The organism is Actinomadura formosensis NBRC 14204 (assembly GCF_001552155.1).
GTDB classification, from domain to species: Bacteria; Actinomycetota; Actinomycetes; order Streptosporangiales; family Streptosporangiaceae; genus Spirillospora; species Spirillospora formosensis.
In genome coordinates this window covers 1-42,898 of sequence record NZ_BCQQ01000050.1, presented here as the reverse complement: position 1 = coordinate 42,898, position 42,898 = coordinate 1, and the positions used below count along the sequence as shown (strand labels likewise).

The window sequence follows — 42,898 nt, the reverse complement described above, 5'->3', positions numbered from 1 at the left end:
GGACGCCGGCTCGTGCGCGGGGCCGCGCGCACGAGCCGGTCAGATCGTTCCGCCCGCGCCCGCGGGGGCGCGCGGGCGGCACACGATCGCCCCCGGCCGGTTCGTCCGGACGAGCCCGGCCGGGGGCCGGGCTAGTTGGGGGTCGCCAGGGTCAGCGGGAGGACCGTTCCGGCGCCCGCCTGCTTCAGGAGGCGGGTGGCCGCCGTCATGGTCCAGCCGGTCTCCACCCGGTCGTCCACCAGGAGGACGGGGCCCGGGGCGCCCGGGAGGGCGGCGACCAGGTCTTCGGGGACGGCGAGGGCGTGCCAGACGGAGCGGAGGCGTTGGGCGCTGTTGTGACGGCGGGGGACGGGATCGCCCACGGGGGTCAGCTCACCCAGGTACGGGAGGCGGCCTATTTCGGCTATGCGGCGGCCGAAGGTCGTGACCAGGCGGGGACGGGAGCGGGAACCGACGGTGATGACGCCGGTGGGGCGGGCGGGCCAGTCCCAGGCGGCGAGGACCTTCACGACGGCGTCCACCAGGTCGGCGGGGACGTCGGTGTCGGCGGACGCGAACAGGTCGCGGAGGCGGTTGCCCCAGCCGATGTCGGTGAGGCGGCCGAGGGCCCGGCCGGTCTCGGCCTGGAGATCGATGCGACCGGAGACGCCCAGGTCGTCCTTGACGCCGGTGGGCCACATGCGGCGGGGCGCGATGTCGACGCCGGGGCGGTGCAGGCGGTCGCGGGCCTGCGCCGCGCTCTCCCCGGTGACGTCGGTGGGCCAGTGGCGGCCCGTGCAGTTGTCGCAGCGGCCGCAGGGGGCGGCGGCCGGGTCGTCGAGCTGGCGGCGGAGATACTCCTCCCGGCAGGTGGCCGCCGATATGTAGTCGAGCATGGCCCGCTGTTCACGGCGGCGTTCGGCGGTGACGCGCTCATAGCGTTCGCGGTCGTAGACCCAGGGTTCGCCGGTGGACGTCCAGCCGCCCTTGACGCGGCGGACCGCGCCGTCCACGTCCAGGACCTTGAGCATCATCTCCAGACGGGCCCGGTTGAGGTCCACCATCGGTTCGAGCGCGCTCGTGGAGAGCGGGCGGCCGGCCGTTTCCAGCACGTCGAGGGTGCTGCGGACGAGGGGTTCCGGCGGGAACGCCAGACCGGCGAAGTAGGCCCAGATGTCACGGTCCTCCCGGCCGGGGAGCAGGATGACCTCGGCGCGGTCGACACCGCGGCCGGCCCGTCCGATCTGCTGGTAGTAGGCCACCGGCGACTGCGGGGCGCCGACATGGACGATGAAACCGAGATCGGGTTTGTCGAAGCCCATGCCGAGGGCGCTGGTGGCGACGAGCGCCTTGAGCTTGTTGTCCTGGAGGTCCTGTTCGGCCTGGAGTCGCTCGGCCTGCTCGGTCTGACCGGAGTAGGCGGCGACCTCGTGGCCCCGGTCGCGCAGGTAGCCGGTGATCTCGTGGGCGGCGGCGACGGTGAGCGTGTAGATGATGCCGGAGCCCGGCAGGTCGGCGAGGCGCTCCCCCAGCCAGGCGATGCGCTGCTCGGCGGTGGGCAGCGTGGCGACGGCGAGGCGCAGCGACTCGCGTTCGAGCGGGCCGCGCAGGACGAGGGCGTCGTCGCCGGCGAGCTGCTCGGCGACGTCCTGGGTGACGCGGGCGTTGGCGGTCGCGGTGGTGGCGAGCACCGGGACGCCCGGCGGCAGCTCGGCCAGCAGGGTGCGCAGCCGCCGGTAGTCGGGGCGGAAGTCGTGGCCCCAGTCGGAGATGCAGTGCGCCTCGTCGACGACGACCAGCCCGGCGCCGGCGGCGAGCCTGGGCAGGACGAGGTCGCGGAAGTCGGGGTTGTTGAGCCGTTCGGGGCTCACCAGCAGGACGTCCACCTCGCCTGCCTCGACCTCGGCGAAGATCTGCTCCCAGTCGCCGGTGTTGGAGGAGTTGATCGTGCGGGCGTGGATGCCGGCGCGCACGGCGGCCTCGATCTGGTTGCGCATCAGCGCCAGCAGCGGCGAGACGATCACGGTGGGGCCGGCGCCGCGCTCGCGGAGCAGCCGGGTCGCCACGAAGTAGACGGCGGACTTGCCCCAGCCCGTGCGCTGCACGACCAGGGCGCGGCGGCGTTCGACGACGAGCGCGCTGATCGCCGTCCACTGGTCGTCGCGGAGCCGCGCGTGGTCGCCGGCGAGGGCGCGCAGGCAGCGCTCGGCATCGTCCCGGAGAGTGCTCATGCGTCCTTGGTACCAGCGGCATGGAAGACGCCGCACCTGAATGGTGTTCTGTGGAAAGGCGGGTGGGAAGCCGCGGATTCGCGGGGCCGGACCCCTGGGTAGCCTGCCATTCAAGATCGGTGACGAGGCGGGAAGGGGCACGGGCGGGGGAATGCGCACGGCCGAACGCTTGCGGCGGACATGGCAGGTCCTGATGGACGGGGCACCTCCGGAACCGCCCGAGGAGGAGCCCGGCGAGATCGTCGATCCCCGGGCGCTCGACCTGGTGCTGCGCGTCGGTGAACTGCTGCTGGCCAGCGGCGAGACCACCGAGCGCGTGAACGAGGCCATGCTCAGCCTGGCCGTGGCCTATGAAATCCCTCGATGTGAGGTTCAGGTCACGCTGACGAGCCTTCTCGTCTCGGCCCACCCGGGGAAGGGTGCGGCGCCCGTGACGGGGAGCCGGGCCATCCGGCGGCGGACTCCGGCCTACTGGCGGCTCACCGCGCTGCATCAGCTCGTCCAGGACGCGTCCATCGGCATGCTGGAGCTGGACGAGGCCCACAAGAAGCTCGCAGAGATCAAACAGGGGCGCGCCCCCTATCCGGCTTGGCTGATGGTGGTGTCGCTGGGGCTCATCGCCGCGTCGGGCAGTGTGCTGGCCGGCGGCGGACCGCTCGTGGCGACCACGGCGTTCATCGCCACCCTGCTCGGCGACCGCACCGCCGCCGCACTGGCGCGGCGCGGGATCGCGGAGTTCTTCCAGCTGACGCTGGCCGCCGCGATCGGCGCCGCCGCGGCGGCCCTGGTGGTGGCGATGGGCAATCCGGGACATGCCGCGACGGTCGTCACGGGGGCGATCCTGGCGCTGCTGCCGGGGCGTCCGCTGGTCGCCAGCATCCAGGACGGCATCACCGGCGACCTGATCAGCGCGGGGGCGCGGCTACTGGAGGTCTTCTTCCTGATCGCCGCGATCGTCGCCGGGCTGGGCGTGGTCGTCTACGCCGCGGTCAACCTGGACGTGCCGATCGACGTCAAGCATCTGCCCACGCCGGCGGCGGAGCTGAGACCCGTCGCGATCATGGCGGCCGCCGTCATCTCGCTGACCTTCGCGATCTCGCTGGCCGCGCCCAGGGCGGTCCTGACCGCCGCGGCCCTGGGCGGGGCGCTGATCTGGGTGCTCTACGTCCTCGCGCGGGTCTGGCACGTTCCACCCGTGCTGGCGGCGGCGGTGGCCGCCACCGTGGTCGGTACGCTGGCGAACTGGCTGGCCCGCCGGCACCGGCAACCTGTCATGCCGTACGTGGTCCCGGCGATCGGCCCCCTTCTGCCTGGGACGGCGCTGTACCGGGGGATGGTCGAACTCAACACGGGTTCACCGAACGCGGGGGTGCTGAGTCTCATCGGGGCGATTTCCGTGGCGCTCGCCCTGGGCGCCGGGGTGAACCTCGGCGGTGAGTTCATCCGGGCGTTCCAGCGGGTCGGGCTCGGCGCCTCCGGACGGTGGGCCCGTCCGGCGGCCCACCGCACCCGCGGCTTCTGACCCCGGTCCACCGCGCTCGTTCTGTCGGTGGCGGACGTTACGTTCGCCGCATGTACCGACAGGGAGACATCCTGATCCTGCCCGTGCCCGAGGAGGCGGTCCCGCGGTCCGTCCGCGAGCTGCCGCCGGCTCCGCGCGACGGCCGGGGGCGCATGGTGCTGGCCCTCGGAGAGGCCACCGGGCACGCGCACGCGCTGTCCGCGCCCGGCTCGCTGCTGCGCGTCCCGGATCCGCTCGCCCCGGACCATCTGCATCTGCCGTCCGGCGGGCGGCTGGTGCACGAGGAGCACGCGGCGATCACCCTGCCCAAGGGGTGGTACCGGGTGATCCGCCAGCGCGAGTACGTGCCCGGCGCCGTCCGCGTCGTGGCCGACTGAGGGGGCGGGATGCTCACCGGAACGGTACGCGAACCCCACTACGTGGTCGGCGACTGGCAGTCGGCGGCGTTCGGCACCGGCCCCGCCGACCGTGCGCGGGCCGAGGCGGGCGTGGCCGCGGCCTACACCTCGGCCGGGCTGGAGGTCCCCGAGCGGTACGTGTGGGTGCCCTCCCCCGCGCGCGGCGCCGTCATGGCGGCCGTCCTCGCGGGGCACGGCGACGCCCTGGAGGCGGCCGGCCTGGACGGCCTGCTTGAGCAGGCCCGCGCCGACCTGGGCGAGGGCCGGGCGGGCGAGAGCGTTCTCGCGCGGGTGCGGACCCGTCCCTGGGAGGCGGAACGTGCGGCGGCCTGCTCCGAACAGGGGCCGGAGCAGTGGCCGCGCACATGGGCCGGGACGGGGGGCCTGCTCTGGGACCAGGTCCAGTCACTGGTCACCCGGGTTCGCGCCGCCATCGGGGAGCAGGCGCACGGCCGTTCCTCCGCGGCCGGCAACCGGCGGCCGTCCGCACGGGAGGAGCGGGCCGGGTCCCTGCTGCGGGCCGCCACCCTCGACGCCGTCCTGGGCCAGCATGACGCGCCCTGGCTGGCGCTGTTCGAGTCGCTCGGACGGCTGGACGGCCCGCTCACCGGTCTCGCGGAGGCCGCCCGTTCGGCGGGCTGGTGGTGGCCCTACGAACGGCTGGTGGTCCTGTCGGAGCGTCCCAGTGAGCTGTATCGGGACGAGCCAGGCCGGCTGCACCGCGGCGACGGTCCCGCCCTCGCCTACCCGGACGGGTTCGCCCTGCACGCCTGGCGCGGTATGCCGATCCCACGCGACTTCGTCGCGTCCCTGACCGGCCTGACACCCGACCGCATCTCGGCCGAGGAGAACGCCGAGCTGCGCCGGGTGATGCTGGAGATCTTCGGCTACGACCGCTACCTGGCCGAGACGGGCGCGCGTCCCCTGCACCGGGACGAGACGGGCGTCCTGTGGTCCATCGACCTCCCCGGTGACGAGCCCGTGGTCATGGTGGAGGTGGTCAATTCCACGCCCGAACCCGATGGGACGTACCGGACCTACTATCTGCGCGTCCCGCCCGACACCCGCACGGCGCGCGCGGGCGTCGCCTGGACGTTCGGTGTGGACGAGGCCGACTACCGCCCCGAAAGGCAGACCTGAGCCGGCGGGCGCGTCAGGGCCGGTCCAGGAGGGCCGGAATTCGTTCCAGGACCCCGCCCGCGAACGTGTCGTAGAGGCCCAGCGGTTCCAGGTGGACGTAGCCGATGTGGCAGTCGCAGGTGTCCAGGGGGCATGGGCGGGGCCTGAGTGCGGCGCGGAAGGAGCCGTCGTGGAGGTTTCCCAGCACGGACGGGACGAAGTGGCAGCGGCGGACGGTGCCGTCACCGTCGACCGAGACGACCGTTTCGCCCGTCCGGCAGGGGAGGCCGCGGCTGGCGTGCGGGCGGCGGCTGAGCGGGAACAGCGGGTCGATGCCGGTCCAGGCGGCGGCCTCGGCGTCGGTGTAGGTGCGGCCTTCGGCGGCGTTGACCCACAGGTACGTGCCGGTGGGCAGGTCGGCGCGCAGGCGGCGGGCGGCGTCGAGGTGGTCGGGCTGCCCGACGATGCCGACGCTGTGGCGGACGCCGCGCTCCGCCAGGTCGCGGCATTTGCCCAGGAAGCGTCCGTAGGGGACTTGGCCGGGATGGTAGGTCGCCCACAGCGCGAGCCGGGTCAGGTCCGCGCCCGCCGTCCAGGAGACGCGGTGGCTGAGGTTCGTCTGGATCGCCACCCGTTCGACGTGCGGGAGGTGGCTCAAGGCCGTGAGCGCGTGCCTGTACCAGGAGCGCACCAGGCCCTCGCCCCAGGGGGTGAACAGGACAGAGAGGGGGTGGCCGTAGGCGGCGGCCCATTCCGTGAAGCGTTCCAGTGCGGCGCGGTCGTCGCGGAGCTGGGCCGGTGTGTCGCGGCGCTTGGCGAAGGGGCAGTACGGGCAGTCGTAGTCGCAACTGGCGAGCGGGCCCCGGTAGAGGATCGTCAGGTGGTCCATCAGCGCGCCTCATAGGCGTCCATGAGCTTCTGGACGCGGGACGAGAAGAGGGCGGGGCCGATGGCGTCGGAGTAGGCAAGCCCTTCCGGTGTCAGCCGCAGGGTGCCGCCGGAGGCTTCCAGCCATCCGCGGTCGGCGATCGATGTGAGGTCGGCGGAGAAGTCGTCCAGCGGGTCGGTGCCGAAGCGCGCGCGGTACGAGCCCCGGTCGAGACCGCGTGCTTGCAGGAGTGACTGGAGGAGATGGCGGCGGCGTTGTTCGTCGTCGTCCAGGGTGAAGCCCACGCGGGCGGTCGTGAAGTCGTCCTCCCGCACGTAGGAGTCGATGAGGGAGCGCACCTGCCCGGTGCCGACCGCGTACTCGAACGAGTAGTGCAGGCGGGAGGTGTAGGAACGTGCTCCGCATCCGAGGCCGACCATGCCGTCGGTCTGGCAGCAGTACTCCGTTCCGCCGGAGGTGCCTGTGGGCAGCCGGAACATCCGCATCGACACCTGCTCGTAGCCTTCGGCCAGGAGATGGTCGCGGCCGATCCCGTAGAGGGTGAGGCGCTGGTCGTCCCAGTCTTGGGCACGGCGTGCCAGCCCGGTCAGCGGACGGACGTAGAGGGGGTACAGGTAGATCTCCTCTGGGCGCCACGTGAGAGCGGCATTCAGGGAGTGCATCCACGTCGCGGGTGTCTGGCCGTCGATGCCGTAGATGAGGTCGATGTTGAGGGTCGGGAAGCCCACGGCCCTGATGCGGTCTAGCGCGGCCTCCACTTCGCTGCGTTTCTGGGGCCGGACGGCAGCGCGGGCCTCGTCGTCCAGGAAGCTCTGCACGCCGATGGAGATCCGGGTGGCGCCGCGTTCGGCGAGGACGGTCAGCCGGTCGGTGGTGGCGGTGGCCGGGGACGTCTCCACGCCGAGCGGGCCCGAACCGAAGCCGCGGAACCGCCCGGCGATGTCGCAGAGGCGTTCCAGTTCGGACGCGGTGAGGTAGGTCGGGGTGCCGCCGCCGAACGCCGCCGTGGCGAACGACGCGTCCCCCAGGACGTCCAGCACGGCGGTGGCCTGCCGGTCGAGCGCGCCGAGGTAGGCCGCGGTCAGCTCTTCGGGCGCGCCAGTGCGGGTGAAGAGGTTGCAGAAGCCGCATCGCATCTCGCAGAAGGGCACGTGGAGGTAGAGGAAGAGCGCGTGCAGCGGTTCCCCGGCCCATACATCGCGTAGTGCCGGCGATGGGTGCAGCGGACGGTAGGCGGTCTTGTGCGGGTACGCGTACACGTATCCCTGGTAGGGCTTCACGGCAGAACGAACTCCCCGTACGGAACTGTCCAGACGACCTCGTGGCCGATGCGGTGCCCGGTGTGGCCGTCCTCTCCGTAGGCCGTCCCGTGGTCGGAGCAGACGATGACGAAGCAGGGGCGGCGCATCAGCGCGAAAAGCCGGCCGATGTGGGCGTCGACATGGCGGAGGGCGGCGGCGTGGCTGGCGCGCGTGTCCCCGTCCGAGCGGGTGGCGCCGGGCAGGTAGAACCAGTTGGGCTGGTGCAAGGACGCGACGTTCAGCAGCAGGAACAGGCGGCGGTCGGCAGGCAGCCGGCCCATGCTCTCGGCGATGCGGTCGATCTGGTTGGGCAGCGACTCCGGGTCGGTCACGCCGAAGCGGCGTTCCCAGTGGCTCTCGGCGAACAGCGACGGAAGCGCGGACCCGAGCGGCGTCAGCTTGTTGAAGAACCCGACACCGCCCACGCAGACGGTGTGGTAGCCGGCGGCGGCGAGTCCGGACGGCAGGTCGGCGGCGTCGAACGTCCACGTATGGGACGCGGTGGATTCGCTGCCCGGGAACGTTCCGGCAAAGAGACGTGGGTGCGGCCCAGGGGACGCGGGGGTCGGCATGAACCCGGCCAGCATCGCCGCATGCGCGGCGTAGGTGAAACTGCCCGGCGTGTGGCGGCGCTCCCAGCGGCCCCCCGGGAGCAGGCCGGCGAGAGTGGGGGTCTCGCCAGAAGCGGCCAGTTCGGCGGCAACGTCATAACGCAGCGTGTCGAGAGTCACCAGCAGCAGATCATGACTGCCGATGATGTCGTTCATGTCGTACATCGAATTCCCGGCAACGACGCTCTGACCTGGGCGGCATAGGTGTCGATCCCTTCGGCGGGCCCGCCCGGCAGGCCGGTCAGCCCCGGCAGCAGGTCACCGAACGCGTTCACCTCGCACACCGCGAACCGTTTCAGCCCCGCGCCCACCAGCAGGTCGACGCCGACCATCAGGCTGCCGGGGAAACAGGAGGCGGCCCGCGCGCACACGTCGAGCGCCCGGCGCCACCCGTCCTCCCCGAGCGCGCGCTGCACCGCCCCGAGGTCTCCCCTGGCGCCGCCCAGATGAAGGTTGGTCATCGGGGTCCGGCTCGTCCGGGCGACCGCGTGCGTGGGTTCACCGCCGATGACGACGACGCGCAGGTCGAACACGCGCCCGTCCAGGGTCGCCTTGGGCAGCCACCGCTCCACGTGCAGGCCGTCCGGGGCGAGCAGGCCGATCAGCGCGGCGACCTCCTCCTCGGACGCGTAGGAGCGGACGCGCAGCGCGTTCACCAGCCGGTCCCCCGCCATGAACGCCGAGGTCACGGCCCTCACCCGGCCCGGCGCCGTCTGCAACGCGACGACGCCGGACGCGGACGAGCCGTGCGCGGGCTTGACGAACACCCGCCGCTCCCCCGTCTCGTCCATCCGCGAGCGAAGCGCCGTATAGCCGTCGACCCCGGGCAGCGCGACCGGGACGGGAACCCCCGCGGCCAGGAGACGCGCGTGTGCCAGCCGCTTGTCGAACATGACCGCGATCTCCTCGACGTCGCCGAGGAGCCGGGCGCCGGCCTGCGACGCCGCTGCGGAGAGCCGCCGCAGCGCCGCCGTGAACGTCCGGTACCAGCGCGCCCCGCCGCCGACCCGCGCCGGTTCACCGGGGCCGCGCAGCAGCACATCGGTCTCGGGGTCCCCGCCCGGCGAGTCGACGCGCACCAGATCGCCCGCCTCCAGCGCGAGCGGGGCGCCGCGCAGCACGTCCGTCCAGGCGATCAGCCGGGGCTCGGGCAGCCCGGCCGCCCGGCACGCCGCCGCGAACAGCGCGGGGCGGCGGTCGCCGGGCGCGCCGACCACGACGAGGCTCATTCGGCCACCGCGATGTAGGTGGTGATGTCGAACCGTCCTCGCGACCGGCGCGGCGGCCCCTGCCCCTCATCGAGGTTCACCTGGACGCCGGGCGTCCCGGCCCGCACCCGGGCGGTCATCTCCTCGCTCAGGAAGTGATGGTGCAGGTCGAGTTCCTTCAAGTGCGTCAGGGGCTGCCCGGAAAGGAGCGCCTCCGCGCCCCGGTCGGTGAGCGTGCCCATCGCCAGGCTCAGCGACTCCAGCCGCGCCGTGACGGGCGCGCCGGCCAGGGCCTCGGCGATCTCGTCCGCGCAGTCGGCGTTCTCCAGCCCGAGGCGCCGCAGCGCGGGCAGCCGCTCACCCGTCCAGATCCCCGCGAGCTCGTCGAGAGGCGGGGCGTCCATCAGGTACTGGCCGAGCCACATGTCCAGGCGCTCCAACCCCGGCAGATCGCTGGCGGCCACCGCTCCCACGACCTCCTCCGGCAGCCGGGCCGCCTCGAACCGCAGCGTCCGCAGCCGCGGGGCGCGCATCGGTTCGAGCCGCAGGCCGTCCCCGCCGCGGATTCCGACGTGCTCCAGACCCGGGAACGCCGCGAACAGCGGCGAGACGTCGGAGTGCCTGATCCAGGAGATGTGCAGATCCCAGTCGCGGATGTCGCCGAGGAACACCGCGCGCAGGTCCGGGAACCGGCCGGCGGCCTCGACCAGCCGCCCGACCGGGTCGAACTCCTCGGTGTCGAACCCCCAGAAGCCGATGACGAGGTGGGTGACCCGCGCGGTGTCGACCGTCCGGAGGAACAGCTCGAAGTTCTCGGGGACCTCGGCTCCCCACGCGCCGTTGTCCTGGATGCGGTGGTAGATGCCCCAGGCCACCTCGCCCTCGGCGGGCCGCGGACCGCCTCCGGGGTCCCCGTCGAAGGTGTGGACGGGGAGCCCGGCGAACGTCGAAAGCCGTTCCCGGATCATTCAGATACCGCGATGTAGTGCCAGTCGCCGTCCGGTTTCTCCTGCTCGTCCAGGTCGACCTCGACTCCGGGCAGCGCCGCCCGCACCCGCTCGACCATGGCGTCGGACAGGAAGTGGTGGTGCAGGTCCAGTTCGCGCAGGTGGGTGAGGGGCTGCCCGGCGAGCAGCGCCTCGGCGCCCTGGTCGGTGAGGATGCCCATCGCCAGGCTGAGCGACTCCAGCCGCGCCACGACGGGCGCGCCCGCGACCGCCGCCGCGATCTCGTCCTGGATCTCGCTGTCCTCCAGGCCGAGGTGGCGCAGCGCGGGCAGCCGCTCGCCGCTGAGGAGCGGGGCGAGGTCGGCGACCGTCGCGTCACCGCCGTAGTTGTCCTCGCCGAGCCACAGGTCGAGATGTTCCAGGTTCGGCAGGTCGCTGGCCCCCACGGCCCGCACGACCGGCGCCGGCAGCCCGCCCGACTCGAACCGCAGCACCTTGAGCCTGTCGCTCCTGATCGGGTCGAGGACGAGGCCCTGCGCGCCCCGCACGTCGAACCGCTCCAGGTCGGGGAACGCGGTGAACAGGGGCGTGATGTCGGAGTGCTCGATCCAGGAGATCTCCGACTCCTCGCCGGTGATGTCGCCGAGGAACAGCGCCCTGAGCCTGGGGAAGGACGCGGCCGACTCGGTGAGCAGCGCCACCGGGTCGGCGGCGCCGCTGTCGTAGGAGGCGCCCCAGTAGCCGATGATCAGCGCCGTGATCTCGGTGGTGTCGATCGTCTGCAGGAAGCGGGCGAAGACGCCGGCGAAGTCCTCCTCGTCGAAGGACGTCCCGACGAACCAGGCGGCCTCCCCGGCGGACGGGAAGTCCTCCCCGGTGACGGGATCGCCGGTGCCGCCGTCCACCTCGTCCGGCCGGGTGTCCTCGTTGAACGTGGCCACCGGAAGGCCGGCATATTCCTCAAGGTGCTGATAAACGCCCATGGATCCCCTTATGCGAGTTCGTCGGCACATGTCCTATCAGGACCGGCGGACAAACCGCGGCGGTTTCCGCCCGGACGGCGCCTGCCGGGCCGGAAAACCCGGACGGTGCCCGGCGTGTCACGACGAGCGGGACGGTGACGGCGTGCGGCCCGCCGCGCTAGTCGTCGCGGTAGTCGACGTAGCTGTCGCCGGAACCGCTGTGGACGGTGATCTGACCGGGGGCGCGGTCGTCGACGACGGCCGGGTTGATGTGGGCGGTGCCGGCGCCCGTCCAGTTCCGCACGCGGTAGTGCGAGCCCGGTGGGACGATGATCCTCGTGGTGCCCGATCCGGCCGCCGCCTCCACCGAGTCCGGGGGCTCGGCGTAGCGAAGGTCGAGGGACCCGGACCTGATCCGCGCCCGCGTCTGCGGCGAGGTCAGCCCGGTCGCGGTGATCGCGCCGGACCCGGCCAGCAGCCGCAGCCGGCCGCGCGCGCCGGCGACGCCGATCACGCCCGACCCGGTCCGCAGATCGAGGTCGCCGGCCAGCCCCCGGACGTTGATCTCGCCCGACCCGGCCACCGCCGACACCCGGGTGCCCACCGGCACCCGGACGGCGAGGTCGGCACCGCAGCCGCCGATCACGCCCGTCCCCGAGCAGCGGACCGTGACGAACAGGGTGTCGCCCACCAGCGATTCGGTCACGCGGGGCTTGCTCAGCGCCCACCGGAGATCCTTGTAGACGCGCGCCTGCCCGTCAGGTCCGGGGCTGACGGAGACGGCCGCGGCGCCCATGTCGAGCCGCAGTTCCCTGATCGCATGGTGGTAGGGCGTGACGGACGCCGACGTCTGCCGGACGGCCCGCCCGAACGCCATCAGCAGGACGGGCACCACCACGACCAGCGCGGTCCCGATCGCCAGCGCGATCCAGACGCCACGCCGCCGGGGCCGCCGCGCGGCACCGGCGGTCACGTCTCACCGCCCAGGAAGCGCAGGACGGCGAGGACGCGGCGGTGGTCGCCCTCGGCGTGCGGGAGGTCGAGCTTGGCGAAGATGCCGTTGATGTGCTTGGCGACCGCGCTCTCGCTCACCACCAGCGCGGCGGCGATGCCCGCGTTGGAGCGTCCCTCGGCCATCAGGGAGAGGACCTCCTTCTCGCGCGGGGTGAGCCGGTCGAGCGGGCCGCGGTGGCGGCGCAGCAGCAACTGCGAGACGACCTCCGGGTCGAGCGCCGTGCCGCCGGAGGCGACCCGGCGCAGCGCGTCGAGGAACGCCGAGACGTCCGCGACCCGGTCCTTGAGCAGGTAGCCGATGCCGCGGGTGCGGGTCGACAGCAGGTCCGCGGCGTACCGCTCCTCGACGTACTGCGACAGCAGCAGGACGGCCACGTCCGGCGCCTCGTGCCGCATGACGAGGGCCGCGCGGACGCCCTCGTCGGTGAAGCCGGGCGGCATCCGGACGTCCACGATCGCGGCGTCCGGGCGGTGCGCGCGGACCGCGGCGAGCAGCCCGTCGGCCTCCCCGACGGCCGCCGCGACCTCGAAGCCGGAGGTCTCCAGCACCTTGATCAGCCCGGCCCGCAGCAGGACCGAGTCCTCGGCGATCACAACGCGCACGGCAACTCCACGGTGACGGTGGTCGGTCCCCCGGCGGGGCTGGTGATGCGGAACGTGCCGTCCACGGACCGGACGCGGCGGGCGAGCCCGGTCAGGCCCGTCCCGCCGGACGGGTCGGCGCCGCCCCGCCCGTCGTCGCGGACGGTGACGCCCAGCACCTCGCCCCGGCGCACCACGGCGATGTCCACCTCGTTGGCCTTCGCGTGCTTCACGACGTTGGTCAGGGCTTCGGAGACGACGAAGTACGCGACGGCCTCGATGGTGGACGAGGCGCGCGGCTCGGCCTCGACCCGCAGCCGGACCGGCAGCGGCACCCGGGCCGCGACGCCGGACAGCGCCGCGTCCAGCCCCCGGTCCTCCAGCACGGCCGGGTGCAGGCCGCGGATCAGGTCGCGCAGCTCGGTCAGCGCCTCCTTGGCCTCCTCATGCGCCTCGATGATCACCCGCATGGCCTCCGCCGGGACGCCGGTCAGCGTCTCGCGGGCCAGTCCGAGGTTCATCGCGAGCGACACGAGCCGCTGCTGGGCGCCGTCGTGCAGGTCCCGCTCGATGCGGCGGCGCTCGATGTCGGCGGCGTCCACGACGCTGGCGCGCTGCTCGGCGAGGTCCTCCACGCGCCGTTCCAGCTCCAGCGCGCGGTCGGGGCCGAGGAGCGCGACGGCGGCGCGCGCGTCCAGCCGGCGGACGCCCGCCGCCAGCCACGGCGCGCCCGCCAGCAGCAGGACGCCGGTCCCGGTGAGCGCGCCGGACTTCACCGGATTGCCGAACAGGCCGACGTGGGGCAGCGCCCACGCGTACAGGGGCACGGCGGCAAGGACGAACCCCGCGGCCCACGCGAAGATCACGGCCAGCCCGCCGGCCGCCAGGCACGGCCCGGCGAGCAGGTGGTACCGGATGATCCGCCAGAGCACGGGCGAGCGGAGGTTGCGGAGCGCGTCCCACGGGCCCCCGTCATCGAGGTCCGGCACGCGGGGGATGTGCAGGCCGAGCACGGCCCAGCACCGCTCCCGCTGCCAGGCCGTCAGCGGGCGCAGCGCGAGCAGCAGCAGCAGGACGGTCGACGCGCCGGCCAGGACGAGGATCGGTGTGACGTCCGCGGGTGTCCAGGCCGTCCAGACCGAGCCCAGGAGCAGCCATCCGGTGACCTGCAGCGGCACCCCGGAGGCGACGAAGACGGTGTCGCGCCGCGCCGCCGCCGACCACGGAGCGTGCACGCGGGCACGGTCGGCCGCGGAGATGGATGCCATGGGGGCAACCGTATTGGTGCGGTTCGCCCGCCACCATGAACCAGGCTGCAGAACGAGGGGTGAACCTAGTGCCACCCCAACTCGGATATGCGGGTTACCGACCGCGGCCGAGCCGGCGGCGAGGCTTGAAGGGCACCGATCACCTTCAGCAGGGAGCCCCCCATGGTCGCCGCCACCGCGCCGCTCGCCTCTCGTCCCCGCACCGTGAACCGGCTCGCGGGCGGTCCCCGGCTCGTCCGGGCCGGCGGGAACAGGTGGCTGGGGTGGGGGATGATCGGGGGCGCGGCGGCGCTGGTGCCCTGGATGTGGATGCTCGCGGCCACGATGCCGTCCAGCGCGGTGGTGGCGAACTGGTCGACCGCCTGGGTCGGGCTGGACGCGATGGAGGCCGCCGCGCTGCTCGGCACGGGCGTGCTGTACGTCCGCGGCGACCGCCGGTACGGCCTGGGCGCCGCCGTCACCGGGACGCTGCTGATCGTGGACGCGTGGTTCGACGTGACGACCGCCACGCCGGGGCCGGGCCGGACCGCGGCGATCGCACTCGCGGCCGGTGTGGAACTGCCGCTCGCGGCCCTCTGCGCGGTCCTCGCCGGCCGGGCGTTCACACAAGGTGCAGTGGTGATCCACGATGCGGTGAACAGCGGATGGCAAAGCATTGACAGGAGTACTCCAGACGGGTGAAACCAGACGAGCCGGACCTCTAGAGTGAGTGCCACGTGGGGGCCCTCTGCTGGGAGGGCCCTTCGCCCTGCCTGCACCATCCAGGCCTGCACGATCCAGAGGTCCCGAACATGAACGACTACGAGGTGCACGAGGAGTGCATGCGGCTCCTCCGGGACGGCCTTCCCGTCCCCCCTCCCGCCGCTTTCGAGGAAGGACGGGACTTCCTTCCGCTCGGTCTCGATATGGACGGCGATGTCGCCGTCGTCACATTCCTGCACCAGTGGGGCGAAGCCTCCGGGTACATCGAGGGTTGGACGTTCCACCGCCGCGACGGTGAGTGGCGGGAACTGGGCGGCGGCGGCGGGTCGGCGCCCGACGAGCCGCTCGCGCGCCGCTCACTCGGTGAGATGGGACGCCACCTGCTGAAGTACGGGTCGGGCCGGACGGTCCGCAACTCCAACCGGCTGCTGCCGTGGGGCGCCAAGTTCGTGAACGAGGCGCGCCTGCGGGCCTCGGCGGAGGTGGCGCGGGTGCGGGTCGGCAAGCGGATCCTGGACGTCCCGGCGCACGGGCACGTCGTCGTGGTGTGGGGCGCCCGCCAGGGCCCGGTCGTCGAGGCGCTCGCCGCCGACGGATCGGTGCTGGACGTCCTGGATCTGAGCCGCCCGGCCGTGCCCGCACGCGCGGAAGGCTGATATTTGACCGTTCGTTCTTGAACAGGTTACCGTCCTGCCCATGGCACGGACGAAGGAGTTCGACCCCGACGCCGTCTTGCAGCGCGCCCTGGAGCTGTTCTGGGAACGCGGATACGAGGCGACGTCCATGGCCGATCTCGTGGAGCGTCTCGGCATCGCCCGCGCGAGCATCTACGCCACGTTCGGCGGTAAGCACGACCTGTATCTGAAGGCACTGGAACGCTACCTGCGGACCGCCGACCCGAGCCTCGCCGAGACGCTGTCGCGGCCGGGGCCCGTCCTGCCGGCGGTGCGCGCGCTGATCGAGCGCTATGCCGAGGAGTCGGCGGGCGACCGGCGGCGACGCGGGTGCCTGGTGGTCAACACGGCGGTCGAGCTGGCCGCGCGCGACGCCGAGGCGGCCCGGCTGGTGGAGTCGAGCTGGAGCTTCCTCGAGGCGTCGCTGACCTCGGCGCTGATGCGCGCCCGGGCCCAGGGCGAGCTGCCGCCGGAGAAGGATCCCCGGGCGCTGGCCCGGTTCCTCCTCGTCCTGCTCCAGGGGATGCGGGTCCTCGGCCGCGCCCCCGCAGGCGAGGAGCGCCTCCGGGACGCGGCGCGCGAGGCGCTGTCCCTCCTCGCCTGACCGCCTTCCCCGGCCACCGAGCGGGCCGGGGTTTTTCCCGCCCCCATTCAAGAACGATCGATCTAGTATCCTGGAGTCAGCTCATGATGTTCGATGGCAAGATCGTCCTCATCACCGGCGGCGCGGGCGGCATCGGCCGCGCCACCGCGCACGCCTTCGCCCGCGAGGGCGCCACGGTGGTCCTCGCCGGACGCGATGTGACCGCGCTGACCGAGGCCGTCAAGGAGATCGGCCCCGGCAGGGCCGATCACGTGGTCGCCGACGTGACCGATCCCTCGTCCGCCGCCCAGATGGTCGAGACGGTGGCCGGACGCCATGGCGGCCTCCACGTCGCGGTCAACAACGCCGGAGTCCTCGACGCCGTCGGGCCGGTCGCCGACATCGACACCGGAGCCTGGGACGCCGTCCTGGCGGTGAACCTGACCGGCGTGTTCCTGTCCATGAAGTACGAGATCGCCCATATGCGGACCCACGGCGGCGGGACGATCGTCAACGTCGCGTCCAACATCGGGGCGCACAACCGGCGACCCGGGATGGCGGCGTACGCGGCGTCCAAGGCGGGGGTCAGCATCCTCACCAGGACGGCCGCGCTCGACCACATCGCCGACGGCATCCGTATCAATGCGGTCAGCCCCGGGGCCAGCGACACACCCATGTCGCTCCTACCGGGCGAGAGCGAAACCGACCGCGCCGTCAGGATGCGTACGGCCATCCCAGCCGGCCGCGTGGCGGACACCTCCGAAGTCGCGTCGACCGTCCTGTGGCTGGCGTCGGACGCTTCGACCCACGTGGTGGGTCACGACCTCGTCATCGACGGCGGCGCCGCCGCCTGACGGCGCTTTTCCGGGCGGCTCACCGGGCATGCCTAGGGCATGGCCCTCACACCCGACCGTGACTCCGGACCGGAGCGTTTCCGCCTCGCCGGAAGGGTCACCAGGAAATACCTGATCGGGGCGCGGAGCCTGCACGACCACGTCGCCTCGAAGCTGCTGAACGCGGGCGCGTCCCTGGTCCTGGACATCGGCTGCGGGGAGGGCGCCCTCGGCGCCGCCCTCCCCCACCCGCCGCCGCCCCGCCTGGTGGGGCTGGACACGTCCGCCGAGCCGCTGCGCGCCCATCCGGGTCCGCGCGTCCGTGCCGACGCGCTCCGCCTGCCGTTCCGGGATGCATCGTTCGACGCCGTCGTGGCCGTGAACATGCTCTGCCACCTGGACGATCCCGGGCGGGCGCTCCACGAGGCCCGCCGCGTCCTCGCGCCCGGCGGACTGCTGCTGGTCTCCGCGGTGTGCCGGACCGACAGCCCCGAGCTGTCGCCCGTGTGGCGGCCCGAACCGACCGCGTTCGACGCCGAGGACGCCCCCGCCCGCGTCTGCGAGGTGTTCGGGGAGGTCGAGGTGGAACGCTGGGACGCCCCGCTGATCACGCTCCCCGACCACGCCGCCGTCCGCGACTACCTGATCGCCCGCCGCGTGCCCCGCCCGCAGGCCGCCGAGGCCGCCACCCGGCTCCGCACACCGCTCCCGGTGACCAGACGAGGCGCCCTCGTGCTGGCCCGCCGCTAGAGCCAGCCCAGGTCGCGGGCGGTCCGGGCGGCGGCGTGGCGGTTGTCGGCGCCGAGTTTGGTGACGGCGGCGGACAGGTAGTTGCGGACGGTGCCCTCCGACAGGCCGAGGTCGCGGGCGATGCGGGAGACCGGGGCGCCGCCGGCGGCGGCACGCAGGGCGTCCAGCTCGCGCGGGGTGAGGGGGCATTCCTCGGCGGCGAGGGCGTCGGCGGCGAGTTGCGGGTCGATGTAGCGGGCGCCGGCGGCGACCTGCCGGATGACCTCGGCGAGCCGGCTGCCGGGCGCGTCCTTGCCGAGGAAGCCGCGGACGCCGGCGGCCATGGCGCGGCGCAGGTTGCCGGGCCGCCCGTGCGCGGTCACGATCACCAGGCGGCAGCCGGGCAGGTCGCGGGAGAGGCGTTCGGCGGCGGCGAGCCCGTCGAGGCCGGGCATGTCGATGTCGAGGACGGCGACGTCGGGTTTGAGGGCGAGGGCGCGGTCGACGGCCTCGTCCCCGCGCCCGACGTCGGCGGCGACCTCGATGCCGTCCTCGGTCTCCAGCAGCAGGACGAGCGCCTCCCTGATCAGAAGGTGGTCGTCGGCCAGCAGCACGCGGATCATGCCTCTCCCTTCCCGGGGGGCCTCGCGGGGACGGCGGCCGTCACCCGGAACGTCCCGTCGCCGGCCGGTCCCGCGGTGAACGCGCCGCCCGCCGTGGTGATCCGCTCGGCGAGACCGGCCAGGCCGCTGCCGGCGTCCCCGGCGGCGCGGCGCGCGGCACCGTCGTTGACGATCTCCATCTCGACACGGTCCCGGCCGGCCCGGACCGTGATCTCACACCAGGTGGCACTGGAGTGCCGCAGGACGTTGGTCGCCGCCTCGCGGGCGACCCAGCCGAGCGGCTCGTGGACGTGCGCGGGCAGCGACGGCGACACCTCGGGACGTTCGCAGCGGATTCCGGCGGCGCGCAGCACGGCGGTCATTCCGTCCAGTTCGGTGCGCAGGGACGTGGCGCGGTAGCCGCGGACGACCTCGCGCACGTCCCGGACGGCGTCCCGCGCCATCGCCTGGATCTCGGTCAGCTCCTTGCGGACGCGCCCGTCGTCGCGTTCCACGAAGCGTTCGGCGACCTCGGCGCGCAGCGCGACCGCCTGGAGGCTGTGGCCGAGGACGTCGTGCAGGTCGCGGGCGAAGCGGAGCCGCTCCTCCCGCACCGCGGACCGGGCCAGCTCGGCGCGCGCCTCCCGCAGTTCCTGGACGACATGGAACAGCCAGACCGTGACATATCCGGAGAAGGCGCCGAGCGGCACGCCCGTCGCCTCGTACAGGACGGGCAGGGCGGGAAGCCCGAGCAGCACCCCGTAGACGGGGGTCAGTACGGTCGCCGCCGCCGCCACGGTGACCGACTGGCGGACCGGGAGGACGACGGCGATCAGCCCGGCCGGGACGAGCAGCGCGTTCCCCCAGCCCGGACCGGTGCCGAGCAGCGCCGGCATCGCCCAGCAGATCAGCGCGATCGCGGCCAGCCCGAGCCGGTGGACGGGCGCGGTGCGGCGCATCAGGTTCTGCCACAGCAGCCGGGTGTAGAGGGCGAACACGGTGCCGACGCCGGTGAGGGCGAGGAGCAGGTGCCCCGTCTCCCTGCGGTTGACGATCTCGTACCAGAGCGCCGGCAGCAGGAGCCCCGCCAGCGTCAGCACCGTCATCCCCACGATGATCGCGGCGATGGCGGTGGGGCGCGGGATCCTGGGCTGCACGCGCCCAGCGTATGCGGCCGGCACGGGACGCGCCGCCGGTCAGGCGGCGCGGAGCCGGGTGGCGTCCCGGCCGGTGACCAGGCGTCCCTCGTCCAGTACGCCGACGCGGTCGGCGCGGCACGCCTCGCCGGGGTCACGGGTCGTGACCACCGCGCTGACCCCGTGCGCGGCCAGCGTCAGCAGGACGGACCACACCTCGCGGGCGGCGGCGGCATCGAGCCCGGCGGTGGGCTCGTCGAGGAAGAGCACGTCGGAGCGTCCGACCAGGGCCAGCGCCACGTCGAGCATGCGCCGCTGCCCGGGGGTCAGCCGCTCGAAGGGGACGTCTGCGGCGTCTGTGAGGCGGGCCAGGCGCAGTGCCTCGTCACGCGTGAGCGGGTCGAGTGTCCAACGTCGCCATGTGTCGATGACCTCGGTGACGGTCAGCCCTGGGAACAGGCCACCGTCACGCCACACGGCCCCAGCGCGCGCGGAGTCGCGGTCGGTGTAGGGGTCTGCGCCCTTTAGCCGGACGGTTCCGCTTGCGGGTCGGCGTAGGCCGGCCAGCATTTCCAGGAGAGTGGTCTTTCCGGACCCATAGCAGCCCAGGAGTGCGTAGACCTCGCCCTCCGCCACGGTGAACGAGACGTTCCGCACGGCCTCGTTCAGGTCCAGGTCGCGTACCTCGATCACGGGTGCCTTCATGACATCCATGCTGCCGGGGGACGGTGCGGGCGTGCAGTCACAGGCGTCAGGAAGCGATCATGAGGAATGCCCGGACGACCCATGACGAATGTCATGCTTCGGCGATCGCCCATCCCCCCGGGGGAACGGTGGCTCTGTCAGGGGTGAAGCGCGCTTCACCGGCTGCACACGTCCAGTCCGCGGCGGGCAGTTCTGCGGTGGCGGGCTCGTCGTCCAGGTTGAGGACGACCGCGAGCCGCTCTGTGCCGTGCCCCACTGTGTAGGAGAGAGCCGTGTTGGTCAAGGTCGCCACCACGGTCTGGGCGCGGACGAGCCAGGGGTGGCGTCGTCTCAAACCGATCAGGTCTTGGTGCAGGCGGTGGTAGGGGGCGGCGTAGCCGGGTGTCTCACCGGGGCGTTGCGGGAAGACCGGCCGGATGGCGTCGTCCCCGCCTGCGCGCTCTTCCTTGATCCCCTCGAAACCGAACTCGTCGCCGGCGTAGATGGACGGGACACCACCGACGGTCAGCAGGATCACGAGCGCATGCTCTTCATGCCGGTGCTCGTTCAGGCGGCTGGCGATCCGGGTCACGTCGTGGTTGCCGAGGAAGGTCTGCGGAGCGAACGTGTCGAGCATCCCGTTGTGGCGGTCGAGGGCGTGGGCCAGTTCGAAGAAGTTGCGGTCGTTGAGGGAGCTCCAGATGGCCTTCCAGAGCTCGTACTGGGTGACGGAGTCGAATCCGGTCCGTTCCACAAGGCCCGTGTAGTCGCCGTGGATGACCTCGCCGACGAACCAGGCGTCGGGGAAGCGCACGCGGACACGGTCTATGACCGTCCGCCAGAACTCCGGGGGGACGGCGTAAGCGGCATCAAGACGCCAGCCGTCTACACCGCGCTCCAGCCAGTGGGTCATGACCTCGGTGACGTAGTCGGCGACCTCCGGTTCGGCGTGGTTCAGCGTGACGAGGTGGGCATGGCCTTCGAAGGTGCGCAGATCCGGATGGAACCACTTCCGGTACGGGGAGGCGTCACCCTTGGCGGAAACGTCTTTGAACGGTGCGAAGTCGCGTCCGACGTGGTTGAAGACGCCGTCGAACAGGATCCTGACGCCCTTCTGGGACGCCTCGTCGATGAGCCGTTGCAGGTCGTTCTCGCTGCCGAGCCTTGGGTCGATGCGGTAGTGGTCGATGGTGTCGTAGCCATGAGTCTCGGACGCGAACACCGGGCCGAGCGCGAGCCCGTTGCAGCCCAGTCCGATGAGGTGGTCGAGCCAGGCGGTGAGCCTTGTCAGTCTGGGGGTCGGGGGTGTGCCTTCGGGGAGGGCCTCACGTTCGGCGCCGACGAAACCGAGCGGGTAGGCGTGCCACCAGATGGCGTGATCGGGCCAGCGCATGCCGATCTCCCTACCCGGGAAGCACCGGCAATCACGACGTGGCCGCGGGGCCGCCGCCCCGGAAATGATCGCGCGGCCTAAGCGCGCGCAAGGATCTCCTGAGTCAGCTCGTCCGGAGTCCTGATCCCGGAAAGCGCCATGGTCAACTCCAGTTCGGCCTGGAGACAGCGCAGAACATGCTGAACACCCGCCTGGCCGGCGAGCGCCAGCCCATACGCATACGGTCGCGCGACCAGGACGGCCTTGGCTCCGAGCGCGAGCGCCTTCGCGATGTCCGCCCCCGTCCGGATACCACTGTCGAACAGGACGGTCGCCTGGTCGCGGACGGCCTCGACGACACCCGGCAAGGCGTCCAGTGAGGCGATGGCCCCGTCCACCTGGCGTCCGCCATGGTTGGAGACGATGACCGCGTCCATGCCGGCGTCCACGGCCTGGCGCGCGTCGTCGGGATGCTGGATGCCCTTGAGCGCGATGGGCCCGTCCCAGTGGTCGCGCAGGAAGATGAGGTCGTCCCAGGTCAGGCTCGGGTTCCCGAAGTTGGCGACCCAGTGCAGGATCGCGGTGTCCCGGTTGGCGTCGGTGATCTCCCCGCCCACGGCCTTCCGGAAGACCGGATCGCTGAAGTAGTTCGCGACACCGATCCCGCGCAAGAACGGCAGGTATGCCTGATCCAGGTCGCGTGGGCGCCAGGCCAGTGTGAACGTGTCGAGCGTGACGACAAGGGCCGTGTACCCCGTCGTCTTAGCACGTTCCAGGAAGCTGATGGCGAGTTTCCTGTCCTTGGGCCAGTACAGCTGATACCAGCGGGGCCCGTCCCCACTCGCCTCGGCCACGTCCTCCATGGAGTACGACGACGCCGTGCTCAGCACCATCGGCACTCCCTCGGCCGCCGCCGCCCGCGCGACGGCCAGCTCACCGTCCGGGTGGAAGATCGACTGGACGCCGATGGGCGCGAGCAGGACGGGGGACGGCATCGCGGTTCCGAGCACGTCCGACGACAGGTCACGTTCGGCGACGTCCCGCAGCATGCGCGGCACGATCCGCCACCGGCCGAACGCCTCCCGGTTGGCCCGCGCGGTCGCCTCGCTGCCCGCCGACCCCGCCACGTACCCGAACGCCCGCGCCGACAGGGCGCGCTCCGCGAGACCCTCCAGTTTCGTCAGGTCCGTGGGCAGCGCCGGGAGGACGTCCCCGAGCCCCTGCAGATAGATCGAGTTCTGGAAGTCGGCGAGCCCGCTCAAGGGAACCTCCACCCGGGGAATCGAAACCGTCCGTGCCCAATCTGCCAGGTTCGTCACGGTGACGGAACGGCACCGATCCGCCGGGTCGGGCGGCACACCCGGCGGGACGGGCGAAAGATGTCCCCGGAACCGGCCACAATGTGTGGCATGGCACGACGCGGATCCCAAGCCACCCCACCGCCGGACTTCGAAGAGAACATCATCGACGTTGATGTCTCCGACGAGATGCGCGGCAGTTTCCTCGAGTACGCCTACTCGGTCATCTACCAGCGGGCGCTTCCAGACGCGCGGGACGGCATGAAGCCCGTCCAGCGCCGGATCCTGTACTCGATGAACGAGATGGGGCTCCGCCCCGACCGCGGGCACGTCAAGTGCGCCCGCGTCGTCGGCGAGGTCATGGGCAAGCTGCACCCGCATGGTGACAGCGCCATCTACGACGCGATGGTGCGGATGGCGCAGCCCTGGGCGATGCGGATGCCGCTGGTGGACGGGCACGGCAACTTCGGCTCGCTCGGCGGCGACGACCTGCCCGCGGCCATGCGGTACACCGAGGCCCGGATGTCCCGCGAAGCGATGCTGCTGGTCGAGTCGATCGACGAGGACACCGTCGACTTCCGGCCCAACTACGACGGGCAGGAGCAGGAACCGGAGGTCCTGCCGGCGGCGTTCCCGAACCTCCTGGTGAACGGCGCGGCCGGCATCGCGGTCGGGATGGCCACGAACATGGCGCCGCACAACCTCGGCGAGGTCATCGCCGCGGCCCGGCACCTGCTCGACAATCCCGATGCCTCGTTGGACGAGCTGATGCGCTTCGTCCCCGGCCCCGACCTGCCCACCGGCGGCAAGATCGTCGGCCTGGACGGCATCCGCGACGCCTACCAGCGCGGCCGGGGGACGTTCCGCACCCGCGCCACCACGACCATCGAGAACGTCACGCCCCGCCGCAAGGGGATCGTCGTCAGCGAACTCCCCTACGCCGTCGGGCCGGAGCGCGTCAAGGCCAAGATCAAGGAACTGGTCAACGCCAAGAAGATCCAGGGCATCTCCGACCTGAAGGACCTCACCGACCGCAATGTCGGCCTCCGCCTGGTCATCGAGATCAAGAACGGCTTCAACCCCGAGGCCGTCCTGCAGGACCTCTACCGGCTCACCCCGATGGAGGAGACGTTCGGCATCAACAACGTCGCCCTCGTCGACGGTCAGCCCCGCACCCTCGGCCTGCGCGACATGCTGCAGGTCTACGTCGACCACCGCATCGAGGTCGTCCGGCGCCGCTCGATGTTCCGCCGCAAGAAGCGCGAGGACCGCCTCCACCTGGTGGACGGCCTCCTCGTCGCGCTGCTGAACATCGACGAGGTCATCCAGGTCATCCGGCAGAGCGACGACGCCGCCCAGGCCAAGCAGCGCCTCATGCAGATCTTCGAGCTGTCGGAGATCCAGGCGCAGTACATCCTGGACACCCCGCTGCGCCGCCTCACCCGCTACGACCGGCTGGAGCTGGAGAAGGAGAAGGAGCAGCTCGCCAAGGAGATCGCCCGGCTGACCGCGATCCTCGATTCGGAGAAGAAGCTCCGCGGCGTGGTCTCCAAGGAACTGGGGGACGTGGTCAAGGAGTTCTCCACGCCCCGGCGGACGATCCTTCTCGAATCCTCGGGCCACACCGCGGCGGAGGCCGTGCCCCTTGAGGTGGCGGACGACCCCTGCACGGTGCTGCTGTCGTCCACCGGCCTCCTGGCCCGCACGCACGACGCGTCGCCCCTGCCCGACAGCGGCCCCCGCGCTCAGCACGACGTCCTGACCTCGGTCGTCCCCGCGACGGCCCGAGGCCAGGTGGGCGCGGTGACGTCCCACGGCCGGATGATCCGCATAGACGTCCTGGACCTGCCGACCCTGCCGCCCTCGGCCACTCCCCCCTCCCTGGCGGGCGGAGCCCCCGTGGCGGAGTACGTTGACCTGGCACCGGACGAAACGGTCGTGGGCATAGCCGCCGTGGGCGAGGAAGGCGGCGGCCTCGCCCTGGGAACCGCGCAAGGCGTGGTCAAACGAGTCGTCCCCGAATTCCCGGCCAACCGCGACGAATTCGAGGTCATCTCCCTGAAGGAGGGCGACCGGGTCGTAGGCGCCGTCCAGTTGCTCTCCGAAGACCAGCACCTGGTCTTCATCACGACCGACGCCCAGCTCCTGCACTACGCCGCGTCCCTCGTCCGTCCCCAGGGCCGGGCGGCCGGCGGCATGGCGGGCGTCAAACTGGGCGCGGACGCGCGGGTCCTGTGGTTCGGCGCCCTCGACCCGGCCCGCGAGGCCCGCGTGATCACCGTGGCGGGCTCGTCCTCGGCCCTCCCCGGTACCCAGACGGGCGCGATCAAGCTGGCCGACTTCGCCGACTTCCCGGCCAAGGGCCGCGCCACCGGCGGCGTCCGGGCCCACCGCTTCCTCAAGGACGAGGACGTCCTGCTCCAGGCGTGGGCGGCGCCGACGCCCCTGCGCGCCGCGGCCGCGAACGGCAAGCCGGCCACGCTCAACGTGACCATGGGCCGCCGGGACGGCTCCGGCGAAAAACTGGACAAGCCCATCGTCTCCATCAGCGGCCCCATCGGCCCCGCCCCGGAGGACACGACCGAAGAGTGACGCACGCGGCCCCGGGCCCCAGGCCCGGGGCCTCCGCCGGCAGGGGGCTATCCGGCCCTTGTCATGGCTGGAGCAGATTGCTGCGAAGTCGGGTGTTCAGGTCCTTGTCGGCCACGCCCAGCGGCCCCGGGCCTCGATCTCCCGGGGATGGCGCAGGTCGATGACTGTACCGATGCCGCGACCATCGGCGCCTTGGCGCCCGCCGAGATACCCTCCCGCGGTGCGGGAGGCGGCCACCGGTCAGGTTTCGATGTCGCCGGGGCCCCAGTGGGCCTCCATTCGGGTGATCTTGCCTTCGTCGTTGAAGGTCATCACGTCGATGGCGCGGACGCGCATACCGGGGACGTCGATCGTGAAGGCCATGGCGGCCCGGGCGCCGTGGGAGCCGCGGATGGGGGCGTCGAGGGCGAGTTTGGCACCGCTGGCGATGGCGTTGGCGTAGAACTCCTCGATGGCGGCGCGCCCGGCGATCGGGGGGTGGCCGACCGGATCCTCGATGACGGCGTCATCGGCGTAGAGGCCGCAGACGGCCACCAGGTCGGCGGCGTTGAAGGCGTCGACGTAGGTCTGCAGTGCCTGCTTCATGTGCTCCTGGGACGGCATGGACGAAGCCTAACAAGCGACCGCTTGGTTATGGGCCGATCATGATGGGCGGTCTCCGCCTCCGAGCGGACGCGGCCGGATGTGGCCGCGTTATCGATCTTGTTTCAGACACGCCCATGTTTTTGAATCGGGACGCATCATATGGACCGCTCCAATCGCGGTCTCTCCCCGAGAAAGGCCCCCGACCCCTGTGAAGCTCAGTACTCGCGCCGCCCTGGCGGCGGCGCCCGTCGGCCTCGCGCTCGGCATGCTCGCCGTCCCGGCCCATGCCGCCGCACCGCAGGCCACCCCCCTGGCGGCCCCGCAGGACCTGCCTCCGGACGTGCCGGAATTCGACTTCGCCGAGCAGTGCCCGCCGCTGCCCGCCGGGCAGGACCCCAAGCTCGCGACCTGCCTGCAGCTCGTCGTGACGGGCGGTTCGATGAAGCTCGGCGGCCTCACCCAGGAGATCACCCAGCCGATGCGGACGGTCATCCAGGCCGTCCAGCCATCGTGGGACGAGCCGGCCACGTACACCAGCGTGAAGATGACCGGCAAGCCGATGACCGTCCCCGGCGGCGTCCTCGGCCTGCTCGGTTTCCCCCTGTCCGGAGCGGACGGCCTCCCCTACAACAAGGTGCAGGTGCAGGCCAAGTACGCGGGCGGGTTCGACTTCGCCCTGCCGACGACCGCGCTGGGCCTGAAGATCAAGCTGATCAACGGCGCGATCGGCAACGGCTGCTTCATCGGATCGAACAAGGACCCGATGAAGCTGAACCTCCTCATCGACTTCAACAAGATCACCAGCGTGTCCCCGGGCGACTACACCAACCCCTTCGCCGACCCGCCGATCCTGAAGATGCCGACCGGGGACACCACGTTCGCGGTGCCGAAGACCTCCGGCTGCGGAATCTTCGGCCCGGTCATCGACTGGAAGGCCGGCCTGCCGTCGCCGTCCGGGCAGAACGCCGCCTCGTTCACCGTCTACATGGCCACGGCCCCGTACAAGCCGGCGTACGCGGACGTCGCCGCCAGGCGCACCCAGGACCCGGTGCAGACGTTCCGGAAACTGAAGATCCACGGCTGAGCCACAGCCGCTCCGGGGCCGTCCTTGGACGGCCCCGGCCCCCCGCCGGCGCTCAGGTGTCGATGCGCTCGACGTCCAGTTCGGCGGCGCCCGCGGTGATGAACGCGCGGCGCGGGGCGACCTCGCTGCCCATCAGCAGCTCGAACACCTTCGCCGCCTCCTCGGCGTCCTCGATGCGGACACGCCGGAGCACCCGGTACCGGGGGTCGAGCGTCGTCTCCGCGAGCTGGTCGGCGTCCATCTCACCGAGGCCCTTGTAGCGCTGGATCGGCTCCTTCCAGCGCCGGCCCTTGCGCTCCAGCTCGACGAGCCGCTTCCGCAGCTCGGCGTCGGAGTAGGTGTAGATGTACCTGTCCTGGCCCTTCCTCGGTTTGACCAGCTCGATGCGGTGCAGCGGCGGGACGGCGGAAAAGACCCGTCCGGCCTCCAGCATCGGGCGCATGTAGCGGTGGAAGAGGGTGAGGAGCAGGGTGCGGATGTGCGCACCGTCGACATCGGCGTCGGCGAGGATCACGACGCGGCCGTAGCGGGCGGCGTCCACGTCGAAGGTGCGGCCCGAGCCCGCGCCGAGCACCTGGATGATCGCGGCGCACTCGGCGTTCTTCAGCATGTCCGCGACGGACGCCTTCTGCACGTTGAGGATCTTGCCGCGGATCGGCAGCAGCGCCTGGAACTCGGAGTTGCGGGCGAGCTTGGCGGTGCCGAGCGCCGAGTCGCCCTCGACGATGAACAGCTCGCTGCGGTCGTCGGCGGTACGGCAGTCGACGAGTTTGGCGGGCAGCGCCGAGTTCTCCAGGGCGTTCTTGCGCCGCTGGTTGTCACGCTGGGTGCGGGCGGCGATGCGGGTCTTGGCCGCGCCGACGATCTTCTCCAGCACGGCCCGCAGCGGCTGCTTCTGCCCGCGCGACGGGTTCTCGAAGATCGCGCGCAGCTCGTGCATGACGACCTGGGAGACGATGCGGGTGGCCGCGGACGTGCCGAGGACCTCCTTGGTCTGGCCCTCGAACTGCGGCTCGGGCAGCCGGACCGTCACCACCGCGGTGAGGCCCTCCAGGACGTCCTCCTTGATGACGTCCTCGTCGCCGTTCTTCAGCAGCTTCGTCGCGCGGAGCTGCTCGTTGATCACCTTGAGCACGGCGCGGTCGAAGCCGCGCACGTGGGTGCCGCCCTTCGGGGTGGCGATCACGTTGACGAACGACTTGGTGATCGTGTCGTAGCCGGTGCCCCAGCGCAGCGCGATGTCGACCTCGAGGTCGCGTTCGACGTCGGTGGGCGTCAGATGGCCCTGATCGTCCAGGACGGGGACGGTCTCGGTGAAGTGGCCCCGGCCCCGCAGCCGCAGCACGTCGATGAGCGGGACGTCCTTGGCGAGGTAGGTGCAGAACTCGCCGATGCCGCCGTCGAAGCGGAACGTCTCGTCGACGATCTCCTCGCCGCGCTCGTCGCGGACGTCGATGGTGAGGCCGGGGATGAGGAACGCGGTCTGCCGCATCCGGTCGAGGACGAGGGCCTGGTCGACCGTGGCGTCCTTCAGGAAGATCTGCAGGTCGGGCCAGAAGCGGACACGGGTGCCGGTGGTCTTCCCGGCGACCTTGCGGATCTGCCGCAGACCCGACCTCTTGCGGAACCGCGCGTTGGGGCGCCCCTCGTCGGCGAACTCGCCGGGCAGCCCGCGCCGGAAGCTGATCGCATGGGTGTACCCGTCGCGGTCGACCTCGACGTCCAGCCGCGCGGACAGCGCGTTGACCACGGACGCCCCCACGCCGTGGAGACCGCCGGACGCGGTGTAGGAGACGCCGCCGAACTTGCCGCCCGCGTGCAGCCGCGTCATGACCAGTTCGACCCCGGGAAGGCCGGTCTTGGGCTCCAGGTCGACGGGGATGCCGCGGCCGTTGTCACCCACCTCGAAGGACCCGTCGGCATGGAGCGTCACGCTGATGTGGGTGCAGTGGCCGGCCAGGGCCTCGTCGACGCAGTTGTCGACGATCTCCCACAGGCAGTGGGCGAGCCCCCGGCTGTCGGTCGACCCGACGTACATCCCGGGTCGTTTCCGGACGGCCTCCAGCCCCTCCAGCACCGACAGGTGCCGGGCGGAGTAGCCGTGCGGGTCTTCGGTTGTCGCTTCGGCGGTCACGGCGGTCAACGTGCGTGCGCTCCTCGGGGGTAGGACGGTCGGCAGAAGGGTACTCCCGGCCGCCGACAATGCGCCGAAAGGCTCGCCGCCGCCGACGTTCCGCTTGTCCGCGGGCGGCGCGGTCCGGCACGCCAGGCTACCGGGACCCCCGACTTCCCGACTTTAACGCCCACCTTCAGGTGGGTGTGCAAGTCTGCTTCGCCCCCTAATGTCCCCGGCATGGTGCAAACGATCGAGGTTTCGGGTCTCCGTAAACGCTATGGGGACGTCCAGGCCGTGGACGGGGTGACGTTCGGCGTCGAGGAGGGCGAGTTCTTCGGCATCCTCGGCCCGAACGGCGCGGGCAAGACGACGACCCTGGAGATCATCGAAGGGCTGCGCAAGGCCGACGAGGGCGAGGTCTCGGTACTCGGGCTGTCCCCGTGGCCGCGCAACCCCGGGCTGTTGCCGAGGATCGGCGTCCAGTTGCAGGCTTCGTCGTTCTTCGAGCGGCTGACCACGCGTGAGCAGTTGCGGACGTTCGGCTCCCTCTACGGCGTCCCGGTCAAGAAGGCCGACGCGATGATGGAGCTGGTGGGGCTGGAAGGCAAGGCGGACGTCCGGGTGGAGAAGCTGTCGGGCGGCCAGGCGCAGCGCCTGTCCATCGCATGCGCGCTCGTCCACGACCCCGAACTCCTGTTCCTGGACGAGCCCACCGCCGCACTGGACCCCCAGGGCCGCCGCAACCTGTGGGACGTGCTGCGGCAGATCAACACGCAGGGCCGCACGGTCGTCCTGACCACGCACCACATGGACGAGGCGGAAATCCTCTGCGACCGCGTCGCCATCATGGACGCGGGCAAGATCCTGCGGCTCGGTCCACCGGCCGTCCTGGTGCGCGGCCTGGACGTCCCCGCCCGGATCAGCGTCGCGAGCGGCGTCCTGGCCGTGGCGGACGCACGGCTGCTGCCGGGTGCCGACGAGGCCGCCGACGACGGCATCTCGCTGACCATCACCACCCGTGACCCATCGGCCGTGGTCGCGGCCATGGCGGCGAAGGACGCGCTGACCGGCGTCCAGATCCATGGCGCCACCCTTGAGGACGTCTTTCTGGAGCTCACCGGACGGGAGTACAGGGCATGAGCACGTTCGGAAGCTTCAAGAGCCTGTCACGGGCCATGTTCCTCGGGTTCGGGCGAGACCGGGCCGCCCTGTTCTTCACCGTCCTGTTCCCCCTGATGTTCCTGGTGCTCTTCGGCGGGATCTTCGGTCATCAGACGACGTCCAAGGTGAACGTGCTGGAGGTGGGCCGGGCCGCGATCCTGGATCAGGCCGTCGCGGGCGGAGGCGGGGAGCTCGGCAAGGTCATGAAGGTCACCAGGACGCCGGACCGTGCCGGTGCCCTGCGCAAGCTGGAGAAGGGCGACGCGGACGCGGTCGTCGAGCAGAGCGGCAACGAGCTGGTGGTCCACTACTCGGCCGCCGACCAGGTGAAGTCGGGGACGGTGCGGGGGCTGATGAACTCGATCGTCCAGTCGGCCAACCAGTCGGCCACCGGCAAGCCGCCCGCCTACTCGATGACGACCCGGCAGGTGGAGGACGGCTCCCTCAAGGCCATCCAGTTCTTCACCCCCAGTCTGCTGGGTTGGGCGCTGGCCTCGGCGGGGGTCTTCGGGGCCTCGCAGACGCTGGTGACGTGGCGGACCAAGGGCATCCTGCGCCGGCTCCAGCTCTCCCCTGCCCCGCTCCCCACCGTGTTCGCCGCGCGCGTCGCGGTCAGCCTCGCCATCGCGCTCGTGCAGTTCGCGTTGTTCGTGCTGGTGGCGCAGCTACCGATGTTCGGGCTGCGGCTCAGCGGCGCCTGGTGGATGGCGATCCCGATGGTGATCGCGGGGGTGCTGGCCTTCCTGTCGATCGGGATGCTGATCGGTGCCTGGGCCAAGACCCAGGAGACCGCGCAGGCCATGACCCAGCTCGTCGTCCTGCCCATGGCGTTCCTGGGCGGCTCCTTCTTCCCCCTGGACGCGGCACCGGGCTGGTTGAGGACGGTGTCCTACATCTTCCCGTTGCGATATCTGAACGAAGGAATGCTCAACGTGATGGGACGCGGGCTCGGGCCGATGTCCGCCCTGCCCCAAATCGGCGTCCTGATGGGCGTTGCGGTGGTCGGCGCGATGATCGCCATGCGCCTGTTCCGGTGGGACGCCGTCTAATGTGACCTCGGTCACCAATTGGGCCATTCTGCTGTGGGCGTACGAGGAACCAGGTTGGGAACGTCAACGTCGGGTTAGATGTTGTCCTAAGTACCGACCCCGAGCATGAGGAAGGTGCCGTGACTGGAGCCCTTGCCCCAACCAAGCCGCTGACCGTCGCCGACCGATGCGACCGCTGCGGCGCTCAGGCCTACGTCCGTGCAGTCCTTGTAGGCGGCGGCGACCTTCTGTTCTGTGCCCACCACGGGCGCAAGTACACGGAGGCCCTCCGCGCCAACGGGGCCGACATTCAAGACGAGACCGACCGGCTCACCGAAACCCCGGCCGTCGCCCCTGACGACGAGCGGTAGATCTCCACATAGAAACCCCAGGACGGCGGTCATCGGAGACGATGGCCGTCGTTCGCATTCCGTCCGCTTCCGCCCACCGCCGAGGCAATGAGACGTCACTTCGCAGCGTGATTAGGTGATCACAAAAAGCGATCACGGAGCCCGTATTCGTGATGCGGATCACGAAGCGCACGAGGTTCTCACCTTGCAGTGACATTCTTCACTCGGTAGTGGTCGCATCTTCCGTCACCGTTTTCGGGGGGATCGTGCACATCCTGCTGCCGCCGTCGGAGAAGAAGACCGCCGGCGGGGACGGTCCGCCCCTCGACCTGGCGTCGCTGAGCTTCCCCACGCTGAACCCGGTGCGCAAGCGCGTCCTCTCGGCCCTGGTCAAGGCATCCCGGCGGGCCGACGCGCAAGACGTCCTGGGCCTGCCGCCCGGCCAGGCGGACGACGCCCTGACCCGCAACAAGGCGCTACGGAAGGCGGCCACGCTTCCCGTCGCGAGGCTCTACACCGGCGTCCTCTACGACAATCTCAATCTCCCCGAGCTGGACCAGGACGCCGCGGCCGAGCAGGTCATCGTCTTCTCGGGCCTGTGGGGCGCGCTGAGGCTCACCGACCGCGTCCCGCCCTATCGGCTGGCCATGGGGGTGTCGTTGCCGCCCGTGGGCCGCCTGGGGACGCTCTGGCGCCCGGCGATGCGCGAGGCTCTCCGGCTGGACGGCGGCCTGATCGTCGACATGCGGTCGGGGCCGTACGCGTCCGCGTGGAGGGCGCCCCAGCCGGCCGTCGCGGTCCGCGTGTTCCGGGAACGGCTCGCCGGCGGCGTCCCCGAGCGGACGGTCGTCAGCCACATGGCCAAGGCCACCCGCGGCCGGATCGCCCACGACCTCCTCAAAACCGGCGCCGCGCCGCGCACCCCGGAGGAACTCCAGAAGACCGTTGCCGACCTGGGGCACACGGCCGAGCTGAACGGCTCCAACCTCGACATCATCCTGCACGGCTGATGAGCCCGGCGCCGTCCGGGGGAACCGAAGCCGGGGCAACGCCGGCACAAAGCAGGACCCCGGGCAAAGGCCCGGGGTCCTGTTTCTCGTAGGTCAGTCCAGGTAGTCGCGCAGAACCTGGGAGCGGGACGGGTGGCGCAGCTTCGACATGGTCTTGGACTCGATCTGCCGGATGCGCTCCCGGGTCACCCCGTACACCTTGCCGATCTCGTCCAGGGTCTTCGGCTGGCCGTCGGTGAGGCCGAACCGCATGGACACCACGCCGGCCTCGCGCTCGCTGAGCGTGTCCAGGACGGAGTGGAGCTGCTCCTGCAGCAGCGTGAAGCTGACCGCGTCGGCCGGGACGATGGCCTCGGAGTCCTCGATGAGGTCACCGAACTCGCTGTCGCCGTCCTCACCGAGCGGGGTGTGCAGCGAGATGGGCTCGCGGCCGTACTTCTGGACCTCGACGACCTTCTCCGGGGTCATGTCGAGTTCCTTGGCCAGCTCCTCCGGGGTGGGCTCGCGGCCCAGGTCCTGGAGCATCTGCCGCTGCACGCGGGCCAGCTTGTTGATGACCTCGACCATGTGCACCGGGATGCGGATGGTGCGGGCCTGGTCGGCCATCGCGCGGGTGATCGCCTGCCGGATCCACCAGGTGGCGTACGTGGAGAACTTGTAGCCCTTGGTGTAGTCGAACTTCTCGACGGCGCGGATCAGGCCGAGGTTGCCCTCCTGGATCAGGTCCAGGAACAGCATCCCGCGCCCGGTGTAGCGCTTGGCGAGCGAGACCACCAGGCGGAGGTTGGCCTCCAGGAGGTGGTTCTTGGCGCGGCGGCCGTCCTCGGCGATCCACTCGAAGTCCTCGAGGTCCTCCTCGGACATCGCGGCACCGGCCGCGGCGAGCCGCTCCTCGGCGAAGAGCCCGGCCTCGATGCGCTTGGCGAGCTCCACCTCCTGCTCGGCGTTGAGCAGCGGGACCTTGCCGATCTGCTTGAGGTAGTCCTTGACGGGGTCGGCGGTGGCGCCGGCCGCCGCGATCTGCTGCGCGGGCGCGTCCTCGTCGTCGTCGCCGAGGGTGAAGCCCTCCTCCTCGGCCGGAGCACCGTCGGCGGCCTGCTTGCCGCTGGGGGCGGCCTTGGCGGTGGGCGCGGCCGGCGCGTCCTCCTCGTCGGTGTCGGGCTCCTCGACCTCCGCCGTGTCGTCCTCGACGAGCTCGACGTCGAGCTCGGCCAGGTCGTCGTCGAGATCGACGTCCACCTCGTCGTCGACGTCCGGCTCGGCGGCCTTCTTGGCCGGCGCGGCCTTCACGGCCTGCGCCGCGGGCTTCTTGGCGGGCGCGGGCTTCTTCGCCTTGGCGCCCTTGGCAGGTGCGGCCTTCTTGGACGCGGTCTTCCTGGGCGCGGGCTTGGCGGCCGGGCGCTGCTCGGCGGCCTCCTCCGGCGCGTCGTCGCCGACGACGGCGGTCACCGTGTCGGGCTGCTCCTTGGCCGCGGCGGCGGTCTTGGGCCTGCGCGCCGGCGGCGTCGCGCGCTTGCGCGGACGCTTGGGCGCCGCGGAGTCGGCAGCGCTCACCATGACGGTCACACCCTCCTTGCTGAGGCTCCGCAGAATGCTGGAGGCCTTCGACACGGGGATGTCGGCCTCCTCGAACGTACGGCGTACGTCGTCGGCTTCGAGGTAACCCTGGGACCGTCCACGCTCGATCAGTTGCGCGATGACATGATCGTGCAGATCCGACGCTTTCGAGGTCGAGCTAGCAGGCGACACAAATACCTCTCGAACGAACGTGTGGCTGGTTGACCCAAGTGCCCTGACGGGCCCGGCCTCACACTGGGTGGGACCACACACGGAGTGGACCCCCGGTGCGGGACCGCAGCGTACCCGCTCTGCCTGGGTCAAGCATTCTGGCACTGCTGCGCATTCCGCCCTGAAGTCCTACCCGGTAACTCTCCACCTTAGAGGGCGCGGGACGGTCCTTCGAACCGGCTACTCGGTCTTCGCCCGGTTCCAGGCGGGTGTCACGCGGGCTCTGGCGGGACGTGCAGGGCGAGCACGGTCACATCGTCCACCTGCTCATATCCGGCAAGCATCCGATCGACCAGGAAGTCGACGAGTCTTTCGGGATCTCCTACCACTTCAGGTGGGGCGTCCTCGGCCACGGCGACGAGCTCGTCCAGCCCTGCGTCCACCCCACGCCTACGGTTCTCCACAAGTCCATCGGAATAGAAGACCACAGTGTTGCCGATTTCGATGGAAAAACTTGTCTGCTGCCGCTGGCTCGGCCAGCCGAGCGGCGTGCCCGGCTCCCGCGTGCTCACGCGCGCGGGCGTGTCGGGCGAGATCAGCAGGGGTGGCGGGTGGCCCGCGTTGCTGAACTCCCCCTGCCCGGTCTCGGGGTCGATGACCGCGTACGCGACCGTGGTGAACTGCTCCTCGTCCTCGGTGGCGCTGAACAGCCGGTCGAGTCCGGCCAGGACGGCGGCGGGCCGCGGGTCGTTCAGCGCGAGCGCGCGCAGGGCGTTGCGGACGCGGCCCATTCCGGCCGCGGCGAGGACGCCCTTGCCCATGACGTCGCCCACGGCCACCGCGAGCCGGCGGTCCGGGAGGTGGAACACGTCGTACCAGTCACCGCCGACCTGGACGTGACGCGTCGCGGGGTTGTAGCGGGCGGCCAGCACCATGCTGGGAAGCTGCGGAAGGTCGCTCGGCAGGAGGCTTCTCTGGAGTTCCTCGGCGGTCCGGTGCTCGCGTTCGAACAGCAGGGCCCGCTCCACGGCGAGGGCGCACTGGCCGGCGAGTGCCTCCAGGAAGACCCGTTCCTCCTCAGTGATCTCCCTGGGCCGGGTGAAGGAGAAACGGAGTGCGCCTATCGGGGCGCCGGCGGCGAGTAGCGGCAGCCCCACCCAGGCGCGTTCCTCGGTGTGCTGGGCGAACAGGTCACGCTCGCCATGGCCGAGTTGCAGGCGCAGGCTGTCGGGATGCTCGGCCAGGAACGGCCGGCTCTCGCGCACCGCCACCGACATCACGGTCTGGTCACTGACCTTGATGTCGTCGCGGGAGGCGGGACTGGCCTCGCCCTCGGCACCCGGCTGGGACGGCGCCACGATGCTCAGCCGCAGCTTGTCGTCGTCCAGCAGCGCCACGGCGGAGTAGTCGGCGCCTATGGCGGACCGTCCGACCTCGGTGATGACCAGGACCACCTGGGAGACGGTCAGGGCCTCGGCGAGCATCGAGGTGGCCTGCTGGAGGCGCGCGGTGCGCAGCGCCGCCGCGGACAGCTGCTCGGTCAGCCGGCCGCGCATCTCCTCGGCCTCGCGCTGCCCGGTGACGTCGGTGTTGGCGCCGACCCACTCGATCACCGCGTCGCCCTGCCAGATGGGCACGGCCCGGACGTCGAAATGCCGGTAGGTGCCGCTCTTGGTGCGGATGCGGTAGTTGGTCTCGAAGACCCGGTTCTCCGCGACGCACTCGTCCCAGGCGGCCTCGATGCGAGGACGGTCCTCGGGGTGGACGGCCGCCAGCCAGCCGCCGACCGCGTAGTCGTCGGGCGTCTGCCCGGTGATCGTGCGCCACTCGGGCGCGTCGTCGATCACGCCGCCGTCCGGGGCGGCGACCCACACCACCTGGGCGCTGGCCTCCACAAGCGAGCGGTAGCGCTGCTCCTTGCGGCGGATGACCTCCTCGGCCCGGCGCCGCTCGGTCACCTCCAGCGCGGTCAGGACGACGCCCAGGAGCTCGCCGTCGGCGCCCCTGGCGGGCAGCCACGTGCACGCCAGGATGCGCTCCTCGACGGCCGTGGCGACACCGGGCACGTCCCCGGTGTCGTCGCCGGGCGCCGCGGGCTCGCCGGCCGGGACGACCAGGTCGAGGTCGCTGACCGGGCGGTCCTCGGCGATCACCTTCCGCAGCGCCGTCTCGAACGCCGCCGCCGGCGCCTCGGGCAGCACCTCGGAGGGCCTGCGCTGCTGCAGATCGCGCACGGGCACCCCGAGCAGCGCGGCGAGCGCGTCGTTGACCCTGCGGCAGCACAGATCGCGATCGAAGAACGCCAGCCCGCCGGGCGCTTCCTTCAGCAAGGTCGCGTACAGCGCGGCGTCGGACGCATCCATGGGCTGCCCCTCCACCCCTGAGACGCGGGGATGCGGGACGGACATCTCGGTGCTCATGGGCAACACCTCCGCCCCAGAGGGTCCCGTACCGCGCGGCAAGTTTTCATCACTATGAGTGAATGGGAGCAGGCTAGCGCTCCCGCCTCCATCACAACACCGGTCGGAGTCAGGTATTCATCATCCCGATGGTTCGCCGCGTACGGAACCCCTGATGAACATCCTTGTCCCTTCGGCCCCGGACGAACGCGTCGGATTTGAGCACCATCGCGGGAGGACGCGGGACCGGGCCCGCCCGGACGGTGAGGAGACGATGTTACGACGCTCCGGCGTCACGGCGCGTCAACCCTCCAGGTCCGGGTGTGTCTCCGGCCGCACCGCCCCAGGCTCGTGCGCTCCAGGTCTTAGGGCGGCTCCAGGATCTGTCAGGAGTCTTACGTGCGTCGCGGAGCCCTGGAATGGTTCAAAGCCACGATGCTCAAATGAAGAGGTGAGCGAAGAGGAACGGGCGGAGGGCAGTCCCGTCGGACGGCGGGTCGTGCTGGGGATGCTCGGCCTCGGTGTCGCGGGGGTCGCCGTGGGAGCGTCCGTCCAGGACAAGGTGAGCAGGACCCTGGCGCCGGTGGGGCCGATCGGAGACGTCCTCCCGGCGGCCGGCGGGTTCCGGTACTACTCCGTGACCGACAGCGTGAAGCGGCACAGCGTCGCAACCCACCGGGTGACCGTCAGCGGCCTCGTCGACAGGCCCCGGGCGTTCCGGATGGCCGACCTCGCGCGGCTTCCCCAGACGGTCCTCGATCGTGACTTCCAGTGCGTGACGGGCTGGCGGGTGCCGGCCGTGCGTTGGGTCGGCGTCGCCCTGCCCGACCTGCTGGACGCGGTCGGTGTATCGCCGCAGGCCCGAGCCGTGCGGTTCACCTCGTTCGACGGCGTCTACACAGAGTCGCTGACGCTGGAGCAGGCGCGCCGCAGGGACGTCCTGGTCGCGACCCAGATGGACGGTAAGCCGGTCACTCATGACCACGGTGGGCCTACACGGCTCTATGTGGCGCCCATGTACGGCTACAAGTCGCTCAAGTGGCTCAGCGGTATCGAGCTGACCGGCAAGGTGGAACCCGGTTACTGGGAGAACCTCGGATATGACGTGGACGCCTGGGTCGGGCGGTCGAACGGGCGTGACGATGTCCCCACATGAGACGCGCCCGGATAAGACACACCGAGGTGACGGGCCTGAGTGGCTGGTGCGGTTCACGCGGGCGGAGCGGGCGGTCCACCATGTGACCGCTCTGCTGATGCTGACCTGCCTGCTGACTGCGGCGCTGCTCTATCTGCCGATGCTGTCGACCCTGGTGGGACGCCGGGAGATGGTCAAAACCGCCCACGTGTGGTGCGGGTTCGCTCTGCCCGTGCCGATTGCGCTGGGTCTGGTGTCCCGTGCGTTCAGGGCCGACCTCCGGCGGCTGAACAGATTCGCTCCGCACGACTGGGAGTGGCTCAAGCGCAGCGACCGCAGGGCCGTGCAAGGTGGACGCGGGGTCCTGCCCGTGGGCAAGTTCAACGCCGGGCAGAAGCTCAATGCGGCGTTCACGGCCGGCGCGATCCTCGTCATGCTCGGCACCGGCGAGATCATGACGTTCCCGGACCCGTGGGGCGACCGGTGGCGGACGGGCGCCACGTTCGTCCACGACTGGCTCTTCCTCGTCATCGTCGTGGTGACGGCGGGGCACCTGTGGGAGGCGCTGCGCGACCGTGACGCGCTCACCGGGATGCTCACCGGGCGTGTCGACCGGGAGTGGGCGGCGCGGCATCACGCGGGATGGGCCGGCACCGAACGGACTTCTGAAACCGGTTCGGAATTTGCCGGTTCAGAATTTGTCAAAGGACGCCCCGGCACGTCTTGGCTCTCCCCGCGAAAACGCTGAAATGGGACATCGAGGCAGGGTCCACACGGAAGCTCCCATCCGGGTCGAGCCGTGCCGCCGTCCGGGCGGGCGTCCGGCGGAGGGGCGGCCGGCCGAGCGGCCCGCCGGACCGGGCGCGGATCTTCGGCCGTCCTGCACATCGCCCGCGCGGGATCTGAGAGGGTGGGAGGGTGAGTCCGCGCAGCCGCACCCCCTCCTCCGGAGACCCGGCCCGGGACGGACACACACCCCCGGACGAGGTCTCGGCGATCTTCGACGGGATGCTGCGGCACGCCCGCGAACTGCTCGCCGTGCGCAGCCCCTTGGACGCCGAGCTCATCGTCAGCGAGATCCTCGGGTCCTGGTGGGGGCACCGGATACCCGGCGGCGACGTCGAGGAGATCATCGGCGAGGCCCTGGTGGACCACGCCGCGGCGGCGCGGACACCGGCCGCGCTGGCCCTGCTCACGGGGATGGCCTACCTGGGCACCCCGCGGCAGGCGGCCAAGGCCGAACGCGCGGCCTTGGAGCTGATGGCCGACGGCGTCGCCAGGCCGGGCTGGGCCGACCGTGTGGGGATGGTCGAGCCCGAGGGGTGCTTCGTCTCCAGGGACGTCTACGGCGACCAGGACTCCATCGTCTGTACCTACACCTATGGAGGCACCGAACGGCACGCCCTGGTCATCCTGGTCGACCGCACCAAGGCGGGGGCCGTCCAGCCGTCCGGTGACCCGTTCGCCCCGGCCGCACGGGCGGGAGGGCCGCCGGCGAGCGGGCTGGTCAGGGACGCGTGGGTCTCCTCCAAGGTCGACACCCTTCTCGACCAGTGCCGGCGGGAAGGCCGCGAGAATCCGCTGACGCGGTTCGAAGAACTCGACCCGCGCGACGCCAAGGCGATGTTGCGGAGCGCCCTCGACCTCACCGACGACATCGACGACCCCCCGGTGAGCGAGAATTTCGGCTCGTACCACGCGTTCGTCCGCGCGCGCGTGGACATCCTTCCGCCCGGTGGGCGGATGCCCCAGCCGCCGGTGTACGGACGGGACAGGCGTGCGACGATCGCGGCCCGGTTCCTCGCCTCGGACGAGGCGGAGGGACTGTCCGATCTTTCGGCCGCGAGCCGGTGCGTGGACCGGATCATCGACTACGGCTGCACCCACGACTTCGGACGGCCGCTGCGGGTCTCGCCGGTCAAGTGCGAGATGTTCCTCCTCGACTGGCTCCCGAGAAAGATTCTGCTGTCCCCGACGGAACAAGAAGCGGTCCCCCACGTGCTGGCCGCCTGGGTCCGGTGGGCGGGCAGGCGCACCGGCCTTCCGGAGGAGGGCATCAGGGCCACCCTGGATGCCCTCTGGGACGCTACGGCGAAGTTCGCCGACGCCTACCGCGATCCGTCCGCATTCGGCCTCGACCGTGCCGTGGTCGACCGGCTGCTACCCGACGGCGACCTGGAGGCACTCCCCCGGCGCGCGTTCGCCCTGCCCTTCCTGTCGGGCACCCACCGGCAGTCAGGGCGGCACGGGTTCATCAACCTGTCGAAACTGGATCCGGCCGACCCCGACGACCGCCGCGTCCTCCTGGAGTTCGAGCACCCCGGCGCCGGCGAAGCGCACCTCGACGCGCACGAACGCCTCACGGAGATGCTGTGGGACGGCCGCCCGCCCCAGCTGTGGGAAACCGCCCAATCACTCCTGGACGTGGGCTACGAACGCCACGAGGTCCTGCACAAACTCATCGACGTCCTGGATCGCTCTGGGGACGATCCGGAGGCACTCCGCACGGCCCTGCGTATGCTTCGTCACGAACCCCCGCCCGAGTGAACTCCCGGTTTGCGCGCGGCGTCCCCTGCGACAATCATCGGGACCCGGGCATCGTCTCGCGGGGTCTCGGGGAGCCGGGGGCCGGCCCCCTGCCGTAGGGAGTGATCTTGTTGGAGTGGTCCGAGTTCGCCCGGCGGCTGGGACGTGAGCTGGCGGGGCTCGAACGCGACACGATCCTCATCGTGCGCGAGCGTGATGAGAGCCGTCACTACGTCCAGGCCATGCGCGAGCCCGACCGGCTCTACGCCGAGGCCGTCAGCAACAACTTCCTGGACGGGCCGCTGCTCCTCACGGCGGCGGACGAGGAGGTCATGAGCGACGCGGGCTGGCGTCCGCCCGCCGACCCCGCACCGCGCAACTGGTGGACGGAGCTGCCCGCGGCGGGCCTGCCCGGCGGGATGCTGAACGTGACCGACGGCGACTACGCGCGGCTTGCCGGGGTGATGGTGACCGCCCTGCGGGACGTCCAGGGCGTCAGGCGCCCGTCCGACCTCGTCTACGAGTCGTTCCACCGGCACGGGACCGGCCTCATCGAACTGCTCGACTTCGGTATCGACGTCGCCGACCCGTCGCGCGTGACCATGCGGCGGGCCACGTCCGGTGGTGCCCCCGCCGGCGCGGACGCCGACACCCTCGAATCCCGTCTGGCCGAGGCCAAGGCGAACGGCGACAACACCACCTATTTCAGGCTACTGGCGGGCGCCGACCTGGTGCTCCCGGCGAGCGCCTCCGCCGTGGAGGATCCCGACCGCGCCGAATACCCCACCATCGCGATCGGCGGCGACACCTACGTCACGGTGTTCACCTCGCCCGGTGCCCTGGCGCGCACCGGCGACCGGCACCCCGGCCTGTACCGGCGCACCTCGTTCGCCCGGCTGGCGACCGGCTGGCCCGATCCGGCATGGCGGCTGGCGATCAACTGGGGACTGCCCAGCGAGGTTCTGCTCGACTCGTCCGTCCTCGGGCGCCTGGACGGCGTGCCGGACGTGCCGCCCTCCACCGGGCCGGACATCTCCAATCCGTCCGCCGGGCCGGACGTCTCCAACCCCTACGGCACGGTCGACCCCCACGCGCTCTCAGGGCCGAACCCCGTCGCCGGCGGCTCGGCCGACGTGAACGTCCCGTACGACGCCTCGCACACGGCGATCGACCCGTACACGGCGGCCGATCTCCAGGCGGCGATCGAAACGGGCACCGCCGGCCCGGAGACGCGCGAACCGGCCCCGGCCGCCGGCCCGCCGCTGAGCGCGCCGACGAGCAGGCCGGCGAACCAGACGAACCAGGCGCCGGATCAGGGCCCGGATCAGGGCCCGCCCCGGGCGCCCGCTCCGGAGAGGCAGGCGCCGGGCGTCCCGATACGGCCGCCCCACGGCACTCGTCTCTGGCGCTCGGCCGAGGACGGTGACGAGACGCCCCTCGCGGTCTACGACGCGATCGGCGGGGTCTGGGCTCAGGTAAGGGCGGACGCCGTTCCGGCCCCCTGGACCGAGTGACGCACCATTCAGCTACCGTCGAGTACAAAATTCCCGCCCGCGGACGTGAAAGTGGATCCCGAGTGGACTGGAACGACTTCGCCAAACGGCTGACGTTGGAGCTTTCACGACTGCCGGTCAGGTCGTTCCTCATCGTGCAGGGGCCGAGCGGGCTGCCCTACGTCCAGGCGATGCGGTCCGAGGGCGTGCTGGACGCGGAGGCCGTCGGCAGCGCGTTCCTGCCCCGGCCGCTGGCCCCGCGCCAGGAGCGGCGGCTGCGGGCGCTCGGCTGGGAGCCGCCGGACGAGGAGGAGCGCAAGAACTGGTGGGACCGGTTCACCTGGCGCGACCGCGGCGGCCGTGTCTCGGCCGAGTACCTGGAGGCGTGTGCGCTGCTCGCCGGGCAGATGATCGGCGCGTTCCGCGACGTGTACCGCATCGAGTCCCCGCTGGGGCTGGTCTACCAGGCGAGCAAGGCGGGGCCGGACGGCGGGCCGCTGGCGCTGCCCGGCCTCGGCATCCCGCTGGCCGTCCCGGAGGAGAACCGTCCCGCCGCCTCCTCCGCACGTCCCGCCCGGCCCTCCGGTTCCGCTCTGGAGGCGGCCCTCACCGACGCCCGGGAACGCGGCGACCAGCACGGTTATCTGGAGCTTCTCGCGCGCGCGGTCCTGTACCTGCCCGCGCCGGGCGATCCAGGGGCCGGGCAGCAGTTCGCCACGGCCCAGTTCGGCGACGGCACGTTCGTCCTGGCGTTCACCTCTCCCGAGGCGATGGACCGCTCTCTGCAGGGCCAGGCCGTCCACCATCGCGAGGCGTCGCTGGCGGAGCTGTCCCGCCGCTGGCCGCACCCGGACTGGCAGCTCGCCGTCAACCCGGGCCTGGCGAGCGCCTGCTATCTGGACGCGGGCGCGCTCCTCGAACCCGAGGAGCCGCGGAAGGCCGCCCCCACGCCGCCGGTCCCGACGGACGTCCACGTGGCGGGCGCGTCGACCCGGACCCGGGCCCGGGCCCGCGGGGTCGAACCGCCGCGCGGCGGCCCCGCCGCCC

The 42,898-nt window shown here is 71.5% G+C and carries 38 protein-coding genes; 19 read left to right on the top strand and 19 right to left on the bottom strand.

Annotated features, from left to right (window positions below; all coding sequences use genetic code 11):
* Positions 1-131: 131 nt before the first annotated feature.
* Positions 132-2,210: a RecQ family ATP-dependent DNA helicase gene (locus AF1_RS15360; RefSeq protein WP_067798639.1), complete on the bottom strand. Its 2,079-nt coding sequence runs from the start codon at positions 2,208-2,210 to the stop codon at positions 132-134.
* Positions 2,211-2,403: 193 nt separating this feature from the next.
* Here AF1_RS15360 and AF1_RS15355 point away from each other — a divergent pair, with 193 nt between their 5' ends.
* Genes AF1_RS15355 through AF1_RS15345 form a run of 3 tightly spaced genes read left to right on the top strand, consistent with a single transcriptional unit; the run spans position 2,404 to position 5,270 of the window.
* On the top strand, positions 2,404-3,732 hold the full coding sequence (locus tag AF1_RS15355; protein WP_067798656.1) for a threonine/serine exporter family protein: 1,329 nt from the start codon (positions 2,404-2,406) through the stop codon (positions 3,730-3,732).
* Positions 3,733-3,782: 50 nt separating this feature from the next.
* Positions 3,783-4,109, top strand: a complete 327-nt coding sequence (locus tag AF1_RS15350) for a hypothetical protein (protein ID WP_067798636.1) — start codon at positions 3,783-3,785, stop codon at positions 4,107-4,109.
* A 9-nt stretch (positions 4,110-4,118) separates the two neighbouring features.
* Positions 4,119-5,270, top strand: coding sequence for a DUF6745 domain-containing protein (locus AF1_RS15345; RefSeq protein ID WP_067798633.1), 1,152 nt, complete (start codon positions 4,119-4,121; stop codon positions 5,268-5,270).
* Positions 5,271-5,283: 13 nt separating this feature from the next.
* On the opposite strand, the gene AF1_RS15340 is transcribed toward AF1_RS15345, so the two are convergent.
* The 9 genes from AF1_RS15340 to AF1_RS15300 form a co-directional block, all read right to left on the bottom strand.
* Positions 5,284-6,138 carry an STM4011 family radical SAM protein gene (locus AF1_RS15340; RefSeq protein WP_067798630.1) on the bottom strand — a complete coding sequence of 285 codons (855 nt, stop codon included), beginning with the start codon at positions 6,136-6,138 and terminating at the stop codon, positions 5,284-5,286.
* Entirely contained in the window at positions 6,138-7,418 is a 1,281-nt protein-coding gene (locus AF1_RS15335) for an STM4012 family radical SAM protein (RefSeq protein ID WP_242608918.1), read from the bottom strand. Before AF1_RS15335 ends, AF1_RS15340 begins: the two co-directional genes overlap by 1 nt.
* Positions 7,415-8,215: an STM4013/SEN3800 family hydrolase gene (locus tag AF1_RS15330; RefSeq protein ID WP_067798627.1), complete on the bottom strand. Its 801-nt coding sequence runs from the start codon at positions 8,213-8,215 to the stop codon at positions 7,415-7,417. The genes AF1_RS15335 and AF1_RS15330 overlap by 4 nt, the downstream gene beginning before the upstream one ends.
* Complete coding sequence (locus AF1_RS15325; RefSeq protein WP_067798624.1) at positions 8,203-9,279, bottom strand: STM4014 family protein; 1,077 nt, start codon at positions 9,277-9,279, stop codon at positions 8,203-8,205. Before AF1_RS15325 ends, AF1_RS15330 begins: the two co-directional genes overlap by 13 nt.
* On the bottom strand, positions 9,276-10,226 hold the full coding sequence (locus AF1_RS15320; protein WP_067798621.1) for an STM4015 family protein: 951 nt from the start codon (positions 10,224-10,226) through the stop codon (positions 9,276-9,278). Before AF1_RS15320 ends, AF1_RS15325 begins: the two co-directional genes overlap by 4 nt.
* On the bottom strand, positions 10,223-11,188 hold the full coding sequence (locus AF1_RS15315) for an STM4015 family protein (RefSeq protein WP_067798618.1): 966 nt from the start codon (positions 11,186-11,188) through the stop codon (positions 10,223-10,225). Before AF1_RS15315 ends, AF1_RS15320 begins: the two co-directional genes overlap by 4 nt.
* 157 nt (positions 11,189-11,345) lie before the next feature.
* On the bottom strand, positions 11,346-12,140 hold the full coding sequence (locus tag AF1_RS15310; RefSeq protein WP_067798615.1) for a DUF4097 family beta strand repeat-containing protein: 795 nt from the start codon (positions 12,138-12,140) through the stop codon (positions 11,346-11,348).
* Positions 12,137-12,784, bottom strand: coding sequence for a response regulator (locus tag AF1_RS15305; protein WP_067798613.1), 648 nt, complete (start codon positions 12,782-12,784; stop codon positions 12,137-12,139). The genes AF1_RS15310 and AF1_RS15305 overlap by 4 nt, the downstream gene beginning before the upstream one ends.
* Entirely contained in the window at positions 12,772-14,031 is a 1,260-nt protein-coding gene (locus tag AF1_RS15300; RefSeq protein ID WP_067798610.1) for a sensor histidine kinase, read from the bottom strand. Before AF1_RS15300 ends, AF1_RS15305 begins: the two co-directional genes overlap by 13 nt.
* Before the next feature lie 162 nt (positions 14,032-14,193).
* Here AF1_RS15300 and AF1_RS15295 point away from each other — a divergent pair, with 162 nt between their 5' ends.
* The 5 genes from AF1_RS15295 to AF1_RS15275 all read left to right on the top strand — a co-directional run bounded on the left by AF1_RS15295 (position 14,194) and on the right by AF1_RS15275 (position 17,573).
* Positions 14,194-14,712: a hypothetical protein gene (locus AF1_RS15295; protein ID WP_174548856.1), complete on the top strand. Its 519-nt coding sequence runs from the start codon at positions 14,194-14,196 to the stop codon at positions 14,710-14,712.
* A 110-nt stretch (positions 14,713-14,822) separates the two neighbouring features.
* The gene (locus AF1_RS15290) at positions 14,823-15,389 is read left to right on the top strand and encodes a hypothetical protein (RefSeq protein WP_084262947.1); all 567 of its coding nucleotides are present in this window, start codon (positions 14,823-14,825) and stop codon (positions 15,387-15,389) included.
* 40 nt (positions 15,390-15,429) lie between these two features.
* The gene (locus AF1_RS15285) at positions 15,430-16,011 is read left to right on the top strand and encodes a TetR/AcrR family transcriptional regulator (RefSeq protein WP_067798606.1); all 582 of its coding nucleotides are present in this window, start codon (positions 15,430-15,432) and stop codon (positions 16,009-16,011) included.
* A gap of 83 nt (positions 16,012-16,094) precedes the next feature.
* Entirely contained in the window at positions 16,095-16,844 is a 750-nt protein-coding gene (locus AF1_RS15280; protein ID WP_067798603.1) for an SDR family NAD(P)-dependent oxidoreductase, read from the top strand.
* A gap of 39 nt (positions 16,845-16,883) precedes the next feature.
* Positions 16,884-17,573 (top strand): class I SAM-dependent methyltransferase, encoded by a 690-nt coding sequence (locus tag AF1_RS15275; RefSeq protein ID WP_067798600.1) that lies wholly within the window; start codon positions 16,884-16,886, stop codon positions 17,571-17,573.
* Here AF1_RS15275 and AF1_RS15270 read toward each other — a convergent pair.
* The 5 genes from AF1_RS15270 to AF1_RS15250 form a co-directional block, all read right to left on the bottom strand.
* On the bottom strand, positions 17,570-18,175 hold the full coding sequence (locus tag AF1_RS15270; protein WP_067798597.1) for a response regulator transcription factor: 606 nt from the start codon (positions 18,173-18,175) through the stop codon (positions 17,570-17,572). The two genes, AF1_RS15275 and AF1_RS15270, sit on opposite strands and share 4 nt — an antisense overlap.
* A complete protein-coding gene (locus AF1_RS15265) occupies positions 18,172-19,311 on the bottom strand; it encodes a sensor histidine kinase (RefSeq protein WP_067798594.1) in 1,140 nt (379 codons plus the stop codon). The genes AF1_RS15270 and AF1_RS15265 overlap by 4 nt, the downstream gene beginning before the upstream one ends.
* A gap of 39 nt (positions 19,312-19,350) precedes the next feature.
* Positions 19,351-19,995, bottom strand: a complete 645-nt coding sequence (locus AF1_RS15260; protein WP_067798591.1) for an ABC transporter ATP-binding protein — start codon at positions 19,993-19,995, stop codon at positions 19,351-19,353.
* A 91-nt stretch (positions 19,996-20,086) separates the two neighbouring features.
* Positions 20,087-21,367 (bottom strand): alpha-amylase family glycosyl hydrolase, encoded by a 1,281-nt coding sequence (locus tag AF1_RS15255; protein WP_084262945.1) that lies wholly within the window; start codon positions 21,365-21,367, stop codon positions 20,087-20,089.
* A 77-nt stretch (positions 21,368-21,444) separates the two neighbouring features.
* Positions 21,445-22,620, bottom strand: coding sequence for a lactate 2-monooxygenase (locus AF1_RS15250; protein ID WP_407642225.1), 1,176 nt, complete (start codon positions 22,618-22,620; stop codon positions 21,445-21,447).
* A gap of 135 nt (positions 22,621-22,755) precedes the next feature.
* Here AF1_RS15250 and AF1_RS15245 point away from each other — a divergent pair, with 135 nt between their 5' ends.
* Positions 22,756-25,236, top strand: coding sequence for a DNA gyrase/topoisomerase IV subunit A (locus tag AF1_RS15245; RefSeq protein ID WP_067798585.1), 2,481 nt, complete (start codon positions 22,756-22,758; stop codon positions 25,234-25,236).
* A 240-nt stretch (positions 25,237-25,476) separates the two neighbouring features.
* Here the strand turns inward: AF1_RS15245 and AF1_RS15240 are convergent, their stop codons facing one another.
* Complete coding sequence (locus AF1_RS15240) at positions 25,477-25,839, bottom strand: nuclear transport factor 2 family protein (protein ID WP_067798582.1); 363 nt, start codon at positions 25,837-25,839, stop codon at positions 25,477-25,479.
* Between the two features lie 190 nt (positions 25,840-26,029).
* Here AF1_RS15240 and AF1_RS15235 point away from each other — a divergent pair, with 190 nt between their 5' ends.
* Positions 26,030-26,905 (top strand): hypothetical protein, encoded by an 876-nt coding sequence (locus AF1_RS15235; RefSeq protein WP_067798579.1) that lies wholly within the window; start codon positions 26,030-26,032, stop codon positions 26,903-26,905.
* 52 nt (positions 26,906-26,957) lie between these two features.
* Here AF1_RS15235 and AF1_RS15230 read toward each other — a convergent pair whose 3' ends face one another.
* Entirely contained in the window at positions 26,958-29,048 is a 2,091-nt protein-coding gene (locus AF1_RS15230; RefSeq protein ID WP_067798576.1) for a DNA gyrase/topoisomerase IV subunit B, read from the bottom strand.
* A gap of 210 nt (positions 29,049-29,258) precedes the next feature.
* Between AF1_RS15230 and AF1_RS15225 the strand changes: the two genes are divergently transcribed.
* The 4 genes from AF1_RS15225 to AF1_RS15210 all read left to right on the top strand — a co-directional run bounded on the left by AF1_RS15225 (position 29,259) and on the right by AF1_RS15210 (position 32,570).
* Positions 29,259-30,161: an ABC transporter ATP-binding protein gene (locus AF1_RS15225; protein ID WP_067798573.1), complete on the top strand. Its 903-nt coding sequence runs from the start codon at positions 29,259-29,261 to the stop codon at positions 30,159-30,161.
* Positions 30,158-31,231 (top strand): ABC transporter permease, encoded by a 1,074-nt coding sequence (locus tag AF1_RS15220; RefSeq protein WP_067798570.1) that lies wholly within the window; start codon positions 30,158-30,160, stop codon positions 31,229-31,231. The genes AF1_RS15225 and AF1_RS15220 overlap by 4 nt, the downstream gene beginning before the upstream one ends.
* 119 nt (positions 31,232-31,350) lie before the next feature.
* Positions 31,351-31,581 (top strand): DUF7455 domain-containing protein, encoded by a 231-nt coding sequence (locus tag AF1_RS15215; protein ID WP_067798567.1) that lies wholly within the window; start codon positions 31,351-31,353, stop codon positions 31,579-31,581.
* A 245-nt stretch (positions 31,582-31,826) separates the two neighbouring features.
* Entirely contained in the window at positions 31,827-32,570 is a 744-nt protein-coding gene (locus tag AF1_RS15210) for a YaaA family protein (RefSeq protein WP_067798645.1), read from the top strand.
* Between the two features lie 93 nt (positions 32,571-32,663).
* On the opposite strand, the gene AF1_RS15205 is transcribed toward AF1_RS15210, so the two are convergent.
* Both AF1_RS15205 and AF1_RS15200 read right to left on the bottom strand, forming a co-directional pair.
* Entirely contained in the window at positions 32,664-34,319 is a 1,656-nt protein-coding gene (locus AF1_RS15205; protein WP_084262941.1) for an RNA polymerase sigma factor, read from the bottom strand.
* A gap of 251 nt (positions 34,320-34,570) precedes the next feature.
* The gene (locus tag AF1_RS15200) at positions 34,571-36,718 is read right to left on the bottom strand and encodes a SpoIIE family protein phosphatase (protein WP_067798561.1); all 2,148 of its coding nucleotides are present in this window, start codon (positions 36,716-36,718) and stop codon (positions 34,571-34,573) included.
* 430 nt (positions 36,719-37,148) lie between these two features.
* Between AF1_RS15200 and AF1_RS15195 the strand changes: the two genes are divergently transcribed.
* The 5 genes from AF1_RS15195 to AF1_RS15175 all read left to right on the top strand — a co-directional run.
* Positions 37,149-37,853: a molybdopterin-dependent oxidoreductase gene (locus AF1_RS15195; RefSeq protein ID WP_067798559.1), complete on the top strand. Its 705-nt coding sequence runs from the start codon at positions 37,149-37,151 to the stop codon at positions 37,851-37,853.
* 46 nt (positions 37,854-37,899) lie between these two features.
* Positions 37,900-38,580, top strand: coding sequence for a cytochrome b/b6 domain-containing protein (locus AF1_RS15190; protein ID WP_207394116.1), 681 nt, complete (start codon positions 37,900-37,902; stop codon positions 38,578-38,580).
* Positions 38,581-38,840: 260 nt separating this feature from the next.
* Positions 38,841-40,379, top strand: coding sequence for a hypothetical protein (locus AF1_RS15185; RefSeq protein WP_067798642.1), 1,539 nt, complete (start codon positions 38,841-38,843; stop codon positions 40,377-40,379).
* Between the two features lie 107 nt (positions 40,380-40,486).
* A complete protein-coding gene (locus tag AF1_RS36375) occupies positions 40,487-41,872 on the top strand; it encodes an SseB family protein (protein WP_242608917.1) in 1,386 nt (461 codons plus the stop codon).
* A 62-nt stretch (positions 41,873-41,934) separates the two neighbouring features.
* The coding region (locus tag AF1_RS15175; protein WP_067798553.1) for an SseB family protein at positions 41,935-42,898 on the top strand (964 nt) is incomplete at its 3' end.

What these genes read in the sequence shown, in the direction of transcription:
- AF1_RS15360 (WP_067798639.1), bottom strand. Translation starts at nt 2,210, where the DNA reads ATGAGCACTCTCCGGGACGATGCCGAGCGCTGCCTGCGCGCCCTCGCC.
- AF1_RS15355 (WP_067798656.1), top strand. Translation starts at nt 2,404, where the DNA reads ATGGACGGGGCACCTCCGGAACCGCCCGAGGAGGAGCCCGGCGAGATC.
- AF1_RS15350 (WP_067798636.1), top strand. Translation starts at nt 3,783, where the DNA reads ATGTACCGACAGGGAGACATCCTGATCCTGCCCGTGCCCGAGGAGGCG.
- AF1_RS15345 (WP_067798633.1), top strand. Translation starts at nt 4,119, where the DNA reads ATGCTCACCGGAACGGTACGCGAACCCCACTACGTGGTCGGCGACTGG.
- AF1_RS15340 (WP_067798630.1), bottom strand. Translation starts at nt 6,138, where the DNA reads ATGGACCACCTGACGATCCTCTACCGGGGCCCGCTCGCCAGTTGCGAC.
- AF1_RS15330 (WP_067798627.1), bottom strand. Translation starts at nt 8,215, where the DNA reads ATGTACGACATGAACGACATCATCGGCAGTCATGATCTGCTGCTGGTG.
- AF1_RS15325 (WP_067798624.1), bottom strand. Translation starts at nt 9,279, where the DNA reads ATGAGCCTCGTCGTGGTCGGCGCGCCCGGCGACCGCCGCCCCGCGCTG.
- AF1_RS15320 (WP_067798621.1), bottom strand. Translation starts at nt 10,226, where the DNA reads ATGATCCGGGAACGGCTTTCGACGTTCGCCGGGCTCCCCGTCCACACC.
- AF1_RS15315 (WP_067798618.1), bottom strand. Translation starts at nt 11,188, where the DNA reads ATGGGCGTTTATCAGCACCTTGAGGAATATGCCGGCCTTCCGGTGGCC.
- AF1_RS15300 (WP_067798610.1), bottom strand. Translation starts at nt 14,031, where the DNA reads ATGGCATCCATCTCCGCGGCCGACCGTGCCCGCGTGCACGCTCCGTGG.
- AF1_RS15295 (WP_174548856.1), top strand. Translation starts at nt 14,194, where the DNA reads ATGGTCGCCGCCACCGCGCCGCTCGCCTCTCGTCCCCGCACCGTGAAC.
- AF1_RS15290 (WP_084262947.1), top strand. Translation starts at nt 14,823, where the DNA reads ATGAACGACTACGAGGTGCACGAGGAGTGCATGCGGCTCCTCCGGGAC.
- AF1_RS15285 (WP_067798606.1), top strand. Translation starts at nt 15,430, where the DNA reads ATGGCACGGACGAAGGAGTTCGACCCCGACGCCGTCTTGCAGCGCGCC.
- AF1_RS15280 (WP_067798603.1), top strand. Translation starts at nt 16,095, where the DNA reads ATGATGTTCGATGGCAAGATCGTCCTCATCACCGGCGGCGCGGGCGGC.
- AF1_RS15275 (WP_067798600.1), top strand. Translation starts at nt 16,884, where the DNA reads ATGGCCCTCACACCCGACCGTGACTCCGGACCGGAGCGTTTCCGCCTC.
- AF1_RS15270 (WP_067798597.1), bottom strand. Translation starts at nt 18,175, where the DNA reads ATGATCCGCGTGCTGCTGGCCGACGACCACCTTCTGATCAGGGAGGCG.
- AF1_RS15260 (WP_067798591.1), bottom strand. Translation starts at nt 19,995, where the DNA reads ATGAAGGCACCCGTGATCGAGGTACGCGACCTGGACCTGAACGAGGCC.
- AF1_RS15255 (WP_084262945.1), bottom strand. Translation starts at nt 21,367, where the DNA reads ATGCGCTGGCCCGATCACGCCATCTGGTGGCACGCCTACCCGCTCGGT.
- AF1_RS15245 (WP_067798585.1), top strand. Translation starts at nt 22,756, where the DNA reads ATGGCACGACGCGGATCCCAAGCCACCCCACCGCCGGACTTCGAAGAG.
- AF1_RS15240 (WP_067798582.1), bottom strand. Translation starts at nt 25,839, where the DNA reads ATGCCGTCCCAGGAGCACATGAAGCAGGCACTGCAGACCTACGTCGAC.
- AF1_RS15225 (WP_067798573.1), top strand. Translation starts at nt 29,259, where the DNA reads ATGGTGCAAACGATCGAGGTTTCGGGTCTCCGTAAACGCTATGGGGAC.
- AF1_RS15220 (WP_067798570.1), top strand. Translation starts at nt 30,158, where the DNA reads ATGAGCACGTTCGGAAGCTTCAAGAGCCTGTCACGGGCCATGTTCCTC.
- AF1_RS15200 (WP_067798561.1), bottom strand. Translation starts at nt 36,718, where the DNA reads ATGAGCACCGAGATGTCCGTCCCGCATCCCCGCGTCTCAGGGGTGGAG.
- AF1_RS15185 (WP_067798642.1), top strand. Translation starts at nt 38,841, where the DNA reads ATGCTGCGGCACGCCCGCGAACTGCTCGCCGTGCGCAGCCCCTTGGAC.